Source organism: Acidobacteriota bacterium, assembly GCA_021161905.1.
Classification (GTDB): Bacteria; Acidobacteriota; B3-B38; order Guanabaribacteriales; family JAGGZT01; genus JAGGZT01.
The window spans coordinates 1-57,671 of sequence record JAGGZT010000071.1; the positions used below are offsets into that span (position 1 = coordinate 1).

Below are 57,671 nucleotides of genomic sequence, written 5' to 3' on the forward strand. Positions count from 1 at the left end.
GAGGATTATCCTTCCTCGGGCTATCCTTTCTATCTCGGTCGCCATCTTCCGAAAGCCTTCGTCCGATACCAGATGGATGAAAAGGCTCACCGCAAGCACGGTATCAAAGCTCTTATCCTTGAAGGGGAGGTTTTCTCCATCAAAGTTTACCAAGAGAGCGCCCTTTCCCTTTGCCTTTAGGAGCATAGGAAGGGCGAAATCCGCTCCTACTTTAATAAGGTTTTCCGGTATTGCAGAGAGGATCCTTCCATCGCCACAGCCTACTTCGAGGATTTTTCCATTATCTTCCCCATATTGGTTGAGAAGGGAACGAAGTGCCTCTTTTTGGGCAAAATCAGTATTTTCAAGCTCTGAAATAGCAACTCCAAGGCGCATAACCCGGTGAAGCCCGGAGAACTCCTCTGCCCGTTTTTCCCAGAAGTAATGGAAGGAAAAGGTTTTTAACTCTGGGATCTCCGCTTTTACCAGTATCTTTCCATCTTCCATCATCTCCTCGGAGAGGATTCGGTAATGATGGCGTTGAAGCAGTTCCCTCAAGCTTTCCCGTGATTGGATGTTTATATGCCCAACAAAGCCAAGCCAGCCAAGCCGTGCCCGTTCCCCAGGATCGGCAGGGAGGGATTTCTTCCTCTCCCTATGTTTTTCCCCTATAGGGGTATGAATGATCAATCTCGCCCCAGCTGAGGCTATTTGGGGAAGCTTATGGAGGAGGATATCAAGTTCCCAATCGTAGAGATGTTCGAAGACATCAGCCATTACGATGACATCGAATCTTCCCTCTTCCTTGAGCTGATCGATATTCAGTATGTCGAGTTTTTGCACCTTGGCATTTGGGGTCGAGGAGATGAGCCTTTGAGCATAGCGGACTGCATCAGCGCTATAATCGATGCCAAGGGCAAATTTTACCCTTTTTGCTGCCTGATAAAGGAGTTCCCCTCTCCCACAACCGATATCGAGTAGGCGGTCTGACGGGACAAGCTGGCAGGCGGAGAGTATGCGGGCGATTCGGGGATAGAGTGCTTTCCCTCGGCTTTTTTTGAAGAGCGCTACCTCCTCAGGACCGCCGAGCATATTCTCGAGATAATACTCGTCGTAAGTGGCCTCTGCCAGGCGGAAGAAACCTGCTCCTAAGTCGATAATCCTTTCCCCCTCTTTCTCCTCCTCCCTTTCCTCTTCTTCACCTAAATGAGCGATGATCCTTTTCACCAGTCGTTCGCCGTTTTTACTCCAGTCGAGTTCTTCTTCTGCTTTCTTCCTTGCGTTTTTCCTCATCCGGGCGAGGAGATCCCTCCTTTCAGCAAGGAGGAGCATTTTCGCTGCGAGATCGAGGTGATCGACCTCGAACCGGGGAAGGAGGTAGTCCGAGGGAAGTATCTCCTTGACCCGGGCAAGAAGACCGGTCTCCTCATTTTCCACCCATTCGTTCATAGCTGGAGCATCAGTGGTAATGACGGGGATCCCCGAAGCAAGTCCTTCCAGGATGGTTAAACCTAAACCCTCTGCCTTCGATGGTTGAACAAGGACATCGCCTCGATGGTAGAGTCCAGGAAGAGGAAGACTTTTCTCTACCACTTCAATTGCAGGATGGGAGGAGATGGCTTCCTGAACCTCTTCGGGATAGCCGGTAAGTGGACGTTGGGTATGGATGAGCAATCTCATCCTTTCGTTCGCCCGGAATGCCTCGAGGAAGGCGGAGACCACTGCCTTGGTATTCTTTCGCTCTCCTGCTCCGCCCCAACCAGCATTATGGAAGAAGACAGTGAGTTCATTCCCCCTGGCTTTGGGAAAAAGCTTCCAATTTACCCCCCAGCGGTTCAGAATGAGTTTCTCCTCTGGTATTCCTTCGTTTAGAAGTAGCTGGTAGCAGATCCTGGTAGGGCAGATGATGAGGTCGCATTTTTTGTAATGGGGTATCTCCTCTCGCTTTACCCAGTCGATGGTGAGATAGCAAGCGATGGGGATACCGGCGTTATTTAGAGCGTCGATCAGTTCAAACTGCCGTTCTTCGTTTAAGATGACGATGTCAAGGTTATTTTCATACGCCCAATCGACGACCCTTTCTTCAGGGATGAAATAATCGAGGTTTATCTCCAGATTTTCGGTAACCCACTCTCCACTCACCTCAGGGGGGATGAAACGGACCTTCCCCGGTGCTATCGGTACCGGTCCCGGTCGGGCAAGGAGGAAGGTGTTCGCTCCAGCAGAGGAGAATGCTTCAAGCATCGCCCGGGTTACATAGGCTTGCCCTCGGGGAAACCAGCAGGAGATAAAGCCGATATTGTATCTACCTTTATAGTCAAGCGTCATCTACCAACTACCGCAATACATTCCATTTTACAGTTTTTATGATATCACGTTTTACGCCAAAGAGGTAGAGCGAGGAGAGCGGTGACGGTAATAGCGGGTAAGGAGGAGGAGAAAAACTAAGAGAATTAATGCTGACAGTGATATTCCCTTTCCCAAAAGGTAGCTCTTTGGCTTAAAGACGAACATTATCCGATGCTTGCCCGGGGTGAGATAGATCGCCCGGAGAATATAATTTGCCCTTAAAATGGGAAGCTCCTTTCCTTCCCCTATCTCATAAGCCTTCCAACCAGGATAATAGATCTCGGAGAGGACGAGATAGCCAGGAGAAGCAAGTTCCGCGGTTATGATCATCCGATTCGGCGATGAGGAAATTATCTTTGTCCGTGTTTCCCCTTTTTTGTTTGAAAGGGTGCCTATTCTTTTCTCCAAGATGACCGTTTTTCTTGGATCTATCTCAGTTAACCGAGTAAGTATCTTCCCTTCCTCGGCTATCACCTCTGCCTGATGAACGATGAAAGCCCGAGGTAGAACCTCCTTGTTCTCGTAGATATGGATGGTGAGGGCTCTCCCCTTTTTATCGAGTGTCTTTTCTCGGAATACTTCGGAGAAAGCGGGGTTACTACTTTCCTCTTTAGCTATGATGTATTTCACATTGAGGAGGCTTAGAAGGTTGAGGTTCTTTATATCCGAAAGCCTCACCCGTTGGATGGGAAGCATTTCCCCTGGTGATGTGTCCCTAAGCCCGGCGATCAGGTTGGTAAATTCAACATACCGCCTGAGGACAAGGGGATGGGCGCCAGTTATCTTCTCTATACTGTAATGGCCGGTGAGGTGTTGCCTTGTCCGCACCAGATCGAGTATCCGAAATTGGGATTTATCGCTTTTTAGGAACTCTATCGTCGGTATTGGAGCGAAGACCTTATTTAAACTTTCCGTCTTGGTGAAGGGAAGATGAAGTATGAAGAGATCGACGATGATTATCGCGGTGATAAGAAGAAAAAAGGATCCCCTTTTGAGCTTCCCTTTGAGGAGATAGAAGATGGCGATTCCCCCTCCTACAAAAAAGAAGAGGAAGGAAAGTAGATTTTTCCGGAGAAGATGGTAGAAAAGAGGGACCTTGGCGGAGATGAACGCTCCCTTTTCCTGATAGAAGGTGGTACCGATCTTCTTTATAAAGCTCATCGCCGGTGAAGGAAGGAGGATAATAAGGGCTCCGATTATGAGGCTTAGCCCAACGAGGATTATGATCGTCAGGCGAAGTTTTGTTTCCTTTTCTTTCCTCTCTTCGCTTAAGAGCCAATCGGTGCCCAATCCGGCGAGGATAGCGAGGGCAAAACCGTAGAGGAAGAGGTAGGTTGCCGGAATGCGAAAACCGCGGAAGAGAGGAATAAGGTAATAGCATAAGGCGAATAACGGGGTACTTCTTCCTAAAGAGAACAAAAGGGCAAAGGAGCCGAGGACGATGAAGATGGTTTTATGCCTTCCCCGGGTGAAGATAATGCCCAATCCGGCGAGGATCAGAGGCAGGATGCCACAATATAGTCCAAGCTCCCAGTAATTGGGAGCGCCGAAGTAATCTCCGTTTACCGGACTTCCGTAAATGGTAGGGAAAATGGCGGTTATAAGGTGACGGATGGGTAGGGAGAGCGAGGAGGCATAGCTTAGACTTGCCTCCGTTCTCGTGGTCATCTTTACGAACTCTAATTGGGGAAGAAGACCCCCAAGGCTCAAAGGGATGAATATAGCTAATCCGCAAACCGCAGTGATGGCTCTTTTCTTTAAGATCGAGATATCTCGCTCTTTCTTGTAGAGGAAGACCAAGCTTAGGGCGAAGTAAAGGAAGAGGGCAAAGCTTGAATAAGCGAAGAGCTGAGGATTGCTTCCGGAAAACTGGAGGAATAAAGCGAGAGCAAAGAGGAGAGTGGTAATCATCCTGGGGTTAAGGATGAGTGCTTCAGTAGCCAAGAAAACGAGGGGAACGAGGGAAATGACGACGAAGTTATTCAGCTGTCCTACCCCAAGTCGGTTCATCAGGGGAGCAGAGAAGGCGAAGATGATGCCCGAGATGAAGCTCGCTTCCCTTGAGAGCCCGATCTTTCTCCCGAAGAGATAGGTGAAAAGGCAGGCAGCGAGGGTATGGAGGAAGAAGAGCAGGCTGAAAGCAAAGCCGAGAGGAAGGAAGAGGATGAGGAAGTTTGGAAAGTAGAAGTAAGTCGGTCCCAAGGGATCGGCAATGAATGGAGCCCCTGAGAAGATGAGGGGGTTCCATAAAGGAAGCTCGTGATAGAGAGAAAAGCTTTTTGTTATAAATTCTTTGAAGAAAGCGTATTGGGTGATTAGGTCAAAGGCAGGAGAGAAGATTCGGTCGGGTTGAGTAAGCGGTTTGGAGAAGAAAAGAAGAGAGAAGAGAAGAAGGAGCACAGGAAAAGCGATCCCTTTCCCCCTCGTTTGAACCATTCTTTTATCTCCTCAGGGCGAAGAAGAGTCGGAAGATATTCCTTATTGCACTGGGCACCCGACGAAGAACCCCTACTCGGGAGCCCCGTTTTTCCACCACCACGGTGGGGATTTCCTTCTTGGGGAGCCCTGCCCGCTCCGCCCGGATGATGAGCTCTGAAGCGAAGATGTCCTTTTCCGTTTGGCAGAGGGAGACAATGGGGAGGATTTTGCTTTTGTTAAACGCCTTGATTCCATGAGTATCGCTCCCCTTGAATCCCAAAAGGATCCGGAGGAAAAGGTTGAACCCAGCGGTTATCGCCCGACGAATAAATGGTCGCTCATCCCTCGCTCCGGGCGCCCGTTTTGAGCCCACGATCACATCGTAGGTGGAAAGGAGGGAAAGCGCTTCCTTGAGAAACCTTATATCCCAATAATCGAGCTCAAAACAGACGATGCGCTCTCCTCCTGCGGCAAGGATGCCTTTCTTCAAAGCACGCCCATAGTTAGGTTCATCGGTGGTTATCACCTTTATTCGCTTGTTATCTTCAGCGAGTGCTGAGGCTATCTCCCTTGTTTGGTCGGTACTCCCGTTTTCGCTTAGGATGAGTTCGTAATCTATCTTTTCCTTCTCGAGGGCTTCCGTAAGCTCGGAGACCGAGCTTTCAAGGAGTTTTTCCTCATTATATATGGGGACTATTATGGAGACTTCTGGCATAGGCTATCCTTTTTTCCTGAGAGGTTGTGCAATTACCTTGATCACCTCTATCTCTCTGTTTTCGAAGACGGGGATAAAGAACCTCCCCGCCTCGAACTTTTCCCGATTAGGATAATGGCTTTCCCTCTTTTTGTAAATAACAATGTAGTCAACGCCGAGGCTGCGGAATATATGGTGAGCTTTTTGAGGGTTTTTAGTCTCAAAGGCATAGTTGAGAAGGCGGAGGACATCCTCATACAGCTTCTCCTGGGTAAGGAAAACCCTGGAGTATCGAGGGTCGAAGAAGGCGGTGCGTCTTTTGCCATACCAGGCTAAGCGTCGGGTGAAGTCTATGGGCTTTGGTTGAACCTTAGCGGGAAGGGGCGTCATCCGGTATATCCAGTGGTAAGCCTGGTACTCCACCTTAGGAGTGATCCAGAAGTAGTACGATTCAAGGAAGATGCCGCAGGCACTGTAGATAACAGCGGAAAATCCTATGAAGGCGAGGAATAAGGAGATCAGCTTTAGGTTCTTCCTTATAAGGAAGAGGATTCCCCATATTATCATCCCAACGATAAGGATGAAAAGCTGAGCCATTTTCACCCTTCCTGAAGATATTTCTATCCCTGCCCTATGAAGGATAAGGGGGAAGAGGAGGGTAAAGCTAAGGAGAATGAGGAGGGCTGTTGCGAATAGGAGGTGATAGAAGGTGCGATATCTTTCAATAAAGGAGCGAAATCGGCGGGAAAGATCGTCGATCCCGGCGAAGAAATGGGTGGCGAAGAGGGCGAGGGCTGCCCAAACGATTAAAGCAACCCGGACGATTACATTGTTCGGTCCGGAATATCCTGGACGGAAGAAGGTCATCAGTATCCCACCACCAAAGATGAGTGAGAGGAGAAGACGATTGAATGGGGTAGAGAAGGCTTTCCTCCTTATAAGAAGTAATCCGAGGACCCCGAAGATGATGATGGGACCGAACTCAAAGAAGTAGTAAAGGGGAGCGTCGAGCAGATTGGTGAGGTTGCTTTCGCCGAAGAAGTGGGCGAACAAAGCCCCATTCAACAGCCCCCCGGTTCCTGCGATTTTAAAGACGAGCTGTGGCTTTGCCAAATTGCTTTTAAGGGTAAGGATAAAGGGAAGGGCGAGGAGCCCTCCGATGATCCCGGTTATTAGGAGGAAGGTAAGCTCCTCTTTCCATCTTTTTTCCCACAGGGAGAGGGCGAGTTCGATCAAAAAGAAGATGAAGAGCCCTACAGCGAGCCCAAGGGTGACATAGCTTGAGAGAGCGGGGGCAGAGGCAATAAGTAATCCACCGATCACAAGGTAGCCTCTTCCCCCGGTCCTTCGAAACCTTAAGAGGAGGAAAAGGTAGATGACAGCGACTATGAACCCAGCTATGTGCTGGGGTACCCAGATCAGGTTCACATAGAAGGAGTGGATCGACTTCGCCCGGAGATCAGCCCAGAAATCGACATATTTGCTGGGGATAAGAGCGCGGATGGTGGCGAAGTTTAATCCTATGCTAATTCCCCTTTTCACGATGAGATTTTTAACAATATGGATGAAGACGAAGACGATATCGAACCCGCCAACCAAACTGAGGGTGGCAGTGGTAAGGAGAGCTGGTTTTTCCTCTCCAAAGTATTCCCGGGCAAGGAGATAGAAGGTGAAAACGAGGAGAAAGGGGAGAAGAAGGGCAAGGGCAAAAAGGGTGCTCAATATGTCCAGCCGAAGGTGAGCGATTTTGACCAAGGCAGCGCCCATTATGTGAAAGAAGTAGAAGTACTCCATAGGATAGGGGTCGGCGATATAGGGGTTTCCTGGTGGGAGCTCATTTGAGTTTAAAAGGGCAAGTCCAACATACATCCTGTTCATCCAGTCGGATACTGCGGTACGGTGGACACCGCGAGCATCCTCGTATCCATGGAAGGCGATGGAGAGATATACGAGCAATGTCAGCACTAAGGTAATGATAATGAGCCACTTAACCTCGCTTCGTGCGATCGGCTTGATATCCTTCCGTTCCTTCTTCTTAAGAAGAGAGCCGAGGATTAAAAGGACGAATAATGTAGCCAAGGAGAGAAGGATATAACTCCGGCTGAAACGATAAAGCCTTCCTCCTATAAACAGGGTTAACGGGGTGATGCCGAGGCTTATACCGATAGAGAGAACAAGTGTTCTTATGTCGAAGAGTCCCCGGTACTCACCGATGAGAAGGAGAGCAAGAGCGCCTGGAACGATTAAGAGGAGGATTATTCCCCCCAGGCTGGAAAGAAAAGGCGAAGAAAAAGCGGAAAGCCCGAAGCCGATGCCCATTGCTATCCCTATCTCTATGAGGACAGCTTTTTTCTTTCCCTTCATCCCAAGTATTCCCTTTTTCTCCGGGCATTATAATAGTTTATCGACAAATACATTACAACCGGCTAAGGAGACGGAAGGGGATGATGAACTTATCGATGACGAGCTGTTTGAACCCCGGATATACATCCATATGGACATATCCCTTCAGGAACGCCCAGTATTGGATAAAGAAGAGCCCGTTATAGAGAAGGAAGAAGTAGGTTATCCTCCTGACCCAGTTGAATGAGTATCGCTCCTCAAGCCTTTTATAGAATGAAGCGATGCCAAAGGCGAAGATGAGGCCGGAGGAGATTAACCTCCTTGCCCCAAAGGCTTCTCCTGCCCACCATTCGCAAACGGCGCTTGCGAGATAAAGCTGAAGGGAAAGTCCGAGAAGGAGATAGAGCGATAAGGTTCTCCTCTTTCTGGGTACGAGGAGGAAGCCGAGGAGAGCAAGTCCATAAAGCGGAGTCCAGGTGATGAGCCCGTGACGACGAGAAAAGAGGAGTCTGTGAAAGGCGGGTTTAAGGAAATAGATGAACCCCGATGTGTAAGGGCGAAATTCGTTCTGAGGGATGAGGAGATATTTATCATATATCGCTTTCCAGACGAGGGAATGAGGGGAGAAAGCGAGGACGAGGAAGAGGAGGAATAGCAGATGATTCAGGAAAAGCTTTCCTACCTCTTTTAGCTTCCTCCTTTTGAGGAGCTGGGAGTAGAGTATCAAGGACTCGACCAAAGGGATGGCGAGGAAAAGGGAATTCTGCCACCGCACCATAGAGGCGAGTCCCCCAAGCAATCCAAGTACTGCCCATTCCCTTGCCTTCCGTTTTCCTCTTGTTTTATCCCAGTAAGAGAGGAAAAGGGAGCTTACGAAAAGCGAAGTCATATGGGAATAGGAAGGGGAGGCTAAGGAGTAGTAAAGGGCGTTCGTTCCCAGCCAGATTCCCAGGGTAGAGTAGAAGGATATCTTCTTTGGGAAGTAGCGGTTGAGGAAGCGGTAGATGATGATGGCAGCGAGGAAGGAGTAGAATATGCTGGCGAGGCAGTAGCCCCCCTCGAGGAAAAGACGGGGGAAGTAAGGGCTTCCTTGAGGAAGGAAGGGAGAAAAAAGGAGGAAGAGCAGATAGCCTAAGAGGAAAAAGGGAGCTGCGAGAAGTGCTGGACCGAAGGCGAATGGACTGGGGGGGTACCCGGTGCGGGGTACCTTAAGGAGCCCCCAGCCGATGGTGTCGTCGAAATCGAGGTAGTTATTGCTTAAGTCGAGATCACGATCGAAGATGAGAGAGGGGAGGTAGATGTAGTACATTATCCCATCCCCTGCTACTAAGTGGTTAGGAAGTCTCTTTGGGAGGAGGATGCGGAAGCCAAAATAGGTGAGGCTGAAGAAGACGAAGATGAGGAAGAAAATGAGGAGGTGGTTATTCCACACTTTGCTCAGGGTTTTCCCTTCCTTAGCCATTTTTTGTCTCCTCTACAAAGGGTTTATAGAATCGGACAAGCTCCTTTGCTACTTCGCTAGGAGAAAATCGAGAAAGGAAGCGTTTTCGCGCCTCCTCGTCCCATTTCCCCTCTTCCTTTAGGAGCTCGCAGGCAGCCAAGCATATCGCCTCAGGGGAACGGGGAGGTACCACTCTTCCTAAAAGTCCCGGCTCAACGAAGGCGGAGATGCCAGTGGTTTCAGTGACAATAAACGGGGTTCGGACTGCTACCGCCTCCGCTATCACCCGGTTCATCGCCTCGAGGATTGAAGGGACGACGAGAAGGTCTGCTCCCGCGAGATGGTCCCTTCCTTCGGAGAAGTGTATCCCTCCGGCGAAGATGACCCTGTCCCTTACCCCGATCCTCTCGGCAAGGAGAGAGAGGTACTCCTGATAATCACCGAAGCCGGGCACCTTGGTGGATGGTCCACAGATGAGGAGTATCGCCTCTGGTATTGAGTTTATAATCATTCTGAAGCCAGAAATGAGGTAGTGGATCCCCTTGAATGGATGGAGCCTCCCTAAGGATAGGATTATTTTTCTATCTTCCGGAATGTTATATCTTTCCCGTATCTTTTTTCTTGCTTTTTCTTTAAACCCTCTATCCCCTACCCCCTTTTTGAAGAACTCATCGAGGATGTTGAGTACGATCACTTCCGATTTTCCGGGTGGAGCTCCCCTTTTCTGGACTATTTCATCCATAAGCGGAGAGATGGAGCGTATCCTCACTGCTCGGCGGAAGGTCAGTTTGAGTAGCCAGCGGGGGACAAAGAAGCGGGCGTAGCCGTAGCTTGCGTCGTCTATTACTAAGATATCTTCCCCCATAGGGGAAACGCCGAAGGGGATGGGGACGAAGAGGCTCCCAATGGCAGCTATCGCCCCGTAGGGATAGGCGATTTCAACATGGATGATGTCTATCTCCTTTCGTTTTTTTCGGTAGTAGCGGATGTAGCCGATAAGGGCGGGGATAAATATCGGGGAGTGGAAGATTATTCCGCTTATTCTCCTTATCAGTCGGCTGAACCACCCTTTCCCGAGGGAGATGTAGGAAACCTTGGCACTCGCTGTTTCATTCGCTTTGAGTGCCTCAGCTATCTCGCTTTTTGGGAGCAAGCCCACTATCTCGAAGGTGTGCCCGAGGCGGGAGAACCCCTCCCCCAGGTCCTGATAGATACCATAACCCATCGTCTTAGGGTTATATGATGGCATAAACATCGATATCTTCATCTTCCCTCCTCATAGGATACGACAGATGGCCTCCTTCAGGGGAAGCCCTGATCTTCTTATAAGGTTTTTTTCCTCTTCGGAGATGACACGAAGGATTCTGAGCATTATTAGGAAGATGAGCCCTCCGAGCAGGGTAAGGATGATCACCTCCTTTATCGAGGTTCCGAGCATCCGCTTAAGCGGAATGAGCACTGAGGAGAAAACGAGTGATGCTCCAAGGGTCTTTAACAGGAAGCGGTAAGGAAAGTGCACCTTGAACAATAGATAACAGGCGAAATTCTCTATCACCGCGATCAAGAGGCGGAGTAACCCTAAGCCAATAGCGGCGGCGATGATGCCGAACCTCGCGCTAAGGATGTAGAGAACCGGGATGTTGAGGAAGATAAGGGAGCGGATGAGGAGAACTGTTTTATATTTTTCGTAAATGGGGAGGATCACCGTACCGCCTACAAGCATTGTCTCGAGGAAGAGGAAGCTTATCAGTATTCGAGCGATGGGGACGGAGGGGAGGAAATCGGCTTTGTAGAATAAGGGGATGAGATCCGGAGTGAGGATAAAAAGCCCCGCCCCTGCCGGTATAGTGAGGAGGATTTGGATCTTCTCGAGGTTGTCATAGGTTCGTCTGAGCTTTTCTATGTCGCCTGTAGCATAGACATTTCCTATTAATGGGCGGAATACCCCGCGCATACTGCTTACTAAGAAGACGATCACCATCATTACGAATTTAAAACCAAGGCTGAAGTAGGCTACTTCCTCTTTTGCCCGGACAAGGGCGATGATGAAGACGGCGAAGTCAACCCCGATAAAGTATCTGCTCAGCTCGTAGAAATAGAAGAAAATGGAGTAAAGGGAGAACCTCTTTCCTATCTCCCTTGCTTTAAATTCTTCTTTTTCCTCCTTTTCCACCGCTTTTATACTTTTCAGGCTATATCTCCCAGCGATAAAAGAGACGGTGAGGTTCGCTGCGGTCATCGCTATCAGGATGCCGATTATGTCGAGCCCTGCCATTACAAACCATATGACCAGCGCTGGCTGGATAAGCTGAAGGAGGGCAGTGGTAAGGTTTACTATCTTCTGTTCAAAATAGGAGTATAGAACATTGTAAAAGAAGAGGGTAAGGCTCCTTAGCACCACTATGATGCTTATCAGACGGATGTAAAGCACCCCCGAGGCGCCGAAGCCGAAGCGAAGGGAGAACCGGGTGGCGAATATGTTTAGAAGGAGGACGAGGATGAGGAGGACGGCGCTTCTTAGGGAGATGGTGAGCTTGAGGAAGGAAAGGAGTCCCTTCTTTCCGAACCTTTCTTCAACCTCAGGGACAAACTTGGGGAGGCTTTCACTTATCCCGAGCCCAGAGTAAGAGACGATGGTGTTCACCGTAGCCAGGATGACCGAATATATGGCATAGCGAGAGACACCGAGAAAGCGAACGACCACGATGGACGCTGCCCAGTTTATAGCCATTATCAGAGGGGAGGAGATGACATTCCACAGGATCCCTCGGGTTACCTTCCTGATGAGCATTTTTCCCTCGCCTTTCTTCCTTCAGGTTATAGATGATGGAACGCTCTCGATCAACCTTTCCCCACCGTTCCCTCAAGGACCTCCCGGTAAAAGCGGATGTAGGTATCGGCTATTTTATCGAGGGAGAAAATTCTCTCCGCTTTTTCCCTTGCCTTTTTGCCCATCTTTCTTCTTTTCTCCTCGTCTAAGGCGAGCTCGATTACCGCTTTAGCAAAGTCTTTCGGCTCTTTCCCGGGTACGATGATCCCGTCCTCCCCGGGGGTTACGATTTCCTCCGATATCCCGGGCATAGCGGAGATGACCACGGGAATGGAAGAAGCCATCGCCTCGATGATTACTGTGCCGAACCCCTCCTTTCGCGAGGGAAAGAGGAATATATCGGATGCCATAAGATATTCTTCTACATTCTCCTTGGCGCCGGCGAAGATGATCTTTTTTCTTAAACCGAGTTCCTCTATTTTTTCAAGCATCCTTCGAGAGAACCTCGTTCGCTCTGGCTCTTTCTCCTCATCGAACTGGTAGGGACCCACGATCAATAGATAGGCGTTTCTCACCTTCTTATTTATTTCCGCGAAAGCGGAGACGAGGATATCCGCTCCCTTCCGCTCGATGAAGGAGCCGACGAAGGTGATTATGATCCCGGCAGTGGGAAGATCGAGTTTTTTTCTCAGAGTGCTTTTATCGGTAGCGGGGCGGAATCGTTCGGTATCCACCCCCTGGGTTATTATCCTTATTTTCTCTTTGGGGAGCCCGACAGCGAGATAAGCCTGATAAAGCGCCCGGGATATGGCGACATAGCCATCCAAGATGGAAAAAAGAAAGAACTTCACCCTTCGGAAGTGGTCCTTTGTCTTTATCGTTATTGCATCATCCGCCCCCATCAGGGTCATCTCCATAATCATCTTTTTCCTGAAGAGCCGGGAGAATAAAGATGCCGCATAAAGGGCATCGGTCTTGGTGTGGAGGTGGATGAGATCAAACTCCTTTCGATGTTTTATCAGGTATAAAAAGAGCTTAATGGCGAAGCTTAGATTCCACAATCTTCTTCTCTTTCTTGGGCTGGTTTCGATCAGGGGTACGCCGGGTACTATCCGGTGGATGAGGTAGCCGTCTTTTTCCTCTTCTTTTAGATAATCCTTCCTTCCCGCCGAAACGAAAGTAACCTTTACCCCCTTTTTTACCAGCTTCTTCGCCACCTCCTGCATCTGGATGCCCTGCCCTGAGAAATCGGGGTAGAACTTCTGGATGATCATTAGGATGCGAAGCTGGTTCATTTCCCTCCCTCGTAGAATGAACCCCGGTTAAAGAGGAAACGATAGGCGATATCGAAGAGCCTTGGCGGCACCTTGAATATCTGGTTATAGGCTACCTTACGGAAGGAGACCGGTTTGTCCTTGGGGATCATCCCGGTTACATACTGGATGATGAAGAAAAAGTTCCAAATGATGAGGAAGGCTGAGATAAGGTAAATCGCCTTTCGGGGGAACCTCTTTTTTTCGAGATAGTCGATGAAGCCGGCAAGGCCGAAAGCAAAGATGGGAGTGGTGGAGATGAATCTCCTCGCCCCGAAGCTCGCCCCACCCCACCAGGTCTCATAACAGCCGAGGATATAAACCAGGGCAAAGAAGGCGGTGAGGAAGGGGAGGGAGAGCTCCGCCTTTTTTCGCGAGATAAGGAGAAGACCGAGGACGGCAAGGAAGATAACGGGTGTCCAGCTAAATAGACCATGGAATGAGGAGAAGAGAACCTCGAGGAAATGGTAAGGGAAATAGGTGAATTTTTTCACGATGAAGGGGGTCGGTCCCAACCGGCCATTAAGGATGTAGTAGATGATAAGTTGTGGGGTGAAGATTAGAACGGTGAGGAGGACGAACAGGGTAAGTCCGATGAGGGTTGATTTCGCTTTTGTCCTGAACTCGGCCTTCCTCGTTTGGTAAAGGATGATCCCTCCTTCGACAAAGGGAATGGTGAGGAAAACCGCATTTAGATCGCGGACGAGAAGGGCGAGCCCACCAAGCGCCCCCAAGATGAGAAACCGGCGAAAGGAAAGGTCTCCCCTCGTTTTCTCCCAATAGAAGATGAAGAGGGAAACGGTAAAGAGCGAGGTAGAATGCGCCATCGGCGGGGTGAGGTACATATAGAAGACGAGCGAGGATCCGAACCAAAGGAGGATAAGCGAGATGAGTGAGGGGAAAAAGGAGAAATGGCGTCGGAGAAGGAGGTAGATGAGTATAAGCCCCAAAAAACCGTAAAGGAGGGAGGCAAAGGAAATCATAAAGATGTAGGGAAAGGAATACCCATCTGCTGGGACTTGGTAGCCAAGGAGATTCGCCCCTTTGACTGCAAGATGAGCCAGGGTGAAAAACGGGCTCCAGAGGAGGGAGCAGCCGATGGTAGCATCGTTCAGGCGGTGTCCTGTTGGGGTGACGGTGGTGATGAAGGGAAGGAAGCCCTTATATTTTTCGGGGTTGCTCTCGTAAAAATGGCGGTACTCGTTTTCGAACTGGAGGTCCCGATCGAAGAAAAGGGAGCGGAGATAGGAGAAGTACTTTATCTCATCGGTGGCGTGGAGCCTTGGGGTAAAGAGAGGAAGACTCAAGCCGAATATGAGGATGAGGAGGAGAATCTCCTTCTTTTTTTCACTGAGGCTTTTCATCTTCCCTTCCCTTCTTGGTAAATGGGGCTAAAGCGGAGAGGAAATCCTCCGCCCCCCGCTCCCAGCTGAAGTTTTCCTTGATGAACCGATGTCCCTCTTCTCCCATAGTCTTCGCCAATTCTGGGTTTTTCAGGAGAGATATCACCTTCTCAGCGATCGCCTCTGGCTCAGGAGAAACGAGGAAGCCCGTTTCTCCATCCCGCACCGTGTAAAGAGGTCCCCCTTCCGCTACCGAGACCACCGGGAGATGGGAGTAAGCCGCTTCGATCACCGAGAGCCCGAAACTTTCAAGTTTTCCTGGATGAAGATAGAGATCGGCGGCGTAGTAATAGGAGGGAAGTTCGGGGTCGGGGATGAAACCGGCGAATATGACCTTCTCCTTTACCCCTAATTTAGAAGCGAGCTTCTCAAGTGACTCCCGTTCTGGACCGTCCCCTACGATGAGAGCACGGGCTTGGGGTACCGCCTTCAGTATGTGGGGCATCGCCTCGATTAGGAGATGTATTCTCTTTCTTGGATGGAGATAATTGGTGGTGATAATTATCTTCTCTTTTTCGGTTAACTTATATCGCTCTTTTATCTTTCCCCTATTTTCCCTCTTCTTAAACCGCTCTTCATCGACCCCATGGGTGATCACCGTTGCCTCCCGCCCGTATACCCTTTTTATCTCCTTTTTCCCGAATTCGCTGTTTGCGAGCACCCAATCGGCGCTTCTCACGAACCACTTATCAAATAGACGGTAGAGGCTGAAAAACGGAGAGAGAAACCATCCTGCGATACCCATCCGGCTTATTATCTCCTTTCTGTCACGGTAGATGAATCGAGGAGGCTCATAGCAAAAGTAGAAGCAGGGTTTTTTAACCCTTTTTATCTTCTTGATGTACCAGAGGAGAGGAAGCGCTGGTCCGAAGAAGGTATAGCAATCGGCGTCAGGAGGGAGATGAGAAAGAAGTGAGAATGAGAAGAGATAGTCGAAGATGGCGTTCAGATAGCGGTTTCTGAAATACTCAAGCCTTCTTCTTGTATTGATCAACCGCACTTGAGGAGGAAGCTCGGACTGGCAAGAGGGATGGAAGTGATGGCAGAGGATGGTTATCTTTGCCCCTTTCCGGGAGAGGGCGGAGGCGAGTTTGAGGATGAGTCGCTCTGCACCGGAGAGCAGTTTGAACTTGGGAAAGATGAAGACGATGTTAAGACCCTCCTCAGCCATTCCTCCTTTTCCGTCTCCTTATTGCCCGCTCAAAGCAGTTGAGATACTGCTCTCCAACCTTGTCCCAGGTGTGCTTCCTCTCGATCCTTTTCCTCGCTTCTTCCGCCAACTTCCTCCTCAGTTTGGGAGAACGAGCGAGCTTTATTATCGCCTGTGCCAGGGCTTTTTCGTCCTTTTCCGGTATTAAAATGCCGTTTTCCTCGTTGGAGATTACGCTTGGTATCCCTCCTATCTCGCTCGCTACTACCGCCTTTTTTGAGGATAGCGCCTCCATAACCACATTGGGGAGCCCATCCACATTTCCTTCCGCATCGTGGATCGAGGGGACGGCGATGATGTCGGCAGCGTTCATAAAGGCGGGAACCCGTTCCCGGGGTAATTTGCCGGGAAAGAGGAAGTAATCTGCTACCTCGCACTCGGAGGTGAGTTTTTTTAAATTCTCCTCCAAGTCACCTGAACCGGCGATGAGGAACCGGATGTTAGGTACCTCAGCTATTACCATTGGCGCTGCTTTTATCAGATATTCAAACCCCTTCTTCGCCACCAGCCTTCCGATGGCGAAGACGAGGATGTCGTTTCCCCCCAATTTTAGCTCACTTCGCACCTCCTCCCGCATCCTTTCATTAGGATGGAAGGCTGCAGGGTCCACCCCGTAGGGGATAGTGGTGGCGCACTCCTTCCCTCCCCCTATCTTGAGTGCTCGTTCTTTTAGATCGTCACTCGAGGCAGTGATCCAATCGGCGGCATCGAGGGCGATTTGGGCGGATTTTTTGAAGATCCATCCTTTTTCAGCGAGGAATACATCTGAGCCATGAAGGCTCACCACCAAGGGAAGTCCGGTTAATCTCGCCGCAATAGCCGCGGGAAGTCCGTTTGGGAGAAGCCAGTTTGCTTGGATGAGGTCAAAACGGTAGCGCCGGGTGAGGGAGAGGATGGAGAAAAAAAGGGAGCCCAAGGCAAGTGGGGCGATAAGGAATATCCCGTCCCTTACCCGTTCATCAGCCTCAAGTGATTGGGCATAGCCCCATTTTGCGAGAGATTTGGTTGGTGCGTAATGGTAGATGTGGAAGTGGATATTTCCCCCTTCCCTTACCGTAAGTTTTGGGTGTTCCGGGATAAGAAGGTGAACCTCATTCCCCTTTTTTGCGACCGCCTTGGCAATGCTTTCGATGAAGGGAGCAATCACATCCCCCGGGAAACGGGGATATGAGGAGCTCACCATTAAGATCCTCATTTCCTCCCCTGTTTCTTCTGGAAGCCGCGATAGCGCCACCACAGCTTGAGCACGGTGACGAAGGCAGAGTATATCTCCCCGAAGGTCAGATTGGAGGTTCCCCGTTGGCGATTTACGAACACGGTGGGCACCTCCCCAATGCGGAAGCCGAGAAGGTGGATCTGATAGGCGAGCTCACTTAATACAATATATCCCTTTTCTTCTATCTTGTCGAAATCGAGCGAAGCAAGCACCTCGCGACGATAGAGACGATAACCGTTGGTGTAATCGGAGATGGGGATCCTGAGGATAGCTTTGACATAGAAATTGGCTAAATGGCTAAATATGGTTCTCATTGGACCCCAATTTACTATCTTGCTTCCGGGAAGATACCTCGAGCCTATCACCACATCGTATTCTTTTGCCTTCTCAAGCAGTTTTGGAAGATCGACAGGGCTATGGGAAAAATCCGCATCCATCTCCATAATGTAGCTGTATTTCTCCCCTTGGGAAAGCCCGTAGCGGAAGCCATCGATGGTGGCGCCTCCTCTTCCTCCTTTCCCCTCACGATGGATTATCTTCACCCGGGGTTCTTTTTCCGCTATCTCGTCCACGATCTTCCCCGTTCCGTCCGGGGAGTTGTCGTCGACCACAAGGATATCCAGGGGATAAGGGAGGTGAAGCAGTTCCGCTATTAGTCGCTCGATATTCCCCCGCTCGTTATAGGTGGGAATGACGATTAGCGTCCGTTCGTCCATCTTAGCCTAATATCTTCTCGAATGCCTCTACAATGTAGTCGAGATCCTCCTGGTTGAGGTATTGGTGGCACCCGATGTAAAATCCGTTTTTGCCGACAAAGTCGGCGTTGGGCAGTTTTCCCTGATATTCCTCCTTGAGGAAGGAGTAAGCTGGCTGTTGGGTAGGGATGGAACCGAAGAGAGGCCTTGTTTCCACCCCCAATTGTTCCAGCTCATGGCGCAATTGATACCGCGTTATCGGTGCCTCCTGCTTCAATACTATGGGATAAGCGAGATAGCTCACCCGCTCGTCGAAGAGAGGAAGCCTCAGCACCTCCTCGTATTTTTTTAACCGTTCGTTTAAGTAGCGGACATTTTCCTGTCTCCGCTTGAATATCCAATCTGCCTTCTTCATCTGGGTAATACCGAGTGCTGCCTGGAACTCCATCGTTTTGAAGTTGTAGCCGATGATATCGTGGGTGAACCTTGGGTCGTGATCCTCCTCATCAGTTGGCTCTTTGGGACAGTATCCCTTGCTTCGGGTGCAGACGGGGCAATCGCAGAGCCTCCCGTTTGCCTTTATCTTCATCACCAGCCTTCTTATTTCTGGATCATCGGTGGTTATCGCTCCCATCTCTCCAGCCTGAATGTTATGGGCGATATAGAAGGAAAAAGCACCGAAGGAAGACCAACTTCCGGTTCTTTTCCCCTGGTAAATGGAGCCGTGTGCCTGAGCGGAGTCCTCCACCACCACCAGGTTATATCTCTCCGCTATTTTGTTTAGCCGGTCCATCGCACAAGGATAACCCATCAAATGCACTGGGAGGAGGACGGAAAAGTGGTCAGGGTTAGGGGTGTTTTTCAGGAGTTCCTCAACAGCTTCTGGAGTGATGTGGAAGGTTTCTGGATCTATATCAACGAAAACAGGCTCAAATCCTGTCTGAACGATGGCGTTCACCGTGGCAATGTAGGTAAGAGGGGTTGTTATGATCTTGCTTCCTCGACTCACCCGGTATTTATCGTGGTGTACCAGAGCGGATAAGCCCGCCATAATGGCGGCGGTTCCTGAACTCAGGGCAACCGCGTATCTTGTGCCGATATATTCGGCAAATATCTGTTCGAATTGAGCGACCTTCCTTCCCTCCGAAAGCCTCCCCTGATCGAGCACCTCGAAGATGGCTCGTTTTTCCTCCTCGGAGATCCGAAAATCGCCAACCGCTATCTTTCGCATCGCTCGTTCTCCTAAAACAAAGGCAATCAGGCTCAAATTATATCATAAACCATAAGGCTATAAAATCTCCTTTCGTAAGCTGAGACTATCAGTACCATTCCTTCACATCCTTTTCGGTTTTAGCGACCGGTTCCTCATTTTATACAGGAGGGGCAAGTTCCGCTTGCCATCTCTTTAAGAATATCCTCTGAAATAGTAGGGAGAGGCTATAGCCGGCGAAGATGATAAAGCCGAGATCGGCGGTGGGGATACGGTATCGCTCTTGGGGGAAGTAAAGCATACAGGTGAAAGCGGAGGAGATGATGAGGAGATATAAGGGGAGGAGTTGAGTTGAGACCCTTCTTGCCCGTAGTGCTCCGAGGATGGCGAGGAAGAATAGAGGGAAGTAAGAGAGCCAGCTGATCAGTCGATGGTGAAGAGATGCCTTGAGTATCGATGGTCCTACCGGGATGAAGAAGTAGAATATCTTCTTCGCAAGGAGGATGAGAAACCACCGCTTATGGGATAGGATGTAGGAAAACGCCAGCCGGTAATAGATCTTCTCCATCTCTTCATAACTCAGGTTCCTATATTTCTCTCGAAGGTTTACATAATCTATCTTGATTTTCGGGTTTGCTCCCATATCCCCTTCTCCCACCGCTTCGGGGTGATTCCCGGTCCAGAAGGTTATTCCCCCTTCCGCGGTTATCAGGACGAACCTCCCGTAGGCTATGTAATTTCGGATGATCCATGGGGTGAGGGTGATAAGAAAGAGAGCGATCAAAACCAATCCCTTCTTCATCCCTTCCCTTACCTTTCCCTTTGGAATGAAGAAAAAGACGGGAGCGAGGGGGACGAAGGTGAGGATAGCGGGGCGACAGAGAGAGGCAGCGCCAAGGGTTAATCCACAGAGGACCGAGGGGGTGAGTTTCTTACTTTCTTTTGCCCGGTAGAGAAGAAGCAGTGCCATCAGAACCAGGCTCATAAATAGGGTCTCACTAAGTATCCTTATTGAAAGCCAGATGAAAAGAGGATAGAAGGCGGAAATAAGAGCGGCATAAAGCCCAACCTTTTCCCCGAAGATCCTTTTCCCTAAGAGAAAGAAGAGGATGACATTTAGGCCCCCTATTATGCAGTTTAAAAGGCGGATCAGAATGAGGTTTTCCCCGAAGAGAAAGAAGAAAAAAGCGACGAAGAAGGGGTAAAGTGGTGCCCGGCGATGGTGCTCCCAGCCCATAAATCCTTCCTCGTCTCCGTAATTGAACCCTTTTCCCTGGGCAAGGTTCCTCGCGAGGATGATGTACTCTCTTCCGTCCCGGGCGAGCGGTTGATCCTTCCAATAGAAAAGGGCGAGCCCCATCCTAAGGAGAATGGCGGTGATTACCAAGATGATAAGTAGTGTCTTCACCTTCATCTCTCTCACCTTGACAATTTAAGCCAAGAAAAAAGGCCAATGCCAGCGTTTATGAGCATCAGGAAGAGGATGAGGAAGGAGAAGCTCACCGCGAGCTCGGGGGAGATGTTGAACTGAGAAAAAAGGAGGATGAGCGTCGCCTCCCGCGTTCCCAGTCCAGCGACGGTTATCGGGATGAGGCTTACCCCCTGGGCAAGAATGACCATAGCGAGGAAGGAAAGGACGGGAATGTCAATCCTTAAGGAACGCGCGAGGAGGAGGTAGCGGAAGAAGGCAAAGAGGAAGGCGATCACCGTTATTCCGAAAAGGAGGAGAAAGTGTTTTGAAGAAAAGGGACTTTCGAGAAGAGCTTCGTTTTTATGTGCAAGTCCTCCCTTTCTCTTCAGGAATAGGGGTGCCAGTTTCCTTATGCTCTGCTCCCTCAGCTTCGGATGAAGGAGGATAATGAGAAAGATTATCGCCATTATGAAGAGGAGGACGAAGATGGAAAGATGGTGATATAGAGGACCGCGAAGGAGGATAAGCGAGCCTATGGAAAGGAAGAGAAGACCAGCGATGTCGAACCCCCGATCGGAAAATACCGCGATTAAGGAGGAGGAAAGGGGATACCCCTTCCCTTTCAGATAGACCCCTTTGGCGAGCTCCCCTACCTGCCCCGGTGTAGCGATGCCGGCAAGAAGTCCCAAGGCATAGAGGTGGAAGGTTTCGACTAATTTTACCTTTACCCCCAAGTTCCTCAAGATGAGCTGGAAGCGATATGCCTTAAGGAGGATGAACAGAGGAGCGAGGGAGGCGGAGATGAGGATGTAGGACCAGTCAGCCGAGGATAGACGCTTGGCGAGGGTAGCGAGATCTATCCGCGATAGGATGTAGACGAGGATGACGATTCCGATCCCGCGGATAAGCCATTTTAACCCCTTCTTCTTTCTCTCCATCTTCCATTAAGCGATCCCTGCCTTGAGGATATCGTGGAGGTGGATGGTGGCATAGGGATGGTTCTCTTTGTCGACTACGATCAAGGCGGTAATGGAGAAATCCTCCATCACCCGGAGTGCTTCCGCTGCCAGGGTCTCTTCCTTTATTGTCTTGGGGTTTTTCGTCATCACTTGGGATACGGGGAGCTCGAGGACCTCCGTTTTCTTCTCGAGGATACGTCTTAAGTCGCCGTCAGTAACCACTCCTACCAATTTCCCCTCATCGTCTATCACCGAGGTGATGCCGAGACCCTTGGAGGTCATCTCGAATATCGCCTCCTTCAAGGTGACCTGGTGGTTGACCATTGGATGCTCATAGCCCGAATGCATCAGGTCGCGCACCCGGAGGAGCAGTTTCTTCCCCAAGGTTCCTCCCGGATGAAGGATGGCGAAATCCTCCCTCTTGAAGTTCCGTCGTCTGAGAAGGGCTGAGGCTAAGGCGTCTCCCATAACCAAAGTGGCGGTGGCGCTTGAGGTAGGGACGATCCCCAAGGGGCAGGCTTCCTTCTCCACCCCAACATCGAGGGTCACATCGGCACTTTTGGCGAGGGGAGAATCGAGTTTCCCCGTGATAGCGATCACCTTTACCCCAAACCGTTTGAAATAGGGAAGGAGGGAAACCACCTCCTCAGTGGTCCCGCTATAGGAGATGGCGATGACGAGATCATCGGAGGTAACGATGCCGAGGTCTCCATGTTTCGCCTCAGCGGCGTTTAGAAAGAAGGCAGGAGTGCCGGTCGAGGAGAAGGTAGAGGCGATCTTCTTCCCGATCAAGCCCGACTTCCCCATCCCGGTTATGATTATCCTTCCCTTACAGTTTAGAAGAAGCTCTACCGCCTTGACGAAATTCTCATCGAGCTTATCTCCCACCTTCCTCAGGGCTTCGCCCTCTAAGCGGAATATCCTTTTCGCCTCGGCAAGATCGTCCTTCATCACTCCCTCCTTTCGAAGCGGAATAGGGCAATCTGTTCTGAAACCAGCCCTACGAGGAAGATGATCACCGCCATACTGATTAAGAGCACCGAGGAGTTGGTTACATGGCGCTCAGTTATTATGGTATAGATGCCGTAGCCTCCCCCCAAGAGGAGGAAGAAGAGGGCAAAGGGGATGAATATCTTGAGCGGATGGAAGAGGGTGATCGTTTTCAGAATGAGGAGAAAGAAGCGAATGCCGTCGGATATCAGGTTTATCTTGCTTCTTCCGCCCTTCCTCTTGAATTGATTGACCGGTTCGAACTTGACCGAATATCCCGCTTTGAGGAAGGCTAAGGTGCAGGTGGTAGGATAGGAGAAGCCATTAGGGAAAAGATGGACGAACTCGAGGAGGTGTTTCCTCTCCGCCGCCCGGAAGCCCGAGGTAAGATCCGGTATCCTCACCCCGGTGAGCATAGAGGCAAGTCGGGCAAGTATGCGATTTCCCCACTTCCTGCTCAAGGGAGAAGCATAATCCTTCCCCCTGGTACCCACCACCAGGTCATAATCGGCGAGTTCTGAAACCAGTTTCTCGATATCCCTTGGATTATGTTGACCATCGCCATCCATAAGGACGACGATCTCCCCCGTAGCGTTTCTTATCCCCGTTTTTACCGCCGCCCCATTTCCCTTGTTGTAAGGATGGCGGATGACCCGCGCCCCCTTTCTTTCGGCGATCTCCGCAGTCTTGTCGTTTGAGCCGTCATCCACTACCAGGATCTCGGAGACGAAGGATAGCTTTTTTACTTCGGAGATTACCTCCCCTATAATCCCTTCCTCGTTATAGGCAGGGATGACTACGCTTACCCGCCTCTTCTCCTCCATTTTTCTCCTTAAAAATGCCGCCGAACCTTTTTAGAGACCGATTTTAACACAAAAGATTGTAAAATAAAAAGTGCATCAAAGTAAACAGAGAGGGAAGAAAAATACGAGGAGAGGAAAAGTAATGGCAGAGGTGGTGATAATTGGGGGAGGATTAGCAGGGCTTTCTGCTGCCTATCATCTGAAACGGAGCTTTCTCCTCTTCGAGAGGGAGGAGCGAGTGGGAGGGCTTTGTCGCAGTATAAAGCGGGATGGCTTTACCTTCGATTTTACCGGACATCTCCTTCACTTTAAGAAAGAGGATATAAAGAAGTGGGTTTTCTCCCTCCTTGGGGGAAACTTGAGACGACACCGCCGTTCCTCCTTTATCTATTCCAAGGGGATCTACACCCGTTATCCCTTTCAGGCGAATACCTACGGACTCCCCCCTGAGGTGCAGGCGGAATGCATCCTGGGTTTCATCGAAGCGCAGAGAGACAAGGGGCATAATGGAGGAGAGACCTTTGAGGGTTGGATCCTTCGCCATTTCGGGAAGGGAATCGCCAAACACTTTATGATTCCCTATAATGAGAAGCTATGGACGGTTCATCCGAGAAGGCTTACTACTGACTGGCTTTCCGGGTTTGTCCCCACCCCGAGCTTGCGGGAGGTCATCGCTGGTGCCCTCTCCGATCAGCCAAAGGGGTTTGGCTACAACGCCTTTTTCTATTATCCCGAAGAGGGGGGGATAGAGGTTCTACCCCGGGCGATCGCTTCTAAGGTTGGTGACATAAATACCGGCGTAGAAGTGAAGGGGATCGATATCAAAAGGAAAAAACTTCTCCTTTCGAGGGGAGGCGAGGTTCCCTACCGCTTCCTTATCTCCACCATTCCCCTTCCCGAGCTTCTTAAGCGGATAAACCCCCTTCCCGAGGAGATAATGAAGGCGGGAAAAGCTCTTTCCTATGCCTCGGTTTATAACTTGAACTTAGGGATAAGAGGAAGAAAAAGGAGAAAAAGGCACTGGGTCTATTTCCCCGAGCGGGAGTTCCCCTTCTACCGGATTGGTTTCCCCACCTTCTTCTCCCGGAAGATGGCTCCTCCTGGGTTTTCGGCTATCTATACCGAGGTCTCTTACTCTCCTCATCGTCCCCTCGATAGGGAAAGGATAGATGCCAAGATAATAAAGGGGCTTATTCAAGCGGGAATAATAGAGAACGAGAAGGAGATCGTGTTGAGGCTTCCTCTTGATATCAAGTACGGTTATGTGATCTACGACGAGGAGAGGAGAAAGGTCCTTCCCTTGATCAAGGAGTTTCTTGAAGGAGAGGGGATATTTTCTATCGGGAGATACGGTGCTTGGGAATACTCAGCAATGGAGGACGCCCTTTCCCAGGGGAAGGCGATCGCCGAACGCCTCAACGGTTAGTTTTTTCCCTCTTTTTATTATGATAATGAATTTCCGGCTTCTTATTGAGGAGGAGTTCGAGCCCTCTTACCCGGTAAAGAAGGTCCTCGATAAGCTTTCTGTTGGCGAAGATCAGGTCTGAGACGAGGCCGATTAAGCTTATCTGGAAGCCGATTATGAGGAGAATTGAAGCTAAGATGAGCGATTGGATATGTCCTGCCCCATTCCCTGTGAAGTAGTAATAGAGGAAGCGGACGGAGATGGCGAGACCAGCCAGGAAGAGGATGCCTCCGATGATGGAGAAGACCTTTAGCGGTTCGTACATCGCATATACCCGGAGGATGGTGCTTGCCGATTTTTTGATGTAGTTCCAGGTGGATGTATAGAGCCGTGATTCCCTGAGTTTCTCGTTCGTCCGCACCGGAATGTGGGTGATACTTATGTTCTTCTTTCCCGCCTGGATGATCGTCTCCAGGGTATAGGTGAACTGAGAGACGATGTTTATCCTCAACGCCGCCTCCCTGTTGTAGGCGCGGAAACCGGAGGTGGCGTCAGGTATTTTGGTTCCTGAAAGCTGACGCACCACCCAACTGCCGAGCTTCTGGAGCTTCTTCTTTATAAAGGAGAAGTAGGGGATGCTCTCTACATTCCGGTCGCCCACTACGATGTCCGCTTTCCCCTCGAGGATCGGCTTTATCAGGTTGGGGATATCTCCTCCGTAGTACTGATTGTCGGCATCGGTGTTGACGATGATGTCCGCTCCAAGCTTAAGGGCAGCATCGAGCCCGGTCATAAAGGCGACAGCCAGCCCCTTTCTCTCGGTGAAGCGGATGATATGATCTACCCCGAGCTTCTTCGCCACCTCGCTCGTCCGGTCGGTTGAGCCGTCATCGATGACGAGTATCTCCACCTCATCCACCCCGGGTATCTCTCTCGGGATGTCCTTCAGGGTGATGGGGAGCGTCTCCTCTTCGTTCAGACAAGGTATCTGGATGATGAGCTTCAATCCTTTCCTCCTTTTATTCGATAATATACCAAATGAGAGGCGGGATGTCTAATCCCAGCTGATGTAGTCTATCTTCACCCCGAGCTCCCTGATATCAGGCGAGCCGAGATCACGAGCGGGGTTCATCGTGGTCGATTTGATATAGAGGATGGGCATCTTCTCCCGGGTGAGCTTTTTCCTTATTCTTTCCGGTATGGGGATGCGATAGGTATTAAAGCCGTTTTCTACCGTGAGCTCCCCGATCTTTTCGTTGAGAAGGTAAAAGCTCACCTCTGGCTTTTTTATCCCCTTGGGCCTTCCTCCATCCATCCGCAGGGTGATGGTTGAAGCATTGGCTAAGGAGGGGAGATATACCGAGGCTATTCTGCCCGTCCAGCGGAAACTCACCGTCCCCTCTTTCTCCTTCTGGTAGAAGCCGGAACGGAGGAGGATGTCGTCCTCGCCCACATCGATCGTTTTCCCCTCTTTGGAGAGTTCAGAGGGATGAATAAGCCTTTTCAAGGTCATCTTGATATAGATGCCCTTTTCCTCTCGTGGAGGGCGGTTGTAGCTGAACTCCATAAATGAGCTTTTGAACCACTTCTCCTCGACGAGCCCGAAGTAGTAGGGACCATCGGGAATCTCTGTCCGCCAGCTCGTTAGGAGATAGATTTGGCGGAAGTTCTTTCGCCAGTAGGGGAGGAGCTTTTCAAGAAGCCAAGGGGAGAGCTTGAAGTAGCGGAGCTCAGCTACTTCGGAACCGCTCAAGGTGCTTAGGGGAAGGGAGACGAGGTGGATGAGTGAGGTGGAGATGTTCTCGGTTATTACCAGACTTCCCGGTTTTATCTCCCTCTTTAGCTCCTTAACGAGGTTGATAGCGCCAGCAAATTCCCGATGGGGATAGATGAGCTTATCGTAGGAGATGAAGGAGTAAAGAAGATAGGCGAGGATGAGAATACTTGCTACCCTGAGGAATCTTTTTCTTTGTCCAAGGTCCCAGAGTTTACCTATGAGGTAAGCGATAAATAGCACTAATCCTGGGTAGATTAAGGGAACGAACCGCCGCATCACCCAGAAGTAGTCCGGTATCACTCGTATCCGGTAGAAGTAGAAACCGGCGAAGAAGAGAAGTGAGGAGAGGAAGAAGAACTCCGCTCCCCGCCTCAGCCGGTACCAGAGATAAACGAAGACAATACTCCCCGCGATGACGCCGAAGTCGGTGAGGAACCAGCCCATCCGGTGGTAGGTGCCCGCATTCGGATCGTTCCAGCCGTAGATGAAGTAGGGGCGGTAGAAGTAGGCATAGAAGAGAGCGAGCGAGAGGGAAATAGCGGTAAGAAGGGGGAGTGGATGTTTGTAGGCGATCACCCGCCTGAAGAGCGCTTTCAGCCTCGAGGAGATGATCACCGCGATGAGGAAGAGAAGAAGGGCAATGGGAGCAAGTTTCATCCATAGTTTGATGTCGTTTAACACCCGGGCAAAGGTGTTCCAGAGGTAATAGTGAGCGATGAACTCGCCGTGGAGGAAGAAATGGAGAACGAGGAGGGAAAAAGGAAGGGCAAAGAATAGCGTTTTTTTACCGAAGTGGGAGAGGAAAAGGCCGAGGACAAAAAGGGAGGCGGGAATCACCAAGAGCGAGCAATCGACCCGTACCAGCATTGTTAATCCGAGGGAAAGACCGGAGAGCACTCCGAAGACTGGATCCCCCTCTTCGAGGAAAAGATCGAGGAGGAATATCCCGGAAAGAAGAAGGTATTGGACCAGTATTTCCGAGGTAGGAAAACGGGCGAACCAGATGGCGATCACATTAATGGAAAGGAGGAAGGAGGCTAAGAGCCCTACCTTTTCCCCGTAGAACCTCTTTCCGAGGAGATAGAGTGCCCCCACTCCAAGGACCCCGAAGATGGCAGGAAGGAATAAAGCGAACCTTATCCCGAAAATGGAGTAGAGGATGCCGTACCAAAGGGGAAAGAGATGATAGAACTGGGGCACCAAGGTAAGCTTGCTTTTTGAGGCGATGTAGATCCCCATCTGATTGGGCCTGAACCCCTTGAGGAAAAGGGGCTTGAGTTCAGGGGGAAGGACTGCACTTGCTTTATTCTCGAAGATTATCGAGCCCCTTTTGGCGATGTTAATCCCCATATTGACATAGACCCCGGGGTCCCTCCCTCCGAAGATGCACTCCCCGGGCTTGCCGAAGAGGAAGAGAGCAAGGATGAGGATGGCGATTATTATGAGGTGGGATCGTTTAAGAGGAAGGCCGGGGCGGAAAGGCGTTAGTTTGCTTTTCGTGCCGAGTATCAGAAGGAGAGAGAAAAGAATATCAGCAAACAGCAGGTTTACTAAGGAGAAATGGGCGAACTCGGCAAGTAGCAAGCCAAACCAGCTCGAGGCGATGGTACTTACTAAGACGATGAGGAAGATAAGTTCAAAGGGATCAAGCTTACGAGAGGCTTTCCTTCCGAAGGGGGTGAGGAAGAGAGAATATCCAGGAATGGCGAAGATGATGAGCAGAGAGATCATTCCGAAAAGCAGATGCATTTGATCTCATTCCTCCTTTCCTCTTCCGCCGATCCCGAGTTCCGAGATCGCCCTCTTTATTATTTCGGGGTAGGGGTGGTTTATATTTTTGAAGTCGGCGAGTTGCGATAAACGCTCATGATAGAGCTTTTTGGCGAATTTTGCCCTTTCCCTGGCAACCCTCCTCTGCGCTTTGGCGAGCTCTCGCTTGCTTTTATCTTTAAGTTCCTTGATAAAGGAGATGTATCCTTCCACTTCTTTTTCCAAAGGGTGGTTTTTTATGATGTACTCCCTCGCTCGCTCCCCATAGGCCTGGCGGAGATCAGGTCGCCAATAGAGGAGCTCGAGGGTGTAGAAGAGCTCCATTTCCTCGTATTTTCCCGGATCTATCTTGATAACGGTATCATCGGGGAGTTCCCTGAATTGGCCCAGGTTCGAGGTTATGACCGGCTTCCCTGCGGACATAAGCCGGAGCAGGCTTGCCGAGGTCTCACCACCGGTAGGATAGCGCAGGTTTAGGGCGACATCGGTTATCGCTATTATGTCCTCATAGGTTTCTTTCTCCACAAACCCAGTGGTTCTCACCTTGTCCGATATCCCTCGCTCGGCGAGCATCGAATCTAAAGGGAGTTCGTTCGATACCTCGCCCACGATGAAGAAGTAGGAGTTGGGGTAGAGGGAGTGGAAATGGGCGAATATGTTCAGTATGGTGCGTGCCCCTTTCATCTCGGAAAAGAGCCCAAAACTTGAGATGATGTAGCTATCTGAAAGCCCAAGCGCCTCCTTGAGCTTTCTTCCATCCCTCTTCTCCGAGGGCTTTATCCCCATAGGGACGAATGAGACCGGCACATCGGGGCATTCCCGTTCTACCAGATCCTTGAGATACCGGTTGTGGACGATTACTCCGAGCGAGAGCTCAACCGCCCGGCGGAAGCAGGGATAAAGGAAATAAAAAAGATTGCTCCCGAGCCCGGAAAGAACGAGCTTTGCCACCTTCTCCCCTTCCTCGCCATGGTTCTCCTTAAGTTCCCGATAGTAGCTCGCCTCGTCGAAGAAGGGGATGGTGAGCGCTCGGATCATATGATGGAGCATTCCCTCGTGGAGCACCACGATGCCCGGGTATTTCTTTAAGGTATTGTAGATATAGACATGGTAGGGGTTGTTTCCCAGTTGATAGATGTTCATATCGTAGCCCCGCTCCTTTAAGAGCCAGTCGTAGCGGAGGTAGTTTATCGTCTCAAAGCGGGAGGTTATCTCTTTATTGGTCGGTTGGTAATCGTCGATGATGAGGTCGATATCGAACTCCTCCTGAAGGAGGGGGAGTAATTCCTCCGAGTAGTGGGAGACACCGCTTTTTATCGGGCTTAACGGAGAGAAGTAGGCGATCCGCAACTTAACCCTCCCTCAATATCTCCGTCAGATGGTCGATAACATAATCCCAGGAGAGGTCCTTCACCCTGCGGTATCCCTCCTCGCCGAGCTCCTTAGCCAGCTTCCTCTTCTCGTAGAGGAGGTCCATCTTCTCGGCGAAGAGCTCGGGAGAAGGGGGGATGATGAAGCCCGTTTTCCCATCCTCAACGAACTCGAGCACCCCTCCAGAGTCAGGAGCGGTCAGCACCGGTTTTTTGGAAAGAAAAGCCTCGATGGTGATATAGCCGAAATCCTCCCCAATGGGGGCGAAGAAGACAGCAAGCGAGCTTGCGTAGAGGTGGATGAGTTGGGAATCGGGAACGAAGCCGAGGAGCTTCACCCTATCTTTAAGACCATATTTCTCTATCAAATATTCCAGATGAGGGCGGAAAGGACCAGAACCAGCGATGAGTGCCCGAACCGGCGAGCGGACATATCTCATCGCCTCGATGAGGAGATCGCCTCGTTTCACCCAGTCGAGCCTTCCCGCATAGAGGATGAAATCGCCATATTCTTCGAGGCGGAATTCATCCTTCAGTCGGGGAAGGGGGTAGAGGGTTTTGGCGTCAAGGCCATTGTATTTTTTGAGCCTTCCTGCCACCGTCTTCGAGCCGGAAAAAAGCCTCCTTGCCTCCCTTAAGGTGATGTTGTCCAGCTCCACGATGGCATCCCTTAGGGTGATATCCTCGGGGCTGTTGTTAAGGCTACTGAGCTTGGTGCCGAAGACATCGTATGCCTCCCGGTGCTGATGAAAGAGCCAGACTACCTTGTTCGGATGGCGGATGAGATAGGAGGGGAACTTGGTGGCGATGACCAGGTTTATCTCCTTACCCGCATCGTCCCAGAGGTCGAGGAACCGCCAGAGCAGGGCATCTTTAAGGACATTGCTCTTTGGAAACCAACGAAAAGGAAGGGCGACGATGTCGGTCTTGTACCCCCGACGGACGAAGTTATCCTTGAGGAGCTCGACCAGAAGTTCTGCCCCCCCGTGGATGAACGGCATTTGAGCGTGTAGGATTAAGACCGTCCCTCTCATTTTATATACCCCAGCGCCCGTAGTCTGTTTTTCGTCTCCTCGTCGAGATGGATTCGCCGTTTCATCCTTCTTCCTACTACTCGATGAGCCCGTTTGATAAAGGAGAGTAGTTCCTTTTTCATCCGGGCGAAAAGTGGCGGTTTGGATCCGATGAGGTTTTTCTTCTCCTTTGGATCGGAGCTCAGATTGTAAAACTCTTCCTTCGCCCCTGAAGGAGGATAGATCGTCAGGATGTATTTGTGGTTCTCTCCCCGGATGGAATGTTTCTTCGGTCCGAACTTATTGGCACCACTCATCAGGAACCGCGAAGGAGGTATCTTCCCTTTAAGGTAGGGAAGAAGATTTTCCCCTTGCTCTCCAGGGAGAGGAGAGAGGTTGAGAAAGGCGAGAGTGGTGGGGGCGATGTCGATGGTGGAGACCTCCACATCTACCCTTCGTCCGGCGTATTTCCCCTTTGGGAAATGGATTATAAGGGGTACCCGGAGCATCTCCTCATAAAGGGTCTCTCCGTGTCCAAAGCTTCCATGTTCCAGGAATTCTTCTCCGTGGTCTGAGGTGATGATGACCAGAGTATCGTCGATAAGGCGGGTTTCCTCGAGTTTGGCGAAGAGACGCCCAAGCTGGCTGTCGGTATAGGCGATCTCCCCATCGTAGAGAGCGGTGATGTGGTTTAGGTCGGCTTTGGAAAGCCCTTCCCTTCTTGCTTTCTCTATGCTATCCCTTGTCCCATCTATTTTCCCTTTGTAATCCCGGTCGAAGAGCTTATCGTACGGTGGAGGTGGGGTATAATCCAGGTGGGGGTCGAAGTAGTGGAGGAAGAGGAAGAAGGGGAAGCGGTTGTTTCCCTCGATGGTCTTGATGGCGAAGTCGGTTACCTCTCTTGCCCTTGCCTCCTGTGAGAAGAAGAACCGGTTGAACCCGCGAGCAAATCCGTATTTTTCCGAGACGAAATCGTGGCTCACGAAGGCGTAGCAGGCGAAGCCACGACGCCTCAAGTGCTCGGTGAGGATGGGGACATTGGGATCAAGGGCGGTATCCACCTTAATCACTCCATGGAACGAGGGGTAAAGCGAGGTGAGGATCGAGATATGGGAGGGGAGGGTCCAGGGGGAAGGAGCGATCGCCTCGGTAAATATCACCCCCTCCTTCGCCAGTTTATCGATGTTTTTGCTCGTTTCCCTTGGATAGCCATAACAGCTTAAATGATCCGCTCTCAGGGTATCGATGGAGATGAGGATGATATTGGGAAGCCTGCTTTTTTTCTCCTGGTAGATCACTGGATCAGAAAAGCAGGCGATTATGTTCTCTTTTGCTCCCTTTTTATCGGGAAGGGAAAGAGATTTGATGAGGGGGGTTGCGCTGAAAACGAGTTCTCCCTCCTTCCCCTGATAAGGGGAAAGATCAAGGGTGAAGTCCTGCCATCCACCTCCCTCAGGACTCGAGGTGTCTACTACTCTATCGAAGAGGGTTTTCTCCCTATTGCCCCTTCGCAAAGCCACCGAAAAGCGTACTATCCTCCTTTTCCCCTCTCGGTTCAAGATGCCTATCCCGAAAGAGAGCTTTCCCTTAGAAGGAACCTTAATCGGAAAGCTCACCCGATAGGGAGAGGGAGCGGTTAAAGCGGTTCTCGTTTCTTTTCCTATTTTGGCGCTCGTGAGGTAAGCGGGGAGAGAGATCAGGTCAAAGGCGGCGGAGAGCCTTCTCGTATCGTCGTTTTTCCTGTCAAGATCGTGTGGAGATATGGCATAGGAGAAGAAAAGATCAACCCGGTTCTCCCGATTTCTGAGTATATTCCTCGGGAGCAGTATTCGGTATCTTTCCCATTCTTCCTTTAGCTCTATTTCGGAAAGCCCCTTCCCATTTAGAAGGATATTTGCCTTTAGCTTTTCACCCTTAGGGTGTTCGAAGGGACGAGCGGAGAGGATCAATTCCCCATTACTCACCGGAAAGAGATGGGCGGAGAGATGGGCTTCGCCGGAAAGCGCCCAAAGGAAAGGTTTCTTTCCCAACCATAACTCCTCTTCCCCCCATCCGTTCAGGAGAAATGTCCGTTCCCGCCCCATATCGATCTGGTAGGGGGTGATGAGTTCCGGCTTCATCCTATCGAGATGATCGAGAAGGTAATAGCTGGCAGAGCTTTCCCTTGTGAGGAAGAAAACGAGGGATATTATAAAGGCTATCGCCCCGAGGGCTGCGATAAGTTTGAGGGTAGCTTTCTTCATTTTTCCCCTATCACCGCGTAATCCTGATAACCGAAGATGAGGTCATTCAGCCGTTTGATGTTGTTGTTGAGCTTGGCGAATTGGCTGATTAGTGGTTCCCCCAAGCTTGGAGGTGGGGTGAGGGGTTCTAATTTTCCCTCTTCAGGAACCGGAGAGAGGAAGATGACCTCCACCTTGGAAAAGCCCGCTGCCTCATAAAGAAAGCGAAGCGCCTCAGGATGAATGGGGCGGATATGGGAGGGGTCGGTGAAGAAGTGAGAAAGGGCGAAAAGGCTCCCCGGATTCACCGTCTCCAGGATAAGTCGTCCCCCAGAAGGTAGCTTCTCCCAGGCGAGTTCAACCAGTTTTTTCCCTTGCTCAGGGGGAAGATGTTCGATCAGCTGGGAGGCAAAGATACCGCTTACCCCCCCCGGAGCAAGTGTTTCTAAGTGAGAGACCGCTTCCGCCTTCACCACCTTAAGGTCCTTTTCGCGAGCGCGAAGGAGCATTTCTTCATTCAGATCGATCCCATAGCCCTCAATTCCTTCTTCCTTCAAGAGCTGGAGAAATTCCCCCCTTCCACAGCCGAGATCGAGCACCTTATCGCCCAGGTGAAAGTATTTGAGATATATCCTCTGCCTTCTTTTTATTTCCTCCTCGCTACCCCGGTGTCTCGTCTCGAAGGTGAAGTAGTAATGATCGGAAAGCCCCTCCTTTTCCTTGGCTACTTTCGTTAGCTTTCTCTTTCTTTCCTCTCCCACCGCGGCTAATGCCTCCTTGAGCTCGGAGAGGAGATGTTCCAGCTTCTTTCTGAGCGAGAGCTCCCCCATCTTGAGGTCGGAGATATCCCTTCCCGCCTTTTCGGTAAATTGGGAGAAGGCTTTTGTTTCTTCTTTAAGCTCCTCTACTATGTTCTCCAGGGTGATGATGTTTCCCTCGAGGCGGGAGTAGAGGAGATCCATTCGGGAGGTTAAGCCCTGGGAAAGCTCGGAGAAGAAGGAGCCCACCCTTGAGGAGAAATCGGTGTTTATCTCGTTTATTCTGTCGTTCAGTCGGTTCAGATGGTTGTTTAACTCCGAGATGATCTCGTTTAATGCCCGGACAAGCCCTGCGTTAAATTCCCTCTGTCTCTCGAAATAAGGGGAGAAAACGCCATAAAGAAGGGGACGAAGGACTCGCCGGAAAAGCACGAGGAGCTTGCCGACCACCCTGCGCCGGGAGCTATAGTGGACCGGAGCGTCGATGAGGTAATGCTCGTTTAGAAAGCGGATTGCCTCACCAGAGGAAGGTTTGGGGAACTGGATCATTCCCTCCATTCGGTCCACTGCTTTCTGATATTCGATGAGATTTTTTATCCCCTCGTAGATCGGTGGGGCGAACTTTTCTCCCTTTTTCTTTCCCCGGATGATGTTGCGTAGTTTCTCTACCCTTTTCTCGAATTCCTCAGTCATCTCTTTTTTCTTTCGCGAACTCGCTTCGCCTCACCCGTCCTACGCAATCGTAGATGAAGCCGAGCTTCTTCATCCGCTCTGGCTCGTAGATGTTTCGGAGATCGATCATAACCGGTTTTTTCATCAGGCTCTTTATCCGTTCGAGGTCGAGATTGCGGAACTGGTTCCACTCGGTGATGATCACCATCGCATCACAACCGGAGACGGCATCGTAAGGGTCGCTTGCATATTCGATATCGGGATATATCTTACTCGTATTCTCCATAGCTGCCGGATCATATGCCCTTATCTTCGCCCCTTTCTCTTTTAACCTTCCTACTATCGCGATGGCGGGTGATTCTCGGATATCGTCGGTGTTTGGCTTGAAGGAAAGGCCAAGCACGGCGATCTCCTTCCCTTTTAGCTCTCCAATTACCCGGGCTATCTTCTCCACCATCAACTCCCTCTGCCTCTCGTTCACCCCGATTACCGCCTTCACAATGGATAGATCATACCCTTTCTCCTCAGCGATCTGGACGATTGCCCGAGTATCTTTGGGAAAGCAGCTTCCGCCGAACCCTGGTCCTGGGTGGAGAAATTTGGGACCGATCCGTTTATCAAGCCCCATCCCCTTCGCTACTATGTGGACATCAGCTCCCACCAGCTCGCAGAGGTTTGCCATCTCGTTGATAAATGAGACCTTGGTGGCGAGGAAGGCGTTGGAAGCGTATTTTATCATCTCCGCGGTCTCGATGTTGGTTATTACAAACGGGGTCTCGATGAGGAATAAAGGGGAGTATAAGTCCTTCATAATGGCTATCGCCTCACTCGACTCCGCCCCTATTACCACCCGATCGGGTCGCATAAAGTCCTCTATCGCTGAACCCTCACGGAGGAACTCGGGGTTCGAGACCACATCGAAGTTGACCTTCTCCTTCTGGTGTTCTTTGATGATCCGCTTTATCCGCTCGCCGGTTCCCACTGGTACCGTGCTCTTGGTGACGATCACCTTGTAGCCGTTCATATTTTCGGCGATGCTTCTTGCTACCTCGTCAATATAGGAGAGATCGGCGGAACCATCCTCCTTCGGTGGGGTACCCACAGCGATGAAGATGACAAGCGCCTTCTTTACCCCTTCGGCGATATCGGTGGTGAAGGTGAGGAGCCCTTCCGCCATATATTTCTTTATCTTTTCCTCGAGCCCTGGTTCATAAATCGGGATCTCCCCCCGATTGAGCATCTCGATCTTCTCTTTATCTTTGTCGATGCCGGTGACCTTTAAGCCAAACTCGGCGAAACAGGCGCCGGTGACCAGCCCTACATAGCCAGTGCCAACTATTGCGATGTTCACTTTTCCCCCTCCTCGAATTTGGTCGATCTTCTTTCCCTCTCTTTGATCAGCGTAATCAAGGTAGCAAAATCCCTATCTATTGTCAACTTTAGAAGAGCGCATTTACTCGCTTACCTCTTCTCTTCTGAGGCGGCTTTGGGATTGATTTTTTAGCGGACGATTCAGCTGGGAGAGATTTTCTTGACATATTCTTAGATGAAGGGTTAAACTAAATTATGATTTTAAAGAAAAATAGTGAAACGAAAATTATATAGTTATATTTAAATGGCTCAATGACCTTGATGAATCGCAAAAGGAGGAGGCTATGAAATGCATAGGAAGGATGTTGCTGGTCATCCTTCTCTTGGGAAGCGCCGTTCTCGCCTTGGCTGAAGAGAAGGGAAAGCGGTTCGAGGTTTCCTTATCCGGCGGTATTTCCTATGCCACTTCCAGCTTTGGTTTTTCGCCTGAGGTCGGTTTTTCCTTCTATCCGGTGGAGAACTTCGCCCTTTCCTTCGGCTTTGGCGTAGCCTATCACCTCCCCGAACTCGATTTCCGACAGTTTGCGGATTTGGTGGGGGATGCTACCCAGGATGAGATCATCATACGGGTAAGAAGCCAGTATCGCTTATTTTCCACCCTCAGTGCGGAGTACTCCTTCGATCTTTCCCCGCGGATTAAACCCTTTGCCAACGCAGGGATCGGCTGGTGCGGTGATTATGTGGACATCAATGTATACAACTGGACCTCTTCCAACCTTGCCAATTCTAAGGATGTTAGATATCGGAAGAACGGTTCCTTCTTCCTCTTCGGTGGTGGGATCGGGTGCCCCCTGGGAGAAAAGGGGGTCTTGAAGCTGATGCTGCGGGTTCTCAACCCCGGCGGGGATTTTTCTACCTATCAGGTAATCGCTCGTTTGGGCTTCAGGTTTTAAACAAATACGAGGTGCTCCGATGAAGGTATCGATCGGTTTATCGAGTAGGAGATTTGTGGTTCCTCTCATCATTCTTCTTCTTTTTAGCTCCGCCTTAGCCCTTGGTGATGATGAGAGGAAGAACGAAATAGCGGGCTATGTAAGCGGTTATTTTTGCATAGGCGACGGAGCGGAAAGTTACCTCTCCTTTGATATTGGGTATGAGAGAAGGTTCAACGATCGGATCTCCTTCGCGGTATCGGTAGGGTATGTTCCCCTGATGTGGGATTATAACTTGGCAAGCTCGGCAAGGGTGAATTTTAAGAAGAGCTTCGGTGGCTCCAGGAATTTCACCAGCGTCTCTAAGGTGGGGTCCGAGCTCGATCTTTATTTCGGTCTCTACTTCTATCTCCTTCGTCAGAGGGATAAAAGGTATGATCTCTTCCTCTATCTGGGAAACAGTTACTATCGGTGGTCTGAGAGCCATAAAGCATATTCTGATGATTCCTCCCGTACTGAGACCCTCTCCAACTCGGATTCCTTTTTCTCTCCATTGGATGTGGGCGTTGGACTTAGGTACAGATTTAGCAAGAGACATTTCTTGAGGGGAGAGTGGCGGTTGGGAAATGTCCTCTCGGGGGAAGAGCAGATATGGAAGCTCCTTCTCGGTCTTAGCTATCGGTTCTGAGAATCAAGTCAGGCTTAGGAGAAGGGTAAGCCCTGTCCCTACACAAGATATGGAGAGAATATAACGGTATGCTCGGTTCCTTGTGAAAGATAAGAGGGGCGCAAGTATCACCGATCATCTCTTTAGAGTGGAGGGACAGCCCTCGCCGCTGTCCGCATTTTTGATAATTGCCCGTTTTTCTCAATAGGGCGGACAGGAACGAGCCCTGTCCCTACATAGATTGAGATATAAAACCCCTACAAATATGGGGATAGGGACAAACGGTCTTTTCTTTTCTTTCCTGTTTGACAATGGATGAAAAGCTGTGCTACCTTCCTTACAAAATAAGGAGGGTAGCAATTGGCGCTTCTCAAAGCCCCGGCGGATACGAGAGTGCTTCTTTGTGGCGCCCAGGTGCCTTTCTTTCGTGGAGGGGCAGAACAGCTGATCTCCTCCCTCTCCGAGCATCTCCGTCGGCTCGGCTATCAGGTGGATGTGACCCAGCTTCCCTTCAAGTGGTATCCCAATCGCAATATCTTCCATCACGCTTTAGCTTGGCGCCTGCTCGATCTTTCTGAGGCGCATGGGGTTAGCATAGACATCCTCATCGCTACCAAATTCCCCTCCTATCTCGCCCGCCACAAGAATAAAGTGGTCTGGCTGGTGCACCAGTTCCGTCAGGTGTATGATTTCTACGGCACCATCTACTCCGGCTTCGATGCTCATAGTAAAGAAGACAACGAGATAAGGGAGATGATAATCAAGATGGATAAGCTCGCCCTGTCCGAGGCGCGGGCGCTTTTTGCCATTTCGAGAAATGTGGCGGAAAGGCTGGAGAGATATAATGGCTTGAAGGCAGAACCCCTTTACCCTCCCTTACCTCATCCGGAACGATATTATACCGAGGGCTATGGGGATTTCATCTTCTCTGCCTCACGGCTGGAGGAGGATAAGCGGATAGACCTCCTCCTTCGCGCCCTTGCCCATACCGATAAAAGGATACGAGCGAAGATCGTAGGAAGAGGGACGAGGAGGGAGAAGCTTGAGCAATTAGCGCGGGAGCTCGGGGTAAGGGATCGGGTGGACTTCCTCGGTTTCGTCCCCGAAGAGGAGCTGTATCGCCTCTATGCCAATGCCTTTGCCGTTTACTTCGCCCCCATTGATGAGGACTACGGCTATGTTACTGTGGAGGCGTTTACCTCGAAAAAGCCGGTGATAACCGGGAAGGATTCCGGAGGTATTCTCGAATTCGTTGAGGAGGGAGAAACCGGTTTTATCTGCCAGCCGGAACCGGAAGCTGTGGCAAAGAGGATAGAACTCCTCTTTAAGGATAAGGATTTGGCGAGAAGGCTCGGTGAGGCGGGTTACTGCAGGGTAAAGGATATCACCTGGGAGAAGACGATAAAAGCCCTTCTCTCTGCCGCCTCTTAATTATTAGAGGATTATCTCCATCTCTTTGACCAGCTCTGGGGGAAGATCGCCTATCTTGGCTCCGAATGGGGCTAAGATTGAAGATAGATCGGAGAGAGCCTTCTCTCGCCAGTGGCGGAGAAAAGGAGGAAGATTTGAGCGATCTATTCTCCTCTTCTTTCCAGGAAGGGAGAGCGCCTTTTCTATCGCCTTTATATAGTCATCCTTCATCAGGGGAAGGGTGTGTTCCTTTTTGGCGTATCTTCTTGCTTTTTCCCCCATTTCCTCCCGGAGTCTCTTATCCTCAATAAGCTTGCTGAGGGCGCTTACCAACGCCCTTTCCTCGTTGATCAGGGATATCCTCATCACGCATTCATCGGGGATGTCTGCTAAATGGGGAAGCTCTGAGATGAGGACTGGTTTTCCCGCCATCATAATCCGAAGGAGGGTGGCGGAGGTCTCGTAGACAGTGGGATAGCGCAGGTTAACCCCGATATCGGAGATGGCGAGGTAGGTGGCAAAATCATCGTAGGGGACGAAGCCGGTTATTATCACCCGATCTTTTATCCCCAATTTTTCCGCCTCCTTTGCCACATCGAGCTCCGCTGAAGGTTTTCCCACTACCAGGTAGCGGATGTTAGGGAATTGAGGAAGAAGTTTTTTCACCGCTTTTAATACCGAGGGGATCCGCTTCTCCGGGGTAGCTGCGCCAAAGGAGGCGATCACTACTTCGTCGTCGCAGATGTTATGTTTCCTTTTCAGTTTTTTGATCTCCTCCTCGCTCACTTCCAATTCAGCCACCCCCATCCTGATCAGCGATACCGGCACTTCAGGATGTTCTTTGTTGATCAGGGAGATAAGATACCGCTGGTGTACCGCCACGGCAAGGCTGGTATCTATCACCAATTTGTTGTAAGGAAAGCGGAAGTAAAGGGGCTTTCCTCCCATTCCGGTAACGACTATCCGGGCTAACAACCTCCCCTTCTCCCCCGGATAACAATATTCTATTTCTTCGATGTAAGGGGTGAGGTTCTTTCTATCCACAAAGTATTTGAGCCGTGAATGGTGAAGGTTGTAGTCGTGCAGAACGGTGAGCCCGGGGTGAGAAAGAAGGAAGGGGTAGATGTATTGATGGTATCCTGAATTTCCCATTTGATAAATGATGAGTTGGTAGGGGTCTTTGATATTCCTGAAGGAGAATTCCGAGGCGGGAAAGGCTTTCTCTTTGAAGGAGGAGGTGGGGCTGTACCCTTCATCGATGTAGATGTCTATCTCGAACTCCTCCCAAAGAAGGGGGATGAGCTCGGCGGAGTAATCGGCGATGCCCGATTTCGCCGGGGGAAGTGGGCTGAAAAAAGCGATCCTCGGCTTTCTACTCATTTTCCCTTTTTAAGGCTTTCGAGCTCCTTGGAAAGCCTGAGGGCAAGAGAGGTGAGTTCCTCCTCTTTTTTCCCTATGTCCTCGAGGATGAGATCCATCCGCTTTATGGGGAGGTGGGTAACCAGACGGAGGAGCTCCGCCTCCTTGGCAGCGATTAGGGGGATTATTGACTGGAAGAGGTGGATCATCGCCTGGTTCAGCTCCCGCTCCGCCAAAATTATCTCGTTTCTTATCTCGTTTTCCCGATTGAGGAAGTCGATGATCCGCGAGGTTGTCTCGAACCCAAGGGGATCGCCGAAAAAGAAGGAGAGGATCTTCCTCCCCACCGCCCGGATAGCCCGGATTATAAGGGGTTTCTGTCTCTCACTAACTCTTTCGTTTATCCAGCGGTTTAGGTCGGCTAAGATTATGCCAACCCGTTCCCCCTTTCCCGTTTCTATCGATCTTCGAAAGAGCTCATCAACCGCGGTAAGACGCCGGTTGAACTCCTCCTCTGCCTCCTTTCGCTTTTTGGTGAGAGCTTCCAAGGTCTCGTCCTTGAGCCGTTCTTCTATTTTTTTCTTATCCGGCTCAAGGATCTCATCTTTCTTCATTCTCCTCTCCAGTTAAGGGTTGGATTAGTCGATCGCTTCCCTCTTTACCCTCTGCCTCGATGAGGAGGGCGTAATCCTCTATTTTTCCGCAGGGCAAAGGGACCCTCACTTCACAGGTGCCCTCCTCGTTGGTAAGGGCAGAGACGATCTCAATAGGTGGATGCCCCTCACGGATTAGTTTAAACGAAACTCGGATACCCATAAGCGGTTTCTCGGTGATACCACGAGTGGTCGCTACTTTAAGGAAGATTTCATTCTCTATTTCCCCCTGGGAAAAGGAGAGGAGTTTCAGGTTCAATCCCTCAACATTCAGGGCGGATGATAGATGGTTGATGATGAGATCGTCGAGGCTTCCTGTGGGGGAGAGGGGGCGTTTTTCCTCCAGTTTTTCTTGATGGTCAAACCTGAGTTTACCGCTCGCTATCTCGCTCACCACCGTTCTGTGTTGCCTCCGCATCAGGGTTAGTCTCTCTTCCTTGCTGAGTTCTTTATTTATATAGGTCCTCCGCGAGGCAACGATCCTTCCCTTTTCATAGATCAGCGTTTCTATCAGCAGAGGAGCTTCTCCTCGTTCCTCGGTTTGGATGTGGAAGGTCTTTCCCTTATGAGTGACCTCGGTATTGAGCCCCATAGTCATCTTACAGCTCCCCGTGGTGGATTATGAGGGACCGGTTATCACGAGAAATTATTATAGGGAGGGGCGTTTGAGCTTGTCAATTTCAATTATGGGAGAGTGCCCTTTCCCTCCTTAATACCTCGCGGAGGAATTGCCCGGTATAGGAACCCTCTACCTCTGCCACCTCCTCCGGGGTGCCGGTGGCTATTACCCGTCCTCCTTCCTCGCCTCCTTCAGGACCGAGATCAATGATGTAATCGGCACATTTTATCACATCAAGGTTGTGCTCGATCACCACCACCGTATTCCCTAAGTCCACCAGCCGGGACAAAACGGCGAGGAGTTTCTTTATATCATCGAAGTGAAGGCCAGTGGTCGGCTCGTCGAGGATGTAAAGGGTACGGCCAGTACTTCTCTTGGACAGCTCGCGGGCGAGCTTCACCCTCTGCGCCTCACCTCCGGAGAGAGTGGGTGCCGGCTGGCCCAGCTTGATGTAGCCTAAACCCACATCTACCAGGGTCTCAAGCTTTCTCCTGATACTGGGGATGTTCCCCATCAGCTTCAGCGCTTCGTTCACCGTCATATTTAGCACATCGGCGATGTTCTTCCCCTTGTACTTCACCTCGAGGGTCTCCCGGTTGAACCTCGTCCCCTTGCACTGATCACAGGTGATGTAAACATCGGGGAGGAAGTGCATTCCGATCCTAATGATGCCGTTCCCCTCACAGGCTTCGCACCGCCCTCCTTTCACATTGAAGCTGAACCGACCGGGACGATACCCCCGCATCCTCGATTCCGGAAGCCGGGAGAAAAGCTCCCTGATGTGGGTGAAAACGCCGGTGTAGGTGGCGGGGTTGGAGCGAGGGGTTCTTCCTATCGGATCTTGGGTGATGTTTATTACCTTGTCTATATGCTCTATTCCCTCTATCCTCTCGTGCTTTCCTGGCTCCTCGGGCGATTTGTATATCTGGGAGGCAAGCGCCCGGTAAAGGATCTCATCTATGAGGGTGCTTTTCCCTGATCCCGAAACCCCGGTAACCGCAGTGAAGAGGCCGAGCGGTATCTTCACATCGATCTTTTTCAGATTATGCTCCTCTGCGCCCCTTATCACCAGGAATTTCCCTTTGGGCTTTCTCCTTTTTTCCGGAAGGGGGATGCGGAGTTTCCCCGAGAGGTATTTCCCGGTGATCGAACGATCGCATTTTTCGAGCTCATCCGGCGGTCCGGCGAAGACGACCTCTCCTCCCTGTTCGCCCGCTCCCGGTCCCAGATCAATGACATAATCGGCGGTCCTTATCGTCCTTTCGTCGTGCTCCACCACGATCACCGTGTTTCCCAGGTCGCGGAGTTTGCAGAGAGTATCGAGGAGTCGGCGGTTGTCCCGCTGATGGAGCCCAATGCTCGGCTCATCGAGGATGTAGAGCACCCCCATAAGGCGGGACCCGATCTGGGTGGCGAGCCTTATCCGTTGTGCCTCACCTCCGGAGAGGGTGTAGGTTGCCCGGTTGAGCTCGAGATAATCGAGGCCCACATTCATCAGGAACTGAAGCCGTTCCCTTATCTCCTTTAACACCCTCTCTGCAATCAGTTCCTCTTTGGGAGATAGCTTGAGCTTTGAGAAAACCTTAGCTGCCTCCTTTATCGAGAGGGAGGTGTAATAGGCGATATTCTTACCGGAAACAGTAACCGCTAAACTCTCCTTCCTCAGCCTCGCCCCACCGCATTCAGGACAGGGACGGAGCGACATATACCGCTCGATCTCCTCCCTCACCGCCTCGGAGTCGGTCTCCTGGTACCGCCGCATCAGGTTGGGGATGATCCCCTCAAATGGAGCGTAAAAGCGATAGTGGCGGTTGATCTTCTTTATGTCGAACTCTATTCTCCCCTTGGTGCCGTAGAGGATCGCTTCCTTCGCCCTCTCCGGAAGATCACGGAACGGGGTCCTCATACTGAAACCATAGTGCTTAGCAAGGGATTCGAGCATCTGATACTGATAGGAATAGGGGTTGTCACTCACCACCCTTATCGCCCCCTCGGCAAGGGATTTCCCCTCATCGGGGATGATCTTCTTCGGCGATATCTCCCGCATCACTCCGAGACCGTCGCATACCGGGCAGGCACCGTAGGGAGAATTGAAGGAGAACACCCTCGGGGATAGCTCGGGGATGCTCACCCCGCAGTAAACGCAGGCTAATCGCTCGGAAAAGAGCTGGTCCTCCCCGTTCTCCCGCGCTATTACCACCACACCGTCTGCAAGCTCCAAGGCGATCTCGATGGAATCGGCGAGCCTTCCTTCGATCCCTTTCTTCACCACCAGCCGGTCCACCACCACCTCGATCTCGTGCTTTTTGTTCTTGTCGAGTTTTATCTCTTCGGATAGGAGATGGATCTCGCCATCTATCCTCGCCCGGATGAATCCCCTCGCCATCAGTTTCTCGAACTCCCGGCGGAACTCCCCTTTTCTCCCTCGGACGATCGGGGCGAGGATCATAATCTTTTCCCCCTGAGGAAGCTCGAGTATCCTATCCGCTATCTGCTGGACCGTCTGGGATGAGATCTCTCTGCCGCAGATGGGGCAATGGGGATGCCCTACCCGGGCGAAGAGGACCCGGAGGTAATCGTATATCTCGGTTACCGTGGCTACGGTGGAGCGGGGGTTTTTGCTCGCACTTCGCTGTTCGATGGCTATTGCCGGGGATAAGCCTTCGATCGATTCCACCTCCGGTTTTTCCATCTGTTCGAGGAACTGCCGGGCATAGGCGGAGAGGGACTCCACATAACGCCTTTGCCCTTCGGCATAGATGGTGTCGAAGGCGAGGCTCGATTTTCCCGATCCCGAGACCCCGGTTATCACCACCAGTTTGTCCCGGGGGATCTCGACATCGATATTCTTTAAGTTATGCTCTCCTGCCCCCTTAACGATGATCTTATCGACAGCCATCTCTCTCCTTTTGGGAAAGAAAAAACCACCACTTCGGTGGCTTATAATTTAAGTTAGCAGAGGTTGCCCTTGGTGTCAAGAAGCCCATTACTATTGGGCACATTTAGCCACTAAGCATTTGGTATTACTTCCTACCGCACCGAGAGGCAATCAAGCTTCCGTGGTTATTTATCCTTATTTAGATGTGGGCTTAGGATATAAGCATAGATTTAACGAAAAGTATTCCCTGAAGGTTGGACGGAAATGAAAGAAGCCCTGTTTAGAAAGAGAGTGTTTTATCAAGGTTTTTTCGGCTTAAGCTACCGGTTTTGAGATACCGAAGGTGTTCTTTTCCCCGTAATTATTACATCTTACTGACCCGCGGTCATCTCACCGAAAAGAGCCAATTTCGCACCGCCTCCGCTTCATCCTGGGCGAGTGAAGGTAGGTGTTGCCCATCTATCTCCCGGATCGGCATAACGCCTATCAGGGAGTTAGTGACCCATACTGTCTCCGCCTGTAGGAGTTCCTTTAGGGTGATCATCTCTTCCCGGACCTCGGCGCCGCGCTCATTGAGGTAATCGATTACCCTCCTCTGGGTGATCCCCGATAGTTGATAGGCGCTTTTCGGTTTCCACCATCGGTTGTCTCTCCGAAAGAGTAAGGATCCTGTCGCTGTTTCCGCCACATAGCCCTTTGGATCCAGAACGATAGCCTCATCCTTTCCCGCATCAGCTGCCTTTTGTCTTGCTTTAAGATAAAAGAGGTAATTCAAGGACTTGTGCTCGGCAAGAGGAGGTGAGAAGCCCGCCCGATAGACAAATAGCCTCCAACCCTCGTGGTATCGTTTCCTCCCTGGCGGTGAGTATGGCTCGGCGATGAGACAGAGGGTTGGCTTGGAGGAGGGGGGAAGTCCCAGCCCTGAGATTATTCCTCTTGTGAGGATGATCTTCACCCGGGCAATGGCTCTCGCAAGGTCGTTCCTTCTGAGGAGCTCTTTAAGCACCTTATCCCAGTTGATCCTTGGTAGCTCGGGGAGCCTGAGCTCAGCCGCGGATTTCCTCAGCCGGTCTAAGTGATCCGGGAGAAAGAAGATTTCCCCTTTATCCGCGCGAAGGGTTTCGAAGAGGCCATCACCATAGAGGAATCCCCGATCCAAAGGTGAAATACGGGCATCTTTGAGAGTAGTGAACGACCCGTTCAGCCAGATGACCGCGTCTTTTCTTTCTCCTTTATCATCCATCATCGTCTAAAGGTCTTTTTCAGGGAGCGGATGAGATCGAAGAGGGTTTGTCCTTTGTGAAGGGTCTCCTGATACTCTGCCTCTTCATCGGAATCGTAAACTACTCCGCCCCCAACCGCGAAGTGGAACAGCCCCTTATGGAGGATACCCGTTCTGATACCGATGTTCAAATCCATATTCTTATGCCAGCCGAGATAGCCAATGCAGCCTGTATAGACATGGCGGACATTTGGTTCCAGCTCGTCTATGATCTCCATCGCCCGGATCTTGGGGCATCCGGTGATAGAGCCTCCGGGGAAGGTTGCTCGGAGGATATCGCCGTAGGTTATTCCGGGACGGAGCTTCCCAGTGATGATGGAGATCAGGTGAAATACATTCTGGTATTCTTCCACTCGCTTGTGCTCCGCTACCCTGATGGTTTTTGGAGCGCAGACCCTTCCCAGGTCGTTTCTAAGGAGGTCAACGATCATAGAGAGCTCTGCATCCTCCTTAGGGTCTTTGAGGAGCTCTTTTTTTAATCGCTTATCTTCTTCCTTCGTTCTTCCCCTTCTTCTCGTGCCCTTGATGGGACGGGTCTCGATGTAATCATCCTGGCGAAAGAGGAACCGTTCCATAGAGGTGGAGAGGATCTGATGGTCGCCCCCATTCACGAAGGCGTAAAAGGGGGCGGGGTTTCGCCTGAAGAGCTCGATCCAGAGTCGCCACGGGTCCCCCCGGAAGGGGAAGGAAAACCTCTGCGATAGATTGACCTGATAGACATCCCCTTCCCGGATATAACGGCGGATGCGCCGTACCGCTTCGAGGTATTCCTGGTGGGTGAAGTTGCTCCTCAATTCACCAGCTTCAAGGGGGGTATCTGGTTTGCTATCCCCTTGCTCAGAGAGGGGAATATCGAAGGCATTCTCCTCTTCGCCATAGGCCAAGAGAATCCGGTTTATCGTCCCTTTAGCCCGGTCGTAGATCAGGATATCTCTTGGGAAAAAGAGGAAGAGGTCGGGAAGAAGAAGGTCATCTGAAGCAGACTGAGGAAGCTTCTCGATGGTATTTTTGAGTTCGTAAGCAAAATAGCCTACTGCTCCACCCATAAAAGGAGGGGTGGCGAGAGGGAAATCGGGTTCAAGATGGGTCAAGAGATCATCAACGAGGGAGATAGGATCCCCTTCCCCTCTCCAACAACCCTTTGGGGTGATCACCTCGTAATTTCTTCCCTTTGCCCGGAGGATGAGGAAAGGATCACCACAGGCTATGGAATAACGACTGCAGTCAAGCCCTCCTCCGCTGAGCAGAACCGCGCTTACTTCCCCTTCGGCTATCTCCTGAGCCAGTTCCAAGAATTTCTCGTCCGATCCATTCCGGAAGGTCGTTTCCATCGTCAGGATGCGCACCTGCCTGGGAATGACTGAAGCCCACCTCATAGTTCACCCTCCGTCTTTTTGAAGGGAGGTTTCTCTTTTCCCCAGCCCAGCCGGGGGAAGCGGTCGGGGTCTTCAAGTGGGGATGGTTTTTTAACTTTCCAGTCTGGCTGAAGGCGGAGGAAGTTATAGACCAGCTCCAAGCCATATTCAGAGAGGAAGGATTCGGGATGGAACTGAACGCCGTAGATGGGAAGATGGCGATGCTTAATTCCCATAATCACATCGTCTTCCGACTGGGCTAACGGTATGAGATCAGGAGAACGGATCAGGATCTTAAGCGAGTGGTAGCGCGCGGCAAAGAAAGGCGAGGGGATACCGGAGAAGATCCCTTCGCCGGTGTGGTGGATTTTCGAGCGCTTGCCGTGAATGGGCAGGGGGGCTTTGACCGTTTCCCCGCCGAACACCTCATTGATGACCTGCATCCCAAGGCATACCCCTAATATCGGAATGGTATCCCCGAAATGGCGGACGACCTCCTTGCTGATCCCGGATTGGGCTGGTGTGCAAGGACCGGGGGAAAGGGTAATCCAATGAGGCTTCAATTCCTCGATTTCCTTTATGCGGATTTCGTCGTTCCTATAGACCAATACCTCGATATCGAATTCGAGGAAGAGTTGGGCTAAGTTGTAGGTGAAGGAATCGTAATTATCGATGATAAGAAGACGCATTGCCTCCTTCTATTTCTCGGAACCCTTTACCTCTTTAAGAAAAGCTATCTTAGCTTTGGGGAGGAGACGATCATCCCATCAGAAAGGACGATATCATCCGCTGTTCCCTCTTGTCCATCCTTTCCCGGGGCAACTATTCGGTAGCTTCTGCCGTTGGAGTGGTAGGAGAAGGGGTTTCCCCAGGCATCTCGCTCGGGGAGAAGGACGAGGTAGTTTGGGGAGAGAGCGGACTTGAGCACCCCCACCCCCTCGCCGACGGGGTAGCTTCCGGTATCCGCCTGGTAAGAGGAAAGCGCATCGGCGATCGCCTTCAGGTCGTCCTTCGTTCTGTCGATCTTCCCCTTATCCAGGGCGCCGAGAAGGATCTGAGGGTAGGTCTTTTCCTTCTCCTCCTTCTTGCAGGCAGGAAGAAGAAGGGAAAGGACGATGAAAGCAAGGATGAGTTTTTTCATTTTCTCTCTCCTACTCCTCCTTGGGCGGAGGGTGGAATTATGAGCCGCGGCTCTTTTTTCTCCGCCTCTTTTCTCTTTTTTACCGCAAGCTCTATGCTTCGTTTAACCAAGGTCAGGGCAAAGGGGATGAATTTGATCTCGTGAGATGAGAAGGCGTGCGCGGTGGCGAGGGCTATTTCCGCCTCGAGCTTCATCCCCTTCTGGTAGAGGAAGTAGCCCATCTCGATAAGCCTTCTCTTATATAATTCCTTTTTCTCTTCGGTGAAGTACCGCTCCGCCTCTTCGAGGAATATCTTATTCCTCCGTTCCTCCCGCTGGATGTCTGAGAGGATGAGGGGGCTTTCCTCAGCGGTGGCGAATCTTTCCACCCCCTCTTTTATCTCCTCCTCAGGGATAAACCAGCCAATTATACCGGGAAGCTGGAACAGTCTATCTCCCTGTTCAAACAGCGCCTCTCGGGCTGCGATATCTTCCTCGGGTATAAATTGATAGATAAGCGGTTTTTCGAACCTTTCTCTGGGTTCCCCGATCCAGTTGCGCCAGCTTACAAATTCGGCTGGGGGTTTCCCCCCTCCTTTCTCGTTTAACCCTGCGTATTCGCCAAGGAGGGTCCTGATGTAGTCCGCCGGGGCTTCTACCATCTGGATCCCTTTTGTCTCCTCCGCCCGCCTGATCGAGCTCATTAATTCCTCATAGGGAACGCTATGGGTGATGAAGCGGAGGATGCCCTTCGTGTCCGAGGCGATTATCTGGAAGAAACGAACCTCGCCCCTTCCCTTCGGCATAACGAGGACCAAGAGTCGCTCGCCTAAGGAATCGATGGGGGAAAGGTATCCCTCCTCTTCCTCCTTTCTTTTTTCTCCAGGCGTTTCCCGAGAAGGTGGCTCTACTCCTTTGCTCTTTAGTTGGTGGATCGCTTTTCTTATCTTCTTTATCCGCTCCTTGTCGCTGGTTCTTTCGAGTTCAGAGAGAAGAAGGGAGAGTGAAGCAGGGGTTTCGATCTTTCCCAGGGCGTCGATGATTGCTCCATCGAGTTCAGCCCTTTCCCCAAGGAGTAGAGGGAAAAAGGCGATCGCCTTCTCAGGAAGAAGGGCAAGATCAGCAATTAAAGAGAGCTTCACATCTAAAGGGAGCTCCTTAACCCGGGAGGAAAGCGATGAAAGGTCCGCCTCCTCGTCTTTTATGAGGGAGAAAAGCTTCATCCCCTCCCTGATGGCGGAAGAAACCCCCGGTTCGAGCTTTGCCCCGACTGCTTCCGCTATTTCCACCGCCTTGAGCCTTAGAGAGAGGGGAAGAGCGGAATTCTCCGCAACGAGTTTTGCTATCTTCCCAAGATCTGGATCATCAAGCCTTTCAACAAGCGTTAATATGTGAGCGATATCCTCCTTCTTCTCAATCTTCTTCTTTATCGCCTGCGCAATCTCCTTTTTCCGGTCCTTGATCGAGGGAAGGAGGGAGGCTAATGCCTCCTCATCCTTCCCCTTGATTGCTTCAAGCGTTTCGGAAAGAAGTTTTGCCGGTTTTATCCTCTCCTTTGACATCTTCTCCCTAATGAATGGTGTAGCTCATCCCAATGCTGAAATGGAACCCGGGAGCAGGTGTAAGGTAAGGGGTTGTTCCTATATAGATGCCACGGGTTTCGTACTTCTGGTTAAGAATGTTTGAGAGGCGAAGGAAGAGCTCGCCATCTTTCAGTCGATAGGAGACCTTAGCGTTAAGCAGCTGATAAGATGGGAGCTCGGGAAGGAGGTTCTCCTCATCTCCGCTAAGAGGAGCGGATGAGACGAAGAGTCCCTCAAGATAAGCCTTCACCCTTTCCCCGAGTGAGAGATCAAGCCCCAGGGACATCTTGTGCCGTGGCACTAAGGGTATCCTGTTTCCCGCGTTTTCCCCAGCACGAAACCGGGCATCGGTATAGCTGTAGCTTGCATATCCGCTGACCGAGTCCGTTAACCGTCCCCTAAGTTCCATCTCGACACCCTGCCTCCTGCTTTTTCCTACATTCTCGTTCCTTCCCCCGCGGAAGGAGTCGAAGACAAATACTATCTCATTCTCCATATCCATTCTATACCAACAGAGGTATCCCTTCAACCCTTTGCCAGAGCGGAACTTTATCCCCGTCTCGTAAGAGAGGGCGGTGGTGGGGACGAGATCGGGGTTCGAGCCGAAGGTGGGGTAAGCGAACATCTGAATGACCGTTGGGGTGAGGAAGGCTTCCCCGATGTTTCCATAGAGGGCGAACTTGGGGTTGAGCTGGTAGCTTCCTCCAAAACGGATGGTCCCTTTGGCGAATGTTTTGTCGTTGTTGTTTTGCGGAAGGACGAGATCGTGATAGTGGAAGCTCTTCCTGTCGTATCTTGCCCCGAGGGTAAGTAGAAGCCTCGATATCGGCTCAAACCTATCTTCGATGAAGTAGCCCTCTACCCGCTGGTCGGTCGAGTTCTCCGAAACGAGGTAAGGGTTTTCTCCCTGGGCGTTGGTAGTATATCCCTTGGCGCCGAAGGTATGACTGGTGAGCTCGATGCCCAAAATAGCAGTATTTGCCCTGCCCAAAAGGTCCCCGTTCCAGGTTAATTCCGCCACCACTCCTTTGCTTTTTGCCTTGCTTTCGGTTAAGAAGCCACCGTATAAAGCTGCCATCCTCCCGGTAGTGAGGGTGTCGATATCCTGGCTCCTCCTGAAGACATTGGCGTTTAAGAAGAGACCGGGGGAGAACCTCCGCTTGATTGAAACCGAGATAAGGTTGCCATCTTCGAAGTTCCTGTCCACCAGATTGAAGGGAGCCTGTTTTCTATCCTGTTCGAGCTCCTCCTCGGTGAGCGCCCCGGGGTTTCCCAGCCGATTGTTGCTATAGCTTGCTATGAACTCGATGTCTGTCTTGTCGTCTGGTTTATACCCCATCTTTCCAAATAGGTTCTTCATCTTTAGGTAGCCGTTTTGCCGGAAGCCATCAGACCTTCTGTATTTTCCCAAACCGAAGAAGGAGAACTTCCCCAGGCTTCCGCCACCCTTTACCACATAGCGCTGGGAGTGGTAGCTTCCGTAATCGAAGCTTAGGTCGAGCCTCGGCTCTTTACCACCACTTTCGGTGATGAAGTTCACCCTTCCCGCCATCGCTCCATCGCCGTAAAGGGAGGAAGCGCTTCCCCTTATCACCTCCACCCGGCTTATCGCCTCCAGGGGGATGAGTTCGAGGTTCACCCGGTTGTCGTCCGGCTCGTTTATCCTCACCCCGTCGAACGCCACTGCCAAGGCGTTTCCCTCGGCGAATCCGCGGAGGGAGACCGTCCCCTCAACCCCGTTTCCCACATCGTCGTAGACGAGAAAGCCAGGAAGGGAGTAGAATATATCCTGAGGGATGGTTGCCCCCGAGGTGGTGATCTTGGAGCGGGTGATGATGCTCACGCTCGCCGGCAGGGTAAAGGGGTCTATCCCCTCTGCGGGAAGCCGGCTGGCGGTGATCACTATCTGCTCCTTGTAAACCAGCTTCGGGGGCTTCTTCTTTTCCTTTGTCTCCTGTTGTCCTCCCAGAGTGGGTGTTGCTATAAGGGAGAGAACGAGGATCGAGACTAAATACTTGAGCTTTTTGCCTATCATACTTCTACCTCCTTTTTGGTTTATTTCCTCTTTGTTTCTTCAAGCCATCTTTGGGGAATACCACGATTGCCCCGGTTTCCCCCTCCTTTTTCACCGAAAGAGGGAAGTGGTAAATCTCGCTTAGGTTCTCCTCGGATAGGACCTCAACCGGGGTGCCGAAGGCACGCCTCCCGCACCGGTTTAGGAGAAGTAGTTTATCGGCATAAAGCGATACGAGGTTGACATTGTGGCTGGTTAGGATAACGGTGAGGTTCTCCTTCTGATTGAGCTCGCTTAGCAGGTTGAAGAACTCGTACTCGTGCTTGAGATCGAGCTCGGCGGTTGGCTCATCGAGGAGGAGGACCTTTGGCTCCTGAGCGAGTGCTCGAGCGAGAAGAACCCGTTTCTTCTCCCCTGCACTCAGGGTGGTTATCATCCGCTCTGCCAGATGGAGGGCATCCACCCGAGATAGCGCCGATTTCGCTATCATAAGGTCGTTCCTCCCGGCGAACCGCCACCAGCCTAAATGCGGTGCCCGTCCCTGAAGGACGATGTCCATCACCTTGAAATCGAAGTAAAAGCTCACCTCTTCGGGAAGGTAAGAGAGCCTTCTCGCTATCTCCCTCCGTCCGAGGTTGGCGATGTCCTCCCCGAAGAGAAGTACTTCGCCCGCTTCCGGCTTTAGGGTCCCGGCGATGAGCTTGAGGAGGGTGGATTTCCCCGCTCCGTTCGGTCCTATTATTCCCAGAAACTCGCCCCGCTCAGCGGAGAAGGAAAGGGATTGGAGGATCTTCTTTTTCCCGAAAGAAAAGGATAATCCTCTTACCTCAATCGCCGAGCTCATCCCTAAGCCTCCTCAGGAGAAGAAAGATAAAGAAGGGTCCTCCTACCCCAGCGGTTATTACCCCCACGGGTAGTTCGGTTGGCGCCATCACGCTCCGAGCCAAGGTGTCTGAGAGGATGAGGAAGATCGCCCCGGCTATCGCCGATAAGGGGAAGCCTATCCTGGTATCCGCCCCGGCGAGATAGCGGACGATGTTTGGGATGATGAGACCGACGAATCCTATCGCCCCGGCAAGCGATACGGAGAAACCGGTAAGGAGGGAGGCGAGGAGGAAAGATATCTTCTTTATCCGTTCCACATCGACGCCAAGGGAAAGGGCGCTCTCCTCCCCCACCATCATCAGGGACAGGGGGCGGGAAAGAAGGAAGACGGGGATTATGAGTAGCAAAAAGTAGGGAATGGTGGTGAGTACGGTGTCAAGGCTCTGGCTTGAGAGGTCTCCCATCATCCAGAAGAGCATCCCCTTCACTGTACTTGATGGGGAGAGGGAGAAGAGGAGCATCGCTGCTGCCGAGAAGAAGGAAGAGACTATCACCCCCGCAAGGATGAGTCGCACCGTGCTCATTCTCCCTCCCCGTTTTGCTACCAAATAGACGATGATGATGGCGATGGTACCCCCGGCAAAGGCGAAGAACTCGCTTCCGATGAGGGTTGCTCCCATACCGAGCGATATCCCGATGATGGAGCCGAGCACCGCCCCACTCGACACCCCGAGTATATAGGGATCGCCAAGCGGGTTTCTGATAAGGGATTGGTAGATCCCACCAGCGAGGGAGAGCGCTGCTCCCACCATAGCGGCAAGAAGTACCCGGGAGAGCCTTATCTCGATGACGATGACCCCGGATGTCCCCCTTGCTTCTCCATTTTTGAGAAAGGAGAGAAGGGAGGAGAAAACATCGGAGAAGGCCACCTTCACCCCGCCCAAGCCAAGGGAAAGGAGGCAGGCGAGGAAAAGAAGGAGGAGGGAACCTCCGATGAGCAAGAAGAATCTCCTCCTCTTCATCTTTTACTCCTTGTTGAAGGCTTCAGGATGGAGGATCTTCGCCATCTCTTCGATGCCGAGTACGATCCTTGGTCCTGGTCTTAGGATCAGGTCCTCGTTTAGGGAGTAAATCCTCCCTTTTCTTACCGCGGGAAGAAAACGGTATCTCTCTTTGAACCATTTCATCTCCCCTTCGGTAAGCGGGGGAAGGAAGATCACCTCGGGTTCGCTTCGCGCCAGCTCCTCAGGGCTCAGCCGAACCAGCTTCTGATCAAGGGAAGAGGTTATGCTTTCTCCACCTGCTATCCTGATCGCATCGGTGAGAAATGTTCCTTCCCCTGGTGCCATAAGAGGCTTATGCCATATGAGATATAAAACCTTGACCGGTTTCGCGCCTGCGAGCCGTTTCCTTATCCTCTCGATCCTTTCTTGGAACCTCTTTGCTTCTTTTCCCCCTTCCTTCTTTTTTCCGATGAGCGTTCCTATCAGTTCGATCTCCCTCGCTATCGAGGAAATATCGGTCGGCTTGGTTACGAATACCGGGATACCGAGGCTTTCAAGCTTAGCTATTGTCTCCATCCTGGTGCCGGCGGTAGTGGCGAAGACGATGTCGGGCGCAAGGGAAACTACCTGCTCGATGCTCGGAGAAAACCCACCCACCTTCGGCTTCGCCTTCACTTCTTCCGGGTAATTGCACATATCGCTCACCCCCACCACCAATTTGCCACCATCAACGGCGAAGAGGATTTCGGTTAGGTTGGGAGCAAGGGAGATTATCCTCTTTGGGGGGTAGGGGTATATCACCCTCCGCCCGAGTTCGTCCCTTACCTCCCTCCTTCCCCCAGCAAGGGGGATGAAGAGGAGCAAGCCGATCGTTATTAATTTAAGGTTGATCCCTTTTCTCATTTTTACAAAATTAAAGGCACCCAACCTCCCGATATTGAGGAGTGGGTGCCCTATACTCACCCAACCCTCCCTCGAAGGTTGGTGGTGTTAGCTATTGGCGGTTCCTGACTTACGGATCATCCTACTCACCGCAGCCTTCCCAGGAACCCTGGCTTTCTTCAGCCTACAGGCTCCCAGTGGCTTTTTCCCCTTTCGGGTAAGCGGCTTTCGTCCCCGAACACAGTAGCGGGGCTGTGGCGGATTCTCACCGCACTTCCCTTGTAAAAAGAGCCATCCCTACTATATCCCCTCCCTTTATCCCTGTCAAGCTGTTTCCCCATAAAAGGGGATGTTGAAAATGTTCGGGATTTTCTGTATCATAGCCTCTGTTCAATTCTTTCGGGGGTAGTTATGTTCAAGACGATAGAGTGGAAGGACGACAAGGTAATAATGCTCGATCAACGGCTTCTCCCCGGGGAGAAGGTCTATCGCACTTATGAGAAGGGGGAAGAAGTAGCTCAGGCGATAGCGGATATGGTCATCCGGGGGGCGCCGGCGATCGGGGTGGCTGCTTCCTTTGGATTAGCCCTTTTTGCTGTTCGCTTTACCGGTGATAACGAGGAAGCTTTCGCTTCCTCATTTGCCCGGATGTGTGAACTGATGAGGTCCTCCCGACCTACCGCGGTGAACCTCTTTTGGGCGGTTTCTCGGATGGAGGAGGTGTTTCGGAATAGTCGAGGAAGAGGGGTTTCCGCCATAAAGGAGGCGCTCAAGAAGGAGGCTTTCGCAGTCTATGAGGAGGATATATCGATAAATAGAAGGATGGGTAAAAACGGCGCCTCCTTGATCCCCGATGGTGCTACCGTGCTTACCCATTGTAATGCCGGGGCATTGGCTACCGCTGGCTACGGCACTGCCCTTGGCGTTATCCGCGCTGCTCGCGAGGAGGGAAAGAAGGTCTCCGTGTTTGCCGACGAGACGAGACCTTACCTCCAGGGGGCGAGGCTCACCACCTGGGAGCTCCTTGAGGACGGTTTTCCCGTCACCCTGATCACCGATAATATGGCGGGCCATTTCATCAAGAGTGGGGAGATAGACCTCATCATTGTGGGGGCGGATAGGATTGCAGCAAACGGGGATGTGGCGAATAAGATCGGAACCTACACCCTGGCAGTGCTCGCTAAGGAGAACGGTATCCCCTTTTATGTCGCTGCCCCGATATCCACTATAGACCTTTCCACCCCATCGGGCGATTCCATCCCCATCGAGGAGCGCGATCCCACCGAGGTGGTGGTGATAAACGGGAAGAGGATTGCTCCCTCCGGGGTGAATGTCCGCTACCCCGCATTTGATGTCACCCCGGCGCGATATATCTCCGCCATCATTACCGAGCAGGGGGTAGCTCGTGCTCCTTATGCGGATAGTTTAAGGAAATTGGTTGGTGCTTTGTGATGCTCGTCTTAGGTGTTGAAAGTTCCTGTGATGATACCGCAGCAGCGGTGGTTTCTGATGGGAAGAGGATACTCTCGAACATCGTCTCCTCCCAAATCTCGGCGCATCGGGAATACGGTGGGGTGGTGCCAGAGCTCGCCTCTCGCCATCATATAAGGAACATCATACCAGTTGTCTCCGAGGCACTCGATAAGGCAGAGGTTGGCCTCGAAGATATAGACGCCTTCGCCGCCACCAGGGGACCTGGCTTAATCGGCTCCCTACTCGTCGGGCTTTCATTTGTGAAGGCGGTTTCTTATGCTGTTAGGAAACCGTTTGTCGCTATAAACCACCTCGAAGCCCACATCCATTCGGTGCTCATCGAGAACGAGGGGGTGGAGTTTCCCGCCCTCGCCCTGGTTGTTTCCGGTGGTCATACCAGTCTCTTTTATCTGCCTGAGCCCTTCCGCTATCGTCTCTTAGGAAGAACGAGGGACGATGCTGCGGGCGAAGCCTTCGACAAGGTGGCGAAGCTCCTTTCCTTGGGTTATCCTGGCGGTCCCGTAATTGAGAGATTGGCGGAGGGGGCTCGAGGCGATATCCCCTTTCCCATAGCCAAAATAAGCGATGGTAGCCTCGACTTCAGCTTCTCTGGTCTTAAGACAGCGGTACTCCGCTATGTGAAGAAAGGGATGCCGGATGAGGAGCGTGATGTCTGGCTTAAGAACATAGCGGCGAGCTTTCAGGAGGCGGTTTCTACCGCTATCTGCGACAAGTTGAAGCGGGCAGCTCGTTTTTATAACCCCCGTTCGATACTTATCTCGGGGGGGGTCTCCTGTAATCGCTATTTAAGAAAGAGGATCACCTCAGCCTTCAAGGGGAAGAGGGTGAAGGTTTATTTCCCTTCGCCCGAGCTTTCCACCGATAACGGGGCTATGGTGGCTTCGCTTGCTTATTTTAAGCTTATCCGAGGGGAAGCCTCTTCCCTTTCGGTCGATGCCGATGCTGATTTAACCTTAGCACAAGGGGAGGGAGAAGGTTGATACCGGGAAAAGGAGGGACCTATATCGGGTTTGATATCGGAGGAACCAATATCCGCGGGGGGCTGGTCGACTCCCAGGGGAGGCTCAACACCCTGCTCGAAGAGAGGACGAGGAAGGAATCCCTTGAGGAGTTCTTCTCTCAGATTGGTTCTCTTTATAAAAAGCTTTGTTCCCTCGTTCTCCTCGATGGGGTAAAGGGGGTTGGCTTTGGCTTCCCCGGTTTCATCGATCTAAAGAGCACGGTGGTTGAGCGTTCGCCAAACCTGCCCATTCTTAACGGGATTAACCTAAAAGAGAAGCTTTCCTCTGAGATCGATGTCCCCTTCTTCATCGAAAACGATGCCAATGCAGCAGCTATAGCCGAGGCCCATCTTGGCTGGGGGAAAGGGGGGAAAAGCTTTTTCCTCCTCACCATCGGCACCGGCTTGGGAGGAGGCCTCGTTCTTTCGGGAAGGATCTGGCACGGTATTCGTGGTTATGCCGGGGAGATAGGCCATATAACCGTCGATCCCAATGGCTTTCCCTGTTCTTGTGGCAATCGCGGTTGCCTTGAGACAGTGGTCTCGGGAAGCGGTATTGTGAAAAGGGTAGGTTATTATCTCGATAAGGGGGAGTATTCCGCCCTTCTAAATGTTGAGGGTGAGTTGACCGCTGAGATCGTTTACCAGTATGCCAAAGAAGGGGATCCCGTTGCCCGAAAGGTGCTCGATGAGGTGGGAAGGACTTTGGGGATCGTTATCGCTAATATCCTGAACTGTCTTAATCTGGAGTTGATCGTTCTTGCGGGCAAGGTGATGCGAGCGGCTGAGTTTCTCCTTCCTCCTGCCCTTTCCGAAGTCGAGGCGAGGGCTATACCTGGGGCTCTCTCCTCTGCCGAGATCAAGGTCTCCAAATTGGGCAATGAGGTAGGGGTGGTTGGTGCCGCCCTCGTTGCCCGGGAAGCCCTTTCCCAGGAAGATTCAAGATGAAGAAGGAGTTTATCCGCAATTTCTCTATAATCGCCCATATCGATCACGGTAAGTCCACCTTGGCTGATCGGTTGCTTGAGCTAACCGGGGCGCTTTCCCCTCGCGAGATGGCGGAGCAGGTGCTTGATACGATGGATCTTGAGC

At 51.3% G+C, this 57,671-nt stretch carries 45 protein-coding genes and 1 riboswitch (1 of these 46 running past the window's edge); of the genes, 8 read left to right on the top strand and 37 right to left on the bottom strand.

What is annotated here, in order from left to right; translation table 11 throughout:
- From J7L64_09665 to J7L64_09745, 17 genes are all read right to left on the bottom strand, one after another.
- A partial coding sequence (locus tag J7L64_09665; protein MCD6452609.1) for a methyltransferase domain-containing protein occupies positions 1-2,307 on the bottom strand: 2,307 nt, incomplete at its 3' end.
- Between the two features lie 51 nt (positions 2,308-2,358).
- Positions 2,359-4,764 carry a hypothetical protein gene (locus J7L64_09670; GenBank protein MCD6452610.1) on the bottom strand — a complete coding sequence of 802 codons (2,406 nt, stop codon included), beginning with the start codon at positions 4,762-4,764 and terminating at the stop codon, positions 2,359-2,361.
- Positions 4,765-4,768: 4 nt separating this feature from the next.
- Positions 4,769-5,461, bottom strand: a complete 693-nt coding sequence (locus J7L64_09675) for a glycosyltransferase (protein MCD6452611.1) — start codon at positions 5,459-5,461, stop codon at positions 4,769-4,771.
- 3 nt (positions 5,462-5,464) lie between these two features.
- Positions 5,465-7,804: a hypothetical protein gene (locus tag J7L64_09680; GenBank protein MCD6452612.1), complete on the bottom strand. Its 2,340-nt coding sequence runs from the start codon at positions 7,802-7,804 to the stop codon at positions 5,465-5,467.
- Between the two features lie 52 nt (positions 7,805-7,856).
- The gene (locus J7L64_09685; GenBank protein ID MCD6452613.1) at positions 7,857-9,245 is read right to left on the bottom strand and encodes a glycosyltransferase family 39 protein; all 1,389 of its coding nucleotides are present in this window, start codon (positions 9,243-9,245) and stop codon (positions 7,857-7,859) included.
- Positions 9,238-10,491, bottom strand: a complete 1,254-nt coding sequence (locus J7L64_09690) for a glycosyltransferase family 4 protein (protein MCD6452614.1) — start codon at positions 10,489-10,491, stop codon at positions 9,238-9,240. The genes J7L64_09685 and J7L64_09690 overlap by 8 nt, the downstream gene beginning before the upstream one ends.
- A 9-nt stretch (positions 10,492-10,500) precedes the next feature.
- Entirely contained in the window at positions 10,501-12,015 is a 1,515-nt protein-coding gene (locus tag J7L64_09695) for an oligosaccharide flippase family protein (GenBank protein MCD6452615.1), read from the bottom strand.
- Between the two features lie 50 nt (positions 12,016-12,065).
- Positions 12,066-13,289, bottom strand: coding sequence for a glycosyltransferase family 4 protein (locus tag J7L64_09700; protein MCD6452616.1), 1,224 nt, complete (start codon positions 13,287-13,289; stop codon positions 12,066-12,068).
- Positions 13,286-14,671 carry a glycosyltransferase family 39 protein gene (locus J7L64_09705; GenBank protein MCD6452617.1) on the bottom strand — a complete coding sequence of 462 codons (1,386 nt, stop codon included), beginning with the start codon at positions 14,669-14,671 and terminating at the stop codon, positions 13,286-13,288. Before J7L64_09705 ends, J7L64_09700 begins: the two co-directional genes overlap by 4 nt.
- Positions 14,655-15,881: a glycosyltransferase family 4 protein gene (locus J7L64_09710; protein ID MCD6452618.1), complete on the bottom strand. Its 1,227-nt coding sequence runs from the start codon at positions 15,879-15,881 to the stop codon at positions 14,655-14,657. The genes J7L64_09705 and J7L64_09710 overlap by 17 nt, the downstream gene beginning before the upstream one ends.
- On the bottom strand, positions 15,874-17,115 hold the full coding sequence (locus J7L64_09715) for a glycosyltransferase family 4 protein (protein ID MCD6452619.1): 1,242 nt from the start codon (positions 17,113-17,115) through the stop codon (positions 15,874-15,876). The genes J7L64_09710 and J7L64_09715 overlap by 8 nt, the downstream gene beginning before the upstream one ends.
- A complete protein-coding gene (locus tag J7L64_09720; protein ID MCD6452620.1) occupies positions 17,112-17,852 on the bottom strand; it encodes a polyprenol monophosphomannose synthase in 741 nt (246 codons plus the stop codon). Before J7L64_09720 ends, J7L64_09715 begins: the two co-directional genes overlap by 4 nt.
- Position 17,853: 1 nt before the next feature.
- Positions 17,854-19,062 (bottom strand): DegT/DnrJ/EryC1/StrS family aminotransferase, encoded by a 1,209-nt coding sequence (locus J7L64_09725; GenBank protein ID MCD6452621.1) that lies wholly within the window; start codon positions 19,060-19,062, stop codon positions 17,854-17,856.
- A 139-nt stretch (positions 19,063-19,201) separates the two neighbouring features.
- Positions 19,202-20,455 carry a glycosyltransferase family 39 protein gene (locus J7L64_09730; protein MCD6452622.1) on the bottom strand — a complete coding sequence of 418 codons (1,254 nt, stop codon included), beginning with the start codon at positions 20,453-20,455 and terminating at the stop codon, positions 19,202-19,204.
- 5 nt (positions 20,456-20,460) lie between these two features.
- Positions 20,461-21,390 carry a flippase-like domain-containing protein gene (locus tag J7L64_09735; protein MCD6452623.1) on the bottom strand — a complete coding sequence of 310 codons (930 nt, stop codon included), beginning with the start codon at positions 21,388-21,390 and terminating at the stop codon, positions 20,461-20,463.
- A 6-nt stretch (positions 21,391-21,396) separates the two neighbouring features.
- Positions 21,397-22,362: a KpsF/GutQ family sugar-phosphate isomerase gene (locus tag J7L64_09740; protein MCD6452624.1), complete on the bottom strand. Its 966-nt coding sequence runs from the start codon at positions 22,360-22,362 to the stop codon at positions 21,397-21,399.
- Positions 22,362-23,225, bottom strand: coding sequence for a glycosyltransferase family 2 protein (locus J7L64_09745; GenBank protein MCD6452625.1), 864 nt, complete (start codon positions 23,223-23,225; stop codon positions 22,362-22,364). Before J7L64_09745 ends, J7L64_09740 begins: the two co-directional genes overlap by 1 nt.
- A 121-nt stretch (positions 23,226-23,346) precedes the next feature.
- Here J7L64_09745 and J7L64_09750 point away from each other — a divergent pair, with 121 nt between their 5' ends.
- Positions 23,347-24,630: an FAD-dependent oxidoreductase gene (locus J7L64_09750; GenBank protein ID MCD6452626.1), complete on the top strand. Its 1,284-nt coding sequence runs from the start codon at positions 23,347-23,349 to the stop codon at positions 24,628-24,630.
- Here the strand turns inward: J7L64_09750 and J7L64_09755 are convergent.
- The 7 genes from J7L64_09755 to J7L64_09785 are packed head-to-tail and all read right to left on the bottom strand — an operon-like array spanning position 24,620 to position 35,542.
- A complete protein-coding gene (locus tag J7L64_09755) occupies positions 24,620-25,615 on the bottom strand; it encodes a glycosyltransferase family 2 protein (protein ID MCD6452627.1) in 996 nt (331 codons plus the stop codon). The genes J7L64_09750 and J7L64_09755 overlap by 11 nt on opposite strands.
- 48 nt (positions 25,616-25,663) lie before the next feature.
- Positions 25,664-28,135 (bottom strand): glycosyltransferase family 39 protein, encoded by a 2,472-nt coding sequence (locus J7L64_09760; protein ID MCD6452628.1) that lies wholly within the window; start codon positions 28,133-28,135, stop codon positions 25,664-25,666.
- A gap of 6 nt (positions 28,136-28,141) precedes the next feature.
- Positions 28,142-29,506: a glycosyltransferase family 4 protein gene (locus J7L64_09765; GenBank protein ID MCD6452629.1), complete on the bottom strand. Its 1,365-nt coding sequence runs from the start codon at positions 29,504-29,506 to the stop codon at positions 28,142-28,144.
- 1 nt (position 29,507) lies between these two features.
- On the bottom strand, positions 29,508-30,560 hold the full coding sequence (locus J7L64_09770; protein ID MCD6452630.1) for a glycosyltransferase family 4 protein: 1,053 nt from the start codon (positions 30,558-30,560) through the stop codon (positions 29,508-29,510).
- On the bottom strand, positions 30,557-32,782 hold the full coding sequence (locus tag J7L64_09775) for a sulfatase (GenBank protein MCD6452631.1): 2,226 nt from the start codon (positions 32,780-32,782) through the stop codon (positions 30,557-30,559). Before J7L64_09775 ends, J7L64_09770 begins: the two co-directional genes overlap by 4 nt.
- Positions 32,779-34,212, bottom strand: a complete 1,434-nt coding sequence (locus J7L64_09780; GenBank protein ID MCD6452632.1) for a methyltransferase domain-containing protein — start codon at positions 34,210-34,212, stop codon at positions 32,779-32,781. The genes J7L64_09775 and J7L64_09780 overlap by 4 nt, the downstream gene beginning before the upstream one ends.
- Positions 34,205-35,542: a UDP-glucose/GDP-mannose dehydrogenase family protein gene (locus J7L64_09785; GenBank protein MCD6452633.1), complete on the bottom strand. Its 1,338-nt coding sequence runs from the start codon at positions 35,540-35,542 to the stop codon at positions 34,205-34,207. The genes J7L64_09780 and J7L64_09785 overlap by 8 nt, the downstream gene beginning before the upstream one ends.
- A gap of 304 nt (positions 35,543-35,846) precedes the next feature.
- On the opposite strand from J7L64_09785, the gene J7L64_09790 reads away from it, so the two are divergent.
- From J7L64_09790 to J7L64_09800, 3 genes are all read left to right on the top strand, one after another.
- Positions 35,847-36,455, top strand: coding sequence for a hypothetical protein (locus J7L64_09790; GenBank protein ID MCD6452634.1), 609 nt, complete (start codon positions 35,847-35,849; stop codon positions 36,453-36,455).
- Between the two features lie 19 nt (positions 36,456-36,474).
- Positions 36,475-37,122, top strand: a complete 648-nt coding sequence (locus J7L64_09795) for a hypothetical protein (protein MCD6452635.1) — start codon at positions 36,475-36,477, stop codon at positions 37,120-37,122.
- A gap of 339 nt (positions 37,123-37,461) precedes the next feature.
- Positions 37,462-38,532 (top strand): glycosyltransferase family 4 protein, encoded by a 1,071-nt coding sequence (locus J7L64_09800; protein ID MCD6452636.1) that lies wholly within the window; start codon positions 37,462-37,464, stop codon positions 38,530-38,532.
- 3 nt (positions 38,533-38,535) lie between these two features.
- On the opposite strand, the gene J7L64_09805 is transcribed toward J7L64_09800, so the two are convergent.
- From J7L64_09805 to J7L64_09865, 13 genes are all read right to left on the bottom strand, one after another.
- On the bottom strand, positions 38,536-39,891 hold the full coding sequence (locus tag J7L64_09805; protein MCD6452637.1) for a glycosyltransferase family 4 protein: 1,356 nt from the start codon (positions 39,889-39,891) through the stop codon (positions 38,536-38,538).
- On the bottom strand, positions 39,888-40,484 hold the full coding sequence (locus J7L64_09810) for a hypothetical protein (GenBank protein MCD6452638.1): 597 nt from the start codon (positions 40,482-40,484) through the stop codon (positions 39,888-39,890). Before J7L64_09810 ends, J7L64_09805 begins: the two co-directional genes overlap by 4 nt.
- Positions 40,471-41,121: a hypothetical protein gene (locus J7L64_09815; GenBank protein ID MCD6452639.1), complete on the bottom strand. Its 651-nt coding sequence runs from the start codon at positions 41,119-41,121 to the stop codon at positions 40,471-40,473. The genes J7L64_09810 and J7L64_09815 overlap by 14 nt, the downstream gene beginning before the upstream one ends.
- 82 nt (positions 41,122-41,203) lie before the next feature.
- The gene (uvrA, locus tag J7L64_09820) at positions 41,204-44,041 is read right to left on the bottom strand and encodes an excinuclease ABC subunit UvrA (protein ID MCD6452640.1); all 2,838 of its coding nucleotides are present in this window, start codon (positions 44,039-44,041) and stop codon (positions 41,204-41,206) included.
- Positions 44,042-44,405: 364 nt separating this feature from the next.
- Positions 44,406-45,266, bottom strand: coding sequence for an aminotransferase class IV (locus J7L64_09825; GenBank protein MCD6452641.1), 861 nt, complete (start codon positions 45,264-45,266; stop codon positions 44,406-44,408).
- Positions 45,263-46,678 (bottom strand): aminodeoxychorismate synthase component I, encoded by a 1,416-nt coding sequence (pabB, locus tag J7L64_09830; protein MCD6452642.1) that lies wholly within the window; start codon positions 46,676-46,678, stop codon positions 45,263-45,265. Before pabB ends, J7L64_09825 begins: the two co-directional genes overlap by 4 nt.
- Positions 46,675-47,346, bottom strand: a complete 672-nt coding sequence (locus J7L64_09835) for an aminodeoxychorismate/anthranilate synthase component II (protein MCD6452643.1) — start codon at positions 47,344-47,346, stop codon at positions 46,675-46,677. The genes pabB and J7L64_09835 overlap by 4 nt, the downstream gene beginning before the upstream one ends.
- Before the next feature lie 44 nt (positions 47,347-47,390).
- Positions 47,391-47,798 (bottom strand): type II secretion system protein GspG, encoded by a 408-nt coding sequence (locus tag J7L64_09840; protein ID MCD6452644.1) that lies wholly within the window; start codon positions 47,796-47,798, stop codon positions 47,391-47,393.
- On the bottom strand, positions 47,795-49,339 hold the full coding sequence (locus J7L64_09845) for a hypothetical protein (protein ID MCD6452645.1): 1,545 nt from the start codon (positions 49,337-49,339) through the stop codon (positions 47,795-47,797). Before J7L64_09845 ends, J7L64_09840 begins: the two co-directional genes overlap by 4 nt.
- Before the next feature lie 7 nt (positions 49,340-49,346).
- On the bottom strand, positions 49,347-51,395 hold the full coding sequence (locus J7L64_09850) for a TonB-dependent receptor (GenBank protein MCD6452646.1): 2,049 nt from the start codon (positions 51,393-51,395) through the stop codon (positions 49,347-49,349).
- A 4-nt stretch (positions 51,396-51,399) separates the two neighbouring features.
- Positions 51,400-52,218: an ABC transporter ATP-binding protein gene (locus J7L64_09855; GenBank protein MCD6452647.1), complete on the bottom strand. Its 819-nt coding sequence runs from the start codon at positions 52,216-52,218 to the stop codon at positions 51,400-51,402.
- Entirely contained in the window at positions 52,202-53,221 is a 1,020-nt protein-coding gene (locus tag J7L64_09860; GenBank protein MCD6452648.1) for an iron ABC transporter permease, read from the bottom strand. The genes J7L64_09855 and J7L64_09860 overlap by 17 nt, the downstream gene beginning before the upstream one ends.
- A 3-nt stretch (positions 53,222-53,224) precedes the next feature.
- Positions 53,225-54,166, bottom strand: coding sequence for a cobalamin-binding protein (locus tag J7L64_09865; protein ID MCD6452649.1), 942 nt, complete (start codon positions 54,164-54,166; stop codon positions 53,225-53,227).
- Positions 54,167-54,183: 17 nt separating this feature from the next.
- Positions 54,184-54,405: riboswitch (cobalamin riboswitch) on the bottom strand.
- 91 nt (positions 54,406-54,496) lie between these two features.
- Here J7L64_09865 and mtnA point away from each other — a divergent pair.
- The 4 genes in view from mtnA to lepA are tightly spaced (each overlapping or abutting the next) and all read left to right on the top strand, a layout consistent with a single transcriptional unit that may run on beyond the window.
- Positions 54,497-55,537: an S-methyl-5-thioribose-1-phosphate isomerase gene (mtnA, locus tag J7L64_09870; GenBank protein ID MCD6452650.1), complete on the top strand. Its 1,041-nt coding sequence runs from the start codon at positions 54,497-54,499 to the stop codon at positions 55,535-55,537.
- Positions 55,537-56,559, top strand: coding sequence for a tRNA (adenosine(37)-N6)-threonylcarbamoyltransferase complex transferase subunit TsaD (gene tsaD / locus J7L64_09875; GenBank protein MCD6452651.1), 1,023 nt, complete (start codon positions 55,537-55,539; stop codon positions 56,557-56,559). The genes mtnA and tsaD overlap by 1 nt, the downstream gene beginning before the upstream one ends.
- Positions 56,556-57,527, top strand: coding sequence for an ROK family protein (locus J7L64_09880; GenBank protein ID MCD6452652.1), 972 nt, complete (start codon positions 56,556-56,558; stop codon positions 57,525-57,527). Before tsaD ends, J7L64_09880 begins: the two co-directional genes overlap by 4 nt.
- Positions 57,524-57,671 carry the beginning of a translation elongation factor 4 gene (gene lepA / locus J7L64_09885; GenBank protein ID MCD6452653.1) on the top strand. The gene runs 1,658 nt beyond the window's last position, so 148 of the gene's 1,806 nt are visible here — the first part of the coding sequence; it begins with the start codon at positions 57,524-57,526; the stop codon falls past the right edge of the window. Before J7L64_09880 ends, lepA begins: the two co-directional genes overlap by 4 nt.

Bases quoted from the DNA above. Each gene is read 5' to 3' on its own strand.
- J7L64_09670 (MCD6452610.1), bottom strand. From the start codon at position 4,764: ATGGTTCAAACGAGGGGGAAAGGGATCGCTTTTCCTGTGCTCCTTCTT.
- J7L64_09675 (MCD6452611.1), bottom strand. From the start codon at position 5,461: ATGCCAGAAGTCTCCATAATAGTCCCCATATATAATGAGGAAAAACTC.
- J7L64_09680 (MCD6452612.1), bottom strand. From the start codon at position 7,804: ATGAAGGGAAAGAAAAAAGCTGTCCTCATAGAGATAGGGATAGCAATG.
- J7L64_09685 (MCD6452613.1), bottom strand. From the start codon at position 9,245: ATGGCTAAGGAAGGGAAAACCCTGAGCAAAGTGTGGAATAACCACCTC.
- J7L64_09690 (MCD6452614.1), bottom strand. From the start codon at position 10,491: ATGAAGATATCGATGTTTATGCCATCATATAACCCTAAGACGATGGGT.
- J7L64_09695 (MCD6452615.1), bottom strand. From the start codon at position 12,015: ATGCTCATCAGGAAGGTAACCCGAGGGATCCTGTGGAATGTCATCTCC.
- J7L64_09700 (MCD6452616.1), bottom strand. From the start codon at position 13,289: ATGAACCAGCTTCGCATCCTAATGATCATCCAGAAGTTCTACCCCGAT.
- J7L64_09705 (MCD6452617.1), bottom strand. From the start codon at position 14,671: ATGAAAAGCCTCAGTGAAAAAAAGAAGGAGATTCTCCTCCTCATCCTC.
- J7L64_09710 (MCD6452618.1), bottom strand. From the start codon at position 15,881: ATGGCTGAGGAGGGTCTTAACATCGTCTTCATCTTTCCCAAGTTCAAA.
- J7L64_09715 (MCD6452619.1), bottom strand. From the start codon at position 17,115: ATGAGGATCTTAATGGTGAGCTCCTCATATCCCCGTTTCCCGGGGGAT.
- J7L64_09720 (MCD6452620.1), bottom strand. From the start codon at position 17,852: ATGGACGAACGGACGCTAATCGTCATTCCCACCTATAACGAGCGGGGG.
- J7L64_09725 (MCD6452621.1), bottom strand. From the start codon at position 19,062: ATGCGAAAGATAGCGGTTGGCGATTTTCGGATCTCCGAGGAGGAAAAA.
- J7L64_09730 (MCD6452622.1), bottom strand. From the start codon at position 20,455: ATGAAGGTGAAGACACTACTTATCATCTTGGTAATCACCGCCATTCTC.
- J7L64_09735 (MCD6452623.1), bottom strand. From the start codon at position 21,390: ATGGAGAGAAAGAAGAAGGGGTTAAAATGGCTTATCCGCGGGATCGGA.
- J7L64_09740 (MCD6452624.1), bottom strand. From the start codon at position 22,362: ATGAAGGACGATCTTGCCGAGGCGAAAAGGATATTCCGCTTAGAGGGC.
- J7L64_09745 (MCD6452625.1), bottom strand. From the start codon at position 23,225: ATGGAGGAGAAGAGGCGGGTAAGCGTAGTCATCCCTGCCTATAACGAG.
- J7L64_09750 (MCD6452626.1), top strand. From the start codon at position 23,347: ATGGCAGAGGTGGTGATAATTGGGGGAGGATTAGCAGGGCTTTCTGCT.
- J7L64_09760 (MCD6452628.1), bottom strand. From the start codon at position 28,135: ATGCATCTGCTTTTCGGAATGATCTCTCTGCTCATCATCTTCGCCATT.
- J7L64_09770 (MCD6452630.1), bottom strand. From the start codon at position 30,560: ATGAGAGGGACGGTCTTAATCCTACACGCTCAAATGCCGTTCATCCAC.
- J7L64_09775 (MCD6452631.1), bottom strand. From the start codon at position 32,782: ATGAAGAAAGCTACCCTCAAACTTATCGCAGCCCTCGGGGCGATAGCC.
- J7L64_09780 (MCD6452632.1), bottom strand. From the start codon at position 34,212: ATGACTGAGGAATTCGAGAAAAGGGTAGAGAAACTACGCAACATCATC.
- J7L64_09790 (MCD6452634.1), top strand. From the start codon at position 35,847: ATGAAATGCATAGGAAGGATGTTGCTGGTCATCCTTCTCTTGGGAAGC.
- J7L64_09795 (MCD6452635.1), top strand. From the start codon at position 36,475: ATGAAGGTATCGATCGGTTTATCGAGTAGGAGATTTGTGGTTCCTCTC.
- J7L64_09805 (MCD6452637.1), bottom strand. From the start codon at position 39,891: ATGAGTAGAAAGCCGAGGATCGCTTTTTTCAGCCCACTTCCCCCGGCG.
- J7L64_09810 (MCD6452638.1), bottom strand. From the start codon at position 40,484: ATGAAGAAAGATGAGATCCTTGAGCCGGATAAGAAAAAAATAGAAGAA.
- J7L64_09815 (MCD6452639.1), bottom strand. From the start codon at position 41,121: ATGACTATGGGGCTCAATACCGAGGTCACTCATAAGGGAAAGACCTTC.
- uvrA (MCD6452640.1), bottom strand. From the start codon at position 44,041: ATGGCTGTCGATAAGATCATCGTTAAGGGGGCAGGAGAGCATAACTTA.
- J7L64_09825 (MCD6452641.1), bottom strand. From the start codon at position 45,266: ATGATGGATGATAAAGGAGAAAGAAAAGACGCGGTCATCTGGCTGAAC.
- pabB (MCD6452642.1), bottom strand. From the start codon at position 46,678: ATGAGGTGGGCTTCAGTCATTCCCAGGCAGGTGCGCATCCTGACGATG.
- J7L64_09835 (MCD6452643.1), bottom strand. From the start codon at position 47,346: ATGCGTCTTCTTATCATCGATAATTACGATTCCTTCACCTACAACTTA.
- J7L64_09840 (MCD6452644.1), bottom strand. From the start codon at position 47,798: ATGAAAAAACTCATCCTTGCTTTCATCGTCCTTTCCCTTCTTCTTCCT.
- J7L64_09845 (MCD6452645.1), bottom strand. From the start codon at position 49,339: ATGTCAAAGGAGAGGATAAAACCGGCAAAACTTCTTTCCGAAACGCTT.
- J7L64_09850 (MCD6452646.1), bottom strand. From the start codon at position 51,395: ATGATAGGCAAAAAGCTCAAGTATTTAGTCTCGATCCTCGTTCTCTCC.
- J7L64_09855 (MCD6452647.1), bottom strand. From the start codon at position 52,218: ATGAGCTCGGCGATTGAGGTAAGAGGATTATCCTTTTCTTTCGGGAAA.
- J7L64_09860 (MCD6452648.1), bottom strand. From the start codon at position 53,221: ATGAAGAGGAGGAGATTCTTCTTGCTCATCGGAGGTTCCCTCCTCCTT.
- mtnA (MCD6452650.1), top strand. From the start codon at position 54,497: ATGTTCAAGACGATAGAGTGGAAGGACGACAAGGTAATAATGCTCGAT.
- tsaD (MCD6452651.1), top strand. From the start codon at position 55,537: ATGCTCGTCTTAGGTGTTGAAAGTTCCTGTGATGATACCGCAGCAGCG.